This is a genomic window from Vibrio sp. V12_P9A6T4, from assembly GCF_963874835.1.
Classification (GTDB): Bacteria; Pseudomonadota; Gammaproteobacteria; order Enterobacterales; family Vibrionaceae; genus Vibrio; species Vibrio anguillarum.
On the sequence record NZ_CAWNJO010000060.1, the window covers coordinates 115,344 to 161,670 of the forward strand.

General features: G+C 46.0%; 35 protein-coding genes (1 of these 35 running past the window's edge). 17 read left to right on the forward strand and 18 right to left on the reverse strand.

Features of this window, described 5'->3' with window-relative positions; translation table 11 throughout:
* The 4 genes from AACQ42_RS10270 to AACQ42_RS10285 form a co-directional block, all read right to left on the reverse strand.
* A protein-coding gene (locus AACQ42_RS10270) for a glycoside hydrolase family 9 protein (RefSeq protein ID WP_094165727.1) crosses the window boundary here: on the reverse strand, positions 1 to 473 show its 5' portion. The gene continues 1,813 nt to the left of window position 1, outside the view; the window shows 473 of its 2,286 coding nt (coding positions 1-473); its start codon is at positions 471 to 473; the stop codon falls past the left edge of the window.
* Positions 474 to 860: 387 nt separating this feature from the next.
* Positions 861 to 1,403 carry a GNAT family N-acetyltransferase gene (locus AACQ42_RS10275; protein WP_094165728.1) on the reverse strand — a complete coding sequence of 181 codons (543 nt, stop codon included), beginning with the start codon at positions 1,401 to 1,403 and terminating at the stop codon, positions 861 to 863.
* Positions 1,393 to 4,494 carry an efflux RND transporter permease subunit gene (locus tag AACQ42_RS10280; RefSeq protein WP_094165729.1) on the reverse strand — a complete coding sequence of 1,034 codons (3,102 nt, stop codon included), beginning with the start codon at positions 4,492 to 4,494 and terminating at the stop codon, positions 1,393 to 1,395. The genes AACQ42_RS10275 and AACQ42_RS10280 overlap by 11 nt, the downstream gene beginning before the upstream one ends.
* A gap of 21 nt (positions 4,495 to 4,515) precedes the next feature.
* Positions 4,516 to 5,694 (reverse strand): efflux RND transporter periplasmic adaptor subunit, encoded by a 1,179-nt coding sequence (locus AACQ42_RS10285; protein ID WP_234828680.1) that lies wholly within the window; start codon positions 5,692 to 5,694, stop codon positions 4,516 to 4,518.
* A 102-nt stretch (positions 5,695 to 5,796) separates the two neighbouring features.
* On the opposite strand from AACQ42_RS10285, the gene AACQ42_RS10290 reads away from it, so the two are divergent.
* The 3 genes from AACQ42_RS10290 to AACQ42_RS10300 all read left to right on the forward strand — a co-directional run bounded on the left by AACQ42_RS10290 (position 5,797) and on the right by AACQ42_RS10300 (position 8,943).
* Entirely contained in the window at positions 5,797 to 6,573 is a 777-nt protein-coding gene (locus tag AACQ42_RS10290; protein WP_017045624.1) for a response regulator, read from the forward strand.
* Complete coding sequence (locus tag AACQ42_RS10295) at positions 6,570 to 7,619, forward strand: ATP-binding protein (protein ID WP_094165730.1); 1,050 nt, start codon at positions 6,570 to 6,572, stop codon at positions 7,617 to 7,619. Before AACQ42_RS10290 ends, AACQ42_RS10295 begins: the two co-directional genes overlap by 4 nt.
* A gap of 247 nt (positions 7,620 to 7,866) precedes the next feature.
* Positions 7,867 to 8,943: a 3-deoxy-7-phosphoheptulonate synthase gene (locus tag AACQ42_RS10300; protein WP_094165731.1), complete on the forward strand. Its 1,077-nt coding sequence runs from the start codon at positions 7,867 to 7,869 to the stop codon at positions 8,941 to 8,943.
* A 59-nt stretch (positions 8,944 to 9,002) separates the two neighbouring features.
* On the opposite strand, the gene AACQ42_RS10305 is transcribed toward AACQ42_RS10300, so the two are convergent.
* Positions 9,003 to 9,779, reverse strand: a complete 777-nt coding sequence (locus AACQ42_RS10305) for a 2,3-dihydro-2,3-dihydroxybenzoate dehydrogenase (protein ID WP_017044378.1) — start codon at positions 9,777 to 9,779, stop codon at positions 9,003 to 9,005.
* Between the two features lie 176 nt (positions 9,780 to 9,955).
* Between AACQ42_RS10305 and AACQ42_RS10310 the strand changes: the two genes are divergently transcribed.
* Complete coding sequence (locus AACQ42_RS10310) at positions 9,956 to 11,143, forward strand: isochorismate synthase (protein ID WP_094124595.1); 1,188 nt, start codon at positions 9,956 to 9,958, stop codon at positions 11,141 to 11,143.
* A 3-nt stretch (positions 11,144 to 11,146) separates the two neighbouring features.
* Positions 11,147 to 12,778 (forward strand): 2,3-dihydroxybenzoate-AMP ligase VabE, encoded by a 1,632-nt coding sequence (vabE, locus tag AACQ42_RS10315; RefSeq protein WP_094149148.1) that lies wholly within the window; start codon positions 11,147 to 11,149, stop codon positions 12,776 to 12,778.
* 111 nt (positions 12,779 to 12,889) lie between these two features.
* On the opposite strand, the gene AACQ42_RS10320 is transcribed toward vabE, so the two are convergent.
* The 5 genes from AACQ42_RS10320 to vabH form a co-directional block, all read right to left on the reverse strand.
* The gene (locus tag AACQ42_RS10320; RefSeq protein ID WP_176429042.1) at positions 12,890 to 13,813 is read right to left on the reverse strand and encodes an isochorismatase family protein; all 924 of its coding nucleotides are present in this window, start codon (positions 13,811 to 13,813) and stop codon (positions 12,890 to 12,892) included.
* A 247-nt stretch (positions 13,814 to 14,060) separates the two neighbouring features.
* Positions 14,061 to 15,374, reverse strand: a complete 1,314-nt coding sequence (gene vabS, locus AACQ42_RS10325; RefSeq protein ID WP_094165733.1) for a vanchrobactin export MFS transporter VabS — start codon at positions 15,372 to 15,374, stop codon at positions 14,061 to 14,063.
* A gap of 102 nt (positions 15,375 to 15,476) precedes the next feature.
* A complete protein-coding gene (gene vabF, locus AACQ42_RS10330) occupies positions 15,477 to 23,963 on the reverse strand; it encodes a vanchrobactin non-ribosomal peptide synthetase VabF (protein WP_094165734.1) in 8,487 nt (2,828 codons plus the stop codon).
* Positions 23,964 to 24,068: 105 nt separating this feature from the next.
* Positions 24,069 to 24,263 carry an MbtH family protein gene (locus AACQ42_RS10335; RefSeq protein ID WP_013857274.1) on the reverse strand — a complete coding sequence of 65 codons (195 nt, stop codon included), beginning with the start codon at positions 24,261 to 24,263 and terminating at the stop codon, positions 24,069 to 24,071.
* 21 nt (positions 24,264 to 24,284) lie between these two features.
* Positions 24,285 to 25,625 (reverse strand): vanchrobactin esterase VabH, encoded by a 1,341-nt coding sequence (gene vabH, locus AACQ42_RS10340; protein ID WP_094149153.1) that lies wholly within the window; start codon positions 25,623 to 25,625, stop codon positions 24,285 to 24,287.
* Positions 25,626 to 25,789: 164 nt separating this feature from the next.
* On the opposite strand from vabH, the gene fvtA reads away from it, so the two are divergent.
* From fvtA to gloA, 10 genes are all read left to right on the forward strand, one after another.
* Entirely contained in the window at positions 25,790 to 27,865 is a 2,076-nt protein-coding gene (gene fvtA / locus AACQ42_RS10345; RefSeq protein WP_094124255.1) for a TonB-dependent siderophore vanchrobactin receptor FvtA, read from the forward strand.
* 139 nt (positions 27,866 to 28,004) lie between these two features.
* Complete coding sequence (locus AACQ42_RS10350; protein WP_010318462.1) at positions 28,005 to 28,712, forward strand: 4'-phosphopantetheinyl transferase family protein; 708 nt, start codon at positions 28,005 to 28,007, stop codon at positions 28,710 to 28,712.
* Between the two features lie 157 nt (positions 28,713 to 28,869).
* A complete protein-coding gene (gene rsxA / locus AACQ42_RS10355; RefSeq protein WP_010318463.1) occupies positions 28,870 to 29,451 on the forward strand; it encodes an electron transport complex subunit RsxA in 582 nt (193 codons plus the stop codon).
* A gap of 1 nt (position 29,452) precedes the next feature.
* On the forward strand, positions 29,453 to 30,040 hold the full coding sequence (gene rsxB, locus AACQ42_RS10360) for an electron transport complex subunit RsxB (protein ID WP_094165735.1): 588 nt from the start codon (positions 29,453 to 29,455) through the stop codon (positions 30,038 to 30,040).
* An 8-nt stretch (positions 30,041 to 30,048) separates the two neighbouring features.
* Positions 30,049 to 32,259 carry an electron transport complex subunit RsxC gene (gene rsxC, locus AACQ42_RS10365; RefSeq protein WP_094165736.1) on the forward strand — a complete coding sequence of 737 codons (2,211 nt, stop codon included), beginning with the start codon at positions 30,049 to 30,051 and terminating at the stop codon, positions 32,257 to 32,259.
* Complete coding sequence (rsxD, locus tag AACQ42_RS10370) at positions 32,259 to 33,305, forward strand: electron transport complex subunit RsxD (RefSeq protein ID WP_013857282.1); 1,047 nt, start codon at positions 32,259 to 32,261, stop codon at positions 33,303 to 33,305. The genes rsxC and rsxD overlap by 1 nt, the downstream gene beginning before the upstream one ends.
* An 8-nt stretch (positions 33,306 to 33,313) precedes the next feature.
* Complete coding sequence (rsxG, locus tag AACQ42_RS10375) at positions 33,314 to 33,952, forward strand: electron transport complex subunit RsxG (protein ID WP_013857283.1); 639 nt, start codon at positions 33,314 to 33,316, stop codon at positions 33,950 to 33,952.
* The gene (locus tag AACQ42_RS10380) at positions 33,945 to 34,637 is read left to right on the forward strand and encodes an electron transport complex subunit E (protein ID WP_094165737.1); all 693 of its coding nucleotides are present in this window, start codon (positions 33,945 to 33,947) and stop codon (positions 34,635 to 34,637) included. Before rsxG ends, AACQ42_RS10380 begins: the two co-directional genes overlap by 8 nt.
* A gap of 27 nt (positions 34,638 to 34,664) precedes the next feature.
* Positions 34,665 to 35,300, forward strand: coding sequence for an endonuclease III (gene nth, locus AACQ42_RS10385; protein ID WP_010318469.1), 636 nt, complete (start codon positions 34,665 to 34,667; stop codon positions 35,298 to 35,300).
* Positions 35,301 to 35,469: 169 nt separating this feature from the next.
* Positions 35,470 to 35,886, forward strand: coding sequence for a lactoylglutathione lyase (gloA, locus tag AACQ42_RS10390; protein WP_013857285.1), 417 nt, complete (start codon positions 35,470 to 35,472; stop codon positions 35,884 to 35,886).
* 107 nt (positions 35,887 to 35,993) lie between these two features.
* Here the strand turns inward: gloA and motY are convergent, their stop codons facing one another.
* Positions 35,994 to 36,875, reverse strand: a complete 882-nt coding sequence (motY, locus tag AACQ42_RS10395; protein WP_013857286.1) for a flagellar protein MotY — start codon at positions 36,873 to 36,875, stop codon at positions 35,994 to 35,996.
* Between the two features lie 202 nt (positions 36,876 to 37,077).
* On the opposite strand from motY, the gene rnt reads away from it, so the two are divergent.
* Positions 37,078 to 37,737 carry a ribonuclease T gene (rnt, locus tag AACQ42_RS10400; RefSeq protein ID WP_010318472.1) on the forward strand — a complete coding sequence of 220 codons (660 nt, stop codon included), beginning with the start codon at positions 37,078 to 37,080 and terminating at the stop codon, positions 37,735 to 37,737.
* Positions 37,738 to 37,758: 21 nt separating this feature from the next.
* Positions 37,759 to 39,084 (forward strand): Na+/H+ antiporter family protein, encoded by a 1,326-nt coding sequence (locus tag AACQ42_RS10405; RefSeq protein WP_010318473.1) that lies wholly within the window; start codon positions 37,759 to 37,761, stop codon positions 39,082 to 39,084.
* Positions 39,085 to 39,166: 82 nt separating this feature from the next.
* Here AACQ42_RS10405 and purF read toward each other — a convergent pair whose 3' ends face one another.
* From purF to AACQ42_RS10440, 7 genes are all read right to left on the reverse strand, one after another.
* Entirely contained in the window at positions 39,167 to 40,681 is a 1,515-nt protein-coding gene (gene purF / locus AACQ42_RS10410; protein WP_013857289.1) for an amidophosphoribosyltransferase, read from the reverse strand.
* Positions 40,682 to 40,714: 33 nt separating this feature from the next.
* Positions 40,715 to 41,206 carry a CvpA family protein gene (locus tag AACQ42_RS10415; protein ID WP_013857290.1) on the reverse strand — a complete coding sequence of 164 codons (492 nt, stop codon included), beginning with the start codon at positions 41,204 to 41,206 and terminating at the stop codon, positions 40,715 to 40,717.
* A 61-nt stretch (positions 41,207 to 41,267) separates the two neighbouring features.
* Positions 41,268 to 41,813, reverse strand: coding sequence for an SPOR domain-containing protein (locus tag AACQ42_RS10420; protein WP_094165738.1), 546 nt, complete (start codon positions 41,811 to 41,813; stop codon positions 41,268 to 41,270).
* Positions 41,814 to 43,079, reverse strand: a complete 1,266-nt coding sequence (gene folC / locus AACQ42_RS10425; protein ID WP_094165739.1) for a bifunctional tetrahydrofolate synthase/dihydrofolate synthase — start codon at positions 43,077 to 43,079, stop codon at positions 41,814 to 41,816.
* A gap of 44 nt (positions 43,080 to 43,123) precedes the next feature.
* The gene (gene accD, locus AACQ42_RS10430) at positions 43,124 to 44,050 is read right to left on the reverse strand and encodes an acetyl-CoA carboxylase, carboxyltransferase subunit beta (RefSeq protein WP_013857293.1); all 927 of its coding nucleotides are present in this window, start codon (positions 44,048 to 44,050) and stop codon (positions 43,124 to 43,126) included.
* 175 nt (positions 44,051 to 44,225) lie between these two features.
* Entirely contained in the window at positions 44,226 to 45,020 is a 795-nt protein-coding gene (gene truA / locus AACQ42_RS10435) for a tRNA pseudouridine(38-40) synthase TruA (RefSeq protein ID WP_026027499.1), read from the reverse strand.
* 171 nt (positions 45,021 to 45,191) lie between these two features.
* Positions 45,192 to 46,327: FimV/HubP family polar landmark protein (locus AACQ42_RS10440; RefSeq protein ID WP_303396287.1), on the reverse strand; the 1,136-nt coding region annotated here is incomplete at its 5' end.

The window sequence follows — 46,327 nt, forward strand, 5'->3', positions numbered from 1 at the left end:
ACGACTGAAACATTGCTAACGCATACGGTTCCCTTTTTCTGGGCGCCCATTTGAAACTGGAACTCAGTTTTAGCATCGCTTTCAACATCATGGCTGAACTTAAACTTATAGCTCTTCTTCTTCAGTGAGACTTTTGTATCATCCACAAAATAGTTGGTATAAGGAGGACCTTCATGCTGAATAAGCGTTCTCATTTGAGTATCAACGGTTGCATAAGCATCAAATGAAACTTCATAATCTGCTTTGTTTGCCAACCCAATCCCGCCCTGTCCTAAAATCACATTCCAAGGGTTCTCTCCTGGACTTCTAATCTCAAGACATGCTTCGCCATTTTTGATTTTTACATCTGCACCAGCATTCCACCAACCATCCATGTTCCCGTTAAATTTACCGTTCTTAATTTGCTCATTTGCATAAGCAGAACACGATGAAAGAATGAGTATTGTTGCCAATGATAGTTTGAACTTATGCATATTTACTCCTAGACATATAAATTACAACACCATTGAAATTAAGCGATTTTCATGGCTAATAAGTAGATGTCTGAGCACAAAAGAACCGTTCTAAAAACGCCTATTTCTCTCTTCGTGATACTGCTAGCACTTACCTCTAGGTTAATGAATCTGTTTCAAGGAAATCTCATCGATAAATTGACTTGTTTTCTAGCGAATAATTATATCAATCGGAGGTAAACTAACTTTATAGCCTTTACAACATGCTCTTGAGCCCGGCTAACTATCTAGACCTTTGATGTGAACAATATTAGTATGACCGAGTTGTAAGAAAATATAACCACCAAGAACGTTACCAACGTTATATAAGAGGCTATTTTCTCCTTCCGAGATATAAGTTGTCCGGTTTTAACGAAGGTTCATGATTTTTTCAAATTTGAAAAAATCATCTTCATTTGAATCTATCCCATCCTCTATACCATTAACTTCATAATTTTTTTCCGGATGAAATTTATTATAAAACTCAACGATATGAAAACCACACTTATTGATATAGAAGTTGATGTTCCTTTTTTCAAAATAAGGCGTAACGGTTGTCCAAACCTTAGTTTCTGGATACGCCACTTCAATGGCTCTCCATGATTTCTGCCCTAAACCTTTATTATGACTTTCGGGATAAATAAAAAACAGGTCGAGACTGTTATATTGGGTATCCGTATTAATATTCAGCACCACACCACCCACTCTTTCCTCGCCGAGTACGATATGATTTATTACGGCACCCTTGGCGTTAAAAGAACCAAATATATCTTCATCGGAAGGTATCGGCTCACTGTAAGATGGGCCAAACTGTTCGATTAACGCATTGGTAAAAGTCTGCTGTAACTTAGTTTTAAATTCGGGCAGCTCGTCACTTTTCACCTTAGTGAGTTTTATAATTTCATTTTTCATTTTTAAAATAACGCTCTTGAATACTCATCACGAACACGAAGAAAGCTGGAACAAAGTAAATGGCAAGTAATGTAGCGCTGACCATTCCACCGAACACACCGGTTCCGATAGCTCGTTGAGTTTCGGCACTAGCACCTGAGGCTAGCATCAGTGGTACAACACCAAGACCAAATGCCAGAGAGGTCATCAAGATAGGTCTTAATCTCAACTTCGCCGCTTGAACGGCTGACTGTACCAACCCGTTGCCTTGCTCTCTCAACTGTTTGGCAAACTCAACAATTAGAATCGCGTTTTTCGCCGAAAGACCAATTACGGTGATCATCCCGACTTTGAAGAAAACGTCGTTTGGCATGTCACGAGCCACAATAGCGAGTACCGCACCTAACAATCCCAAGGGCACGACCAACATCACCGATAAAGGAATAGCCCAACTCTCATAAAGTGCCGCAAGCACTAAGAAAACGACTAGCATCGATAGCGCCATTAGCATCGGTGCTTGTTTTGCTGAGTGAAGCTCTTGTAATGCCTGTCCTGTCCATGCAATGGTAAAGCCTGACGGAAGTTGCTTCGCCATTTGTTCTATTTCAGCCATCACATCTCCGCTGGCAACGCCCGCAGCTGCACTACCAGAAATTCGAACCGCAGGATAACCTTGGAAGCGAATAAACTGCGGAGCTGACTCAGACCAAATAGGCGTCACAATTTCTGATAGCGGAACCATTCCACCATTAATGTTTCGTACATGGAGCTTGAGCACATCCTCAATCTGCATCCTTGATGAAGCATCTGCTTGCATAATGACTTGCTGCATTCTGCCTTCATTAGGAAAGTCGTTGATGTATAGCGATCCAATCGCCGTTGATAGCGTCTCACTAATACTCGTGAATGAAACACCTAACACCTCAGCTTTCTGGCGATCAATATCTAAATGAATACTTGTACCCGCAGGAAGCCCATCAGAATAGACATCGCTAAGTGATTTGCTATTTTTCGCCAACTCTAACATCTTCGTCTCAACGGCTTTTAATGCCTCGTATCCCTGATTTCCGCGATCTTGCAAGAAAAACGTAATATCAGAGCTCGTACCTAGCTCTTCAATAGAAGGAGGCAGCATGTGCATAACCGTGCCTTCTTTAACGTCCGCCATCGCCTCCTCAGCAAGTTTTAACTCGTCCAGTGTTGAGGTGTCGTTGCGTGATTCCCAATCTTTCAACGTGGTAAAACTCTGCGCTGTATTAGTACCTGAACCGGAAAATCCAAAACCAATCACTGTCATTGTTGACTCAATTGCTGGACGGCTTAACGCATGCTGTTCAAATTTTTTCACAACATCCAACGTACGCACTGTGGTTGCGTCTGCTGGAAGCTGAATATTGGTAATAAAATATCCTTGGTCTTCTTCTGGCAAAAACGATGACGGCAGCTGCCTATACACTAGAACCAAAATCGCGCACAGAAACACAAAGCCAAGCATCATTCGTCCTTTGCGATTTACTAACACGTTGACCTGAGATTCATACCGATTGTTCATTCGGTTAAAGCCACGATTAAACCATTTCGCGAATCTTGTTTGCTCATAGTGATTAGAATTCACTGGTTTTAGCAACGTGGCACAAAGCGCCGGCGTTAGTGTTAGAGCCAAAAATGCTGAGAACAGAATTGATACTGCCATCGATAAGGTAAACTGCTTATAAATGGCGCCAACCGAATCACTGGCAAATGCCATCGGGATGAAAACTGCCGTTAACACAAGTGTGATGCCTATAATGGCGCCAGTAATCTCTTTCATCGCCTTAGATGTCGCTTCTTTCGGAGATAAGCCTTTTTCCGACATCAATCGTTCCACGTTTTCGACAACGACAATCGCATCATCGACGATAATACCGATCGCCAGAACCATACCAAACATCGTTAACACGTTGATTGAAAAGCCAGTTAACAACATGACGGTGAACGTCCCCAACAAGGCTATCGGTGCAACAATAGCGGGGATCAAGGTGTAACGAATATTCTGTAAAAACAGAAACATAACAAAAAACACCAGCACCATAGCTTCAACTAAGGTATGAATAACCTTATTGATCGAAACTTTAACGAAAGGTGCTGTATTAAATGGAATTGAATAGGTCATCCCAGAAGGTAGACTTTGACTCAACTCCGCCAAACGCTTTTGTACCGCATCTGCAGTTTTAACGGCATTCGCTCCCGGAGTAAGCTGAATAGCCGCAGCCGTCGCTGTTTTACCATTTTCACGATTCAAATAACCATAGGATTGAGAACCGATTTCAACACGCGCAACGTCACTTAGGACGACTTTCGAGCCATTGTTGTTTGCACGAAGAATGATATTAGAGAATTCTTCAACGCTGGTTAACTGGCCTTGAACGGTTAATGGAACCGTTACTCGTTGCCCTAAAACCGTCGGTGCAGCACCGATACTTCCGGGTGCGATTTGTGTATTTTGCGAAGTGATAGCCTGACTAACATCATTCATTGTTAAACCCAATGAATTGAGCTTACTCGGATCAACCCAGATTCTCATTGCCTTCTCAGCACCAAATGACTGAACACGCCCTACACCTTCAATACGGCGCAATTCATCTACGATGTTGCGAGCCAAATAGTCGTTCAATGCGATTTCATCAAAGCGGTTATCATCAGATTTCAACCCGACAATCATCAAAAAGTTGGATGTAGCAGATTCTACGGACAAGCCGCTTTGACGCACCACCTGCGGTAAACGAGATTCAACCGCTTTCAGTTGGTTTTGAACGTCAACTTGCGCCATATCAGAGTCTGTTCCCGGCTTAAATGTAACCGTAATAGACGCAGAACCGGAGTTGTCAGCAGACGACTCGAAATACATTAAGTTCTTAACGTTCGACAGCTCACCCTCAATAAGACTAAGCACACCATCATTCATTTCCTTCGGACTGGCTCCCGGATACGTCGCCATAATACTGACCGTTGGAGGCGCCACAGACGGGTAACGAGAAATAGGTAACTTCGGAATAGAAATACATCCAAACAAAATAATGAAAAGAGCAATAACCCAAGCAAATACGGGGCGATGAATAAAAAACTGAGACATAAAAAGCCACTCTAACCTTAATCAGTTTGTCGCAGATGTTAAAAGAACCTCAGGTTCTTCCCATTTGCGTTGGTCTACGAGAACGCCGCTCTCAAGCCTTTCCTTGCCCTCGACTACGATATTTTCTCCTTCATGAACGCCCGATTTCACGCGGTACTGACCATCAATCAATTCTCCGAGCTTTACAGGTTTTAAATGTGCATATCCTTCCTGATCAATACTCCAAAGATGAGGAGCACCTGCAAGATGCATAACCGCCTGTTGCGGAACCATTAACGCGTGGTTATAACTCGAATGAAGTACTTTGGTTTTTACGAACATCCCCGGTAATAAACAGCGTTGAGAGTTATCTACGAGCACGCGCAGCAAAACATCGCCAGTGCTTACGTCAATATTGATACCAGAAAACAGGATTTGGCCTTTGACTGGATAAGGGGTGCCGTTACTGCGTAAAATTTTAATTTTTGTTCCATCAACACCAGGTTCACCATCTGCATTTGCTGCTAAATCTTCACGAATAGCTTCTAATGAAGACGCAGGTCGACGAATATCAACAAAGACTTGATCGACCTGTTGGATACGCGCCATCGGTACTGCATCCGTACTGCTGACTAATGCACCCTCGGTCACCAAGGTTTGCTCTATCAGTCCAGATATCGGTGCGGTCACATTTGCAAACTTCAGATCAAGCATACGACGAGTGAGAGTCGCTTTAGCGACCGCAACATCAGCAACAGCTTGATCTCGGAGCAAAACCACATCGTCATAGTCTTGACGACTGATAGAATCTTTTTTTACCAAAGGTTTTAATCGTAACTCTTTTTCCAGAGCACGTTGATAAGTCACCTGCGCTCTCTGTAAGTTTGCTTTGGCAGTATCAACTTCCGCTTCAAATGGCGCAGGATCAATCTGGAATAACGACTGGCCAGCTTTCACTTCAGCACCTTGTTTGAACAAGCGATGTTGTACTATCCCAACCACTTGTGGGCGAATCTCTGCAACGCGCACGGCCAACACTCTTCCGGGAAGCTCTTCATAAACATCTAAATGTTGTGGTTGTATTGTTATCGTTGAAACTAAAGGCAAAGACTCTTTTAGTCCGACTTCACTTTCATCTTTATTGGATTGATTACAGCCAACTAAAAAGAAAAGTACCAATATATGTAAGCTACTAGATACACATATATTTATCTTTTTCACTGAGGTATCCTCTGAACAAATCAAAGCGGACTATCCGCTGTCGATAGTTGTTGAGTCTAATACCTGTGTGTGGAGGTCCCGCTGAGTGAATGTGGAGATTTGATGGAGATGAACAATTTGTACGTTGAGGGGCAGAAATTTGCTGCAGATTCAGGCCCAGATTCAGGAACCGGGTCTTATCGTCAGGCGTTAATTCTGATCGCTGAGGATGAATTTGAAATTGTCGATATACTCTCCGCTTATCTAACGCGCAGCAATATGCGTACGATTCACGCTGCAGATGGTCAAAGAACACTAGAACTTCATTCATCCATGAAGCCAGATCTTATACTGCTTGATATCCAGATGCCTAAAATGGATGGATGGAAAGTGTTGTCGGAACTTCGTCAGAAAAGTAACACCCCTGTCATCATGCTTACCGCAATGGACCAAGATTTAGATAAATTGATGGCACTCAGAATCGGAGCTGATGATTACGTCGTTAAGCCGTTTAATCCGGCAGAAGTCGTCGCGAGAGTCCAAGCCGTTCTAAGACGCACCTTAGAAGTTAATCAACCTCACAACAAAAATATACTGCGAGCCGAACCGTTTGAAGTCGATTTAGAGAGTCACGAAATCGCTGTTCATGTGGATGGAGAACGTCATACTCTACTGCTAACCTTAACTGAGTTTAAATTGTTGACTCACTTCATTCGTTCACCCAAGCGAGTGTTTAGCCGAACAGAACTATTAAGTACGTGCCTACCTGAGGGTGACACGCTGGAACGAACGATCGACAGCCACATCAGCAAAATCCGCAAAAAACTTGAAGCCTACGGTATTCAAGGCGTTCCGGCTGGTGTTCGTGGTGTCGGTTACCGTTTTAAGGGCGACCAATGAAATTAAGTGGTTTGAGCCGTCAGATTGCATTCTCAATGATAAAAATCGCAATCGGTTCAGCATTACTTGCCACAATGGGCTCGTTTATTTTTTACTATCTTTGGGATAAATATTGGCCCAATTATATACCGAGTGAAGATGCTCTCACTCCTTCTTGGCCAGAATGGGTTTGGCTCGCACTAACCTGCGTTATTGTCATTCTGCTAGCCGTCAAACTTGCTACTAAGTTATCCCAACGCATTTTGGAACCGCTAAGTGCTGTTGCGCAAGGAATGCGAAAAATCGCTGAAGGCGACTTACATTTCCGCGCTAACGTTGGAGACCGTTCATTAGGTGAAGCCGCTTTATTAGTAGACGATTTCAACCTCTTAGCGGATAAACTTCAACGAATGACAGAAGAGCACGCCTTTTGGAATGCAGCGATCGCCCATGAACTCAGAACCCCGGTGACAATTTTACGGGGCCGATTACAAGGGTTAGCAGAAGGTGTCTTTACTCCAGATAAAAACCAGTTCACTAAACTATTAGTACAAATTGAAGGGTTATCTCGATTAATAGAAGATCTGCGTGTTATTAGCTTAATGAATAGTGATGAATTAAGAATAAATAGAAAAGAAACCAACTTAGCGACAGAAATAAAATTACTTACTGATTTGTCGGTAAATATGCTGAATGAAGCAAATCAACATGTAGAACTTAATGTAACCACACAATCTGTCTTTTGTGACCCAACCAGAATAAGACAAGCTTTGTTGGCTATACTGGAAAATGCGAGTAAATATGCTCTTCCGGGTGCAATAACTATCTCTACTCAGCTTAAAGATGGCTTTTGCCATTTAAGTGTGGAAGATTCTGGCCCGGGAGTTTCACCTGATTTAATTCCGCATATTTTTACAGCATTTCGCAGCGCTAAGGACACCCCAAAAAGCGGCAGCGGATTAGGATTGGCCGTTGTTGCTGCTATTGCCACAGCACATGAAGGAAGCGTTAGTTGTCGTATAAACAATAAAGGCGGAACGATTATTGAACTCTGTTGGCCAACTTAATCAAAATCACGAGAACGATTAAATCCACCATAAGCCTAAGTATTCATTAATTTTTCACATCAACGCGATTCAATAACAAAATGGAGAGACCGGTTCGCCACACATGGATCAATAACGTCGAAAGCCTATATACAGGGTGATCAGAACCATATTTACATATTGACAATTGTACAAATATTTCACACTATCGAAAATAATTAATGATAATAATTATCATTACGTCATAATGTTTATGCGGATAGTGCCCATGAAATCTCTACATAATGTGATGAACGTTTCATCAATCACACCTTTACCCAATCTCTACCTTCTAGACCAATCATCAGAAACCGATAATCAACGATCAATGGCCGTTCACCAACACCGCCAAGACATTCAAAATATCTTGGCGGGTCGTGACTCAAGGATGTTGGTGATTATTGGGCCATGTTCAATCCACGACCCTGAGGCTGCAATTGACTATGCACACAGACTCGCAAAGGCACAAAAACAGTTCAGCAGCACTCTTAAATTGGTGATGCGAACCTATTTTGAAAAACCGAGAACGCGGACTGGCTGGAAAGGATACATGGTTGACCCTGATCTCAACGGTCAATTTAACTTACTCAAAGGGCTCAGCTCTAGCCGTGAATTACTCAAGTCAGTCTTAGCGCTAGGTGTACCAACAGCGACTGAGTTTTTAGATACGCATATCGCTCCGTATATCGCGGACCTTATTTGTTGGGGTGCGGTTGGCGCAAGAACCACAGAATCACAACCGCATCGCCAACTCGCGTCGGCATTGCACTGCCCTATTGGTTTTAAAAATGGTACTGACGGCAATACGACCATTGCAATCGATGCGATTCATGCCGCTAACGATTCACATCTGTTGATTATGGCGGGTGAGAATGGGCAACCGGTTGCGGTGCAAACTCAAGGTAATCCATATTGCCATATCATTTTACGTGGTGGTGTCACGCCAAACTATGCAAGTCACAGTGTTAAAAGTGCGGCTTATCAATTACACCATAGCCAGCTCAGCAGTAGGCTAGTGGTTGACTGCAGCCACGGCAATAGCGGAAAAATCGCTAAGAATCAATTGGATGTAATAAACAACATAGCCCAGCAACTGCTGTCTGGAGAGCGCCACATTGCGGGGGTAATGTGCGAAAGCTTTTTGCAAGGCGGTAGCCAAGCTTTGGATAAAGGCCCGCTCTGCTACGGCCAATCCATCACTGATGAGTGCTTAAGTTGGGAGGATACAATGTGCTTTTTAAATACGCTCGATGATGCGGTCGCAACACTTCAACAGCAGCAATATTGTCAGCCCGCTCCAGTGTAAACGACCACTAAGGTGAAGCTCCTACTTGCTTCACCTTGCCTACCGTCAGCGGCCTTCACCTAATTATCGAGCGTAGCGCCGCCATCCACTCTCAAATCATGCATGGTGATTTGACTTGCTGCATTGGACATCAAAAACATAACAACCCCAGCAATGTCTTCGGGCTCCGCCATTTTGCCAAGGGGTATCCCCAAACGGTACTGTTCAAGATTACCTTTTATCACTTCTCTTTCACCATATTCGCTGTTCCATAACTGCGTTTGCATTTCGGTGCGTGTTGAGCCCGGGCTAACGATATTGCATCGAATTCCATCGTTTGCAAGCTCAAGAGCTGCGCACTTGACCAACATATGCAAAGCCGATTTAGATGCCGCATATGCTCCAATATTAAGCCGAGGCGTATTCGCTGAATTAGAGCCAATCACAATAACATTGCCACGCTGGCGCACTTTCATTCCTATCGCTACACCTTGCAAAGCGGCTAAGGTGCCAAACGTATTGACATCAAACATCGCTTTGATCTCTGACATCGATAATTCGGTTATTGAACCAAGGTGCAATGTGCCCGCGCAGCTGATGAAATGAGCAAACTGATAGCGCTCATTCAGTTCTTGTACCCTTTTTTTTACGTCGTCATGATGCTGTAAATCAAGCTCATAGCAATGAAGCTGCTCGGTATAGCGCGCGTTCAAACTCGCTAATTGCTGAGTTAATTGGTGGTGATTTCTATCCGTCGCTACAACTCGATAACCGCTCGCCAGTAAAGATTCCAATACGGCATAACCAATCCCCTGCCCGGCTCCAGTCAATAAAACCGTTTCGTCTAATTTCATCATTTTCCTAACTTTACTCCGTTAAATCCACACTAAACCATAGCCATAACTGAATCTCATCCTTAGTTAATAACATTAATTATCATTTGTTATTGATAATTATTATCATATATAATCTGCGTACTTTAGTGGTTTGTAAAATAATAAGCAATTAGGCGTAACACGTTATTAATGGAGTTTTGGTGATGAAACGTGAAGTTATTGGGTTTTCAAAAATGGCTAATCAGCTATTGGATGAGCACTTAAAAGAATCTCCCTTCTTTTTTGCTTCGCCTCACAACACCATGCTTGGCGTGGGAATTGCTCATCAGTTCAATCAGGCGATCCCATTCTGTGAGCTGGCGGATCAAGCAACCAAGATGCTAGAAGCAGCAAAAACAGATGAGTACGATAATCCTATTTTATTTGCGACGATTCCTTTTAATGAAGAGACGGCGACGCGTTTCTTTATTCCAGAAAAGCTCTATGTTTCTGGTAGCCCGCGGGCCAGTGAAAAAGAGGAGCAGCAGAGCCACAAAGCGACCATTGTTTCACCGCCAACAGGCAACGACTACAGACAAGGAGTCACAACCTTACTTGAGCTGTTTAATACCACCGAACTATCAAAAGTGGTGCTATCACGTTTAGTGAAACTCTCGACTCCGCAACACATCGATCAAACTCGTTTATTGCGTAATCTGTTGTCTATCAATCGCAATGGCTACACTTTTTCTACTGAAATTGGCCCTAACGCCAAGTTAATGGGAGCCAGTCCCGAGTTGTTGTTGGCGAAGAAAGGTGGGTTTATCGTTTCTAACCCCCTAGCGGGCTCGCGGCCTAAATCAAACAACGCGGTGCAAAACCAACAGCGCTCCGCTTCATTACTTGATACGCAAAAAGATCTGAATGAACATGCCTTCGTCGTCGAGGAAGTCGAGAAAGTACTCAGCCGCTACTGCCATAACTTATTTACCCCTATGGTCCCATCAGTGATTGAAACCGAAACGATGCTGCATTTATCAACAGTGCTTGAAGGACAAGCCGATGATCCGATGATTAACTCGCTACGCATTGCAGCAGAGTTACACCCAACACCCGCAGTGTGTGGTTATCCAAGATTATCGGCTTACCAAGCGATTAAGCAGATCGAAACTTTCGACCGCGGCTACTTCACTGGCATGATCGGTTGGTGCGACGCTCGGGGAAATGGCGAGTGGGTTGTCACGATACGCTGCGCTGAAGTGAGCCAAAACGAGATGAGCGTGTTCGCTGGAGCTGGCATAGTGAATGAATCCTCACCGCAGAGTGAACTCGATGAAACAGGGGCAAAAATGAGCACCATTTTGAAAGCCGCTGGTATTGAAATTGATGAATTACTTACCGCCTAAGGAGTGGTCATGAATAATCTTAACCCGACCGATTTTACCCCTTGGCCTGAGCAATTCAGCCAGCGCTATCGTGAGCAAGGCTACTGGCAACAAAGAACCTTATTTGATTACTTCAGTGATTCCGTAAAAAAAAGCCCTGACGCCATCGCACTGATTGATGATTTCGGCCAGTACAGCTATCAAAATTTATATCAGAAAATGATAAGCCTTGCGGCTGGCTTGAGCTCCCTAGGTTTGCAGCGGGGTGATAATGTCGTACTACAAATGGCCAATCGTGCTGAATTCTATCTCTGCTTTTTTGCCTTGACCATGCGGGGCATTAAACCGGTTCTAGCTCTGCCAGCGCACCGCTATCTAGAGCTGAGCTATTTTTGCCAACATACTCACGCCAAAGCCTATATTTTTTCAGACGATATCGTGGGCTTTGACGCGCAGCAAACCGCGCAGAAACTACGAAGTAGTTGCCCTTCTCTCTTGCATACCATTGTTTGCGGTCAATCCTCACACGAGCAAATTCAGGAATTAGATACGCTTTACCACTGCGTGGAAGAAGATCCTGTTACTGATTCGGTCTTTGCTGATCAAGTGGCTTTTTTCCAGCTTTCCGGCGGAACAACTGGCACTCCCAAATTGATCCCTCGTACGCACAATGACTACGCTTATAGCGTACTTGGTAGCATTCAAATTTGTCAGTTTGGTCCACAAACGAGGTATTTGTGTGTTCTTCCCGTTGCGCATAACTTTCCACTCAGCTCGCCCGGCGCATTGGGCGTCTTTTACGCTGGCGGTTGTGTCGTGCTCGCTTCCGATACCACACCGCACACCGCTTTCCGTTTAATTGAGAAGCACCACATTACTGTTGCAGCACTAGTGCCGCCGTTAGCGCTACTGTGGATGAAATACGCCGAGTCCGCTACAGAAAACATCGCGAGCCTCACTCTGGTACAAGTCGGCGGAGCGAAGTTTAGTGAGGCCGCAGCAATGCGCTTACCGACGACTCTTCACTGTCAATTACAGCAAGTGTTTGGAATGGCTGAAGGGTTGGTTAATTACACACGACTTGATGACCCACTCAGCGTGATTGTTACTACTCAAGGACGCCCAATTTCAACTGATGATGAAGTGATGATAATCAACGATGAGGGTGAGCCCGCTGCGGTGGGTGAGGAAGGCTTGCTCATGACCAGAGGCCCTTATACGATTCGAGGTTATTACCAAGCTCCAGAACATAACCAACGCTCATTCACCGACCAAGGCTTCTATATCACAGGTGACAGAGTGCGTAGGACGGCTGAGGGCAATATTATCGTCACGGGACGAGAGAAAGATCAGATCAATCGTGGTGGTGAAAAAATCGCAGCCGAAGAGGTTGAAAACCTGCTACTTCAACATCAGGATGTTCATGATGTGGCTTTGGTTGCTATTGCTGATGAGTTTCTTGGTGAACGCAGTTGCGCCATTGTCGTTCCAGATAACGGTAAAACGCTCAAACCCATTACTCTCAAACGATTTTTACACGCTCAAGGATTAGCAGAATTTAAGATCCCTGATCACATCCATTTCGTCGATGAATTACCGAAAACCCCCGTGGGCAAAGTCAACAAAAAATGGTTAAGAACGCAATACTCTCACTAATCATGGCAATACAGGCGCTCAAATAACTTAAAGATGAAAAAGCCGATATCGTCGATATCGGCTTTTACTAGGCGATGCGTTCTCTTTCCCTATTCTAGTGGTCCAGTATACTCAAACTGGTTGCTCTTCAGTGGAACGCGTGTCCGTGACTTGATGTGACGACTGAGCAACAACACTAGGCTCCATCACATGCCACCACTCTCTTAAGGTTGAATATTTAATCATCTCTGAAAAGGCGCACTCTATGCCCATCTTGCGCCATGATTCAAATAAGGTAACCGCGCGGATAGAATCTAAGCCAAGAAAAGTGAGCTTCTCATCTACATCCACTTCATCTAAATCGAGATCCAATAGCTCAGCCACTTGCTGACGCATCTGTTCAAGGCTCAATAAACCGGTTTCTTGACTGTGGATCATTTGTGGTTTTAATGCCTCAAGCGAAGTCACGCAGCCAACACGCTCCGTGATGTATTTCAGCGTATGATGATGATCTTCCAAAGAGAAATCAGCCACAGCGTCACCGACCACAAAAGGCTGTATATCCAACATAAAAGCATCTAACGCCGTTGATAAGATACCTATATGTGCATAGACACCCACAATGATCAACTGGTCACGCTGTGTCTCTTTCATCCACTCCAGCAGCGGCGTTTTCTTAAACGCGCTATAACGCCATTTGGTGTATTGGATATCCCCGTCTTCAGGTGAAAGCTCAGACACAATCTCAGTATCTTTTGTCAGCCCTGTTCCCCAAAAATCAGTCAGCAGCGCTCTCTCTACTGGGTCTTGGTTAGGAGGTTGTGCTGTGTACACCACGGGGATATTTGCCTGACGAGCCAGTGATTTCAGCTCTGAAATATTCGCTAATAACTCAGGAACGGGTGCCTGAGAATGATCAAAAAAGTTGATAAAGTACTTTTGCATATCGTGAATGAGCAGTACCGCTCTATCCGCTTGGACATGCCAATGAACTTTGTTTTTCGGAAATGTTTCAGCCAACGGAATGGAGTAGCTGGCTATTTTGGGAATCGCCATAAATGTAATCCTTGTTAAAAGAGGCTTTTCTCGTTCGTGATGCCTTAAAGCCAATAACGACTTCAGAAATAAGAGGCTCGTATTCGTCGACAACCGCCACATAAATGGTAACGATTATCATTTCATTAATACTAAAGCAGTCTACGCATAAAAATCAATTGTTAATGAGATTAATTCTCAATTATGTGCGTAACATGTCGCTCTCGACTCACGGCAACGCAACAAGAGCCCACCGCAAAACGAATAGCTAATTCATCGTTTGCGCCGCAGGTTGGGAAGTGACCTCATCTGAGGAGACGTTAGGTTCTGAGCTTGTGTTAACGATAAGCGCTGGATCAAACAGAGTCGCTTGGCGTAATGAGCGAAATGCTATCACCATCAACGCACCAATTCCCGTTGCACCTAAACCAAAAGTGAGGATCGACATCGTTGGTGCTAGCACTTTACCCAACGCCCCTAAACCGAGTGCTCCAATCGAGTCTCCCGACACATCTTGCGCCGTCCATAGGCTACTTACGCGGCCTAGCAGGTGATCTGGAGTGTGTCCTTGTACGATCGAATATTGAATCAGAGAAGCGACCGAACCCAAATAACCATAGCCAACTAAGATGAGAGCAAACCACCAAAAATTATTCACAAGCCCCATAGCCACAATCGCTAAAAATGAACCTAACGTCGCGTAGATTAAGACCATTCCTGGCTTTTGCGACTGTTTCACCCAACCTGAAGTCAGTGCGCCACACATTGCCCCCAACGGAATGGCCGAATACATCACACCTGCGTTAGCGGCGGTACCCTGAAATGAGACTAAAGCTAACGCAGGGAACATCACTCTAATCGCGGTTGCTAATGTTTCGAGTGTGCCAAACAGCACCACACAGCCAACCACTTTGTTTGAAAATAGAAATTGAACACCTTCATACAGTGATTGAAATGGATTCTCCGGCGTATGATGTTGCGGCTTCATCGAAGGTAATCTAAACAGTGGGATCAGCGTACAGAGCGTTCCAACAGAAGCCGCAATATAGTTCCAACTGACATCACCGACAGTGATCAGTAAGCCGCCAATCGCTGGCGAAAGAACCATACCCAATCGAACCGTTAGCATGCTCAATGCGGCAGCTTCAGGTAATTTTTGTCGGCCAACGATGGTCGGTAAAGCAGCCATCAAGGCCGTCATACCCATAGCGCCAAAAAAACCATCCCACACAGAGAGTATATAGAGAGCCGCTAAGGAGGATTGCACGACTATACTATTGAATGCTAATGCCGCAAACCCAATGCCACAGGTCGCGCGCGCAAACAAAATCAATCGACGGCGATCGTACTTATCGGCCAGTACGCCTCCAAGCAACAGGCCAACAAACATCCCGATACCATCCAATGCCATGATAAGACCTACCTGCAAGGTCGAACCGGTCATTTGATGTATCTGAATCGGCACCGCGACCGTCATCATGCCAAGAGCAAGCACTGACATCATGCGGGCCATAAAGACCATTCGGAAATGTGGGTTGTCTTTTAGTAGGCTAAAATCTAAAAATATATTCTTTATATTCATACTATTATCTATTCAAACCAGAATGTAATGCTTTTAAAACATCGCGAAGATTAAGACGAAACTAGCCTTGATACGCACTGGTTTCGTCGATGGTGGTTTTTGTTATTTTTTCAGTGCAGCCTTCGACTCCAGCAGCGTATTTAAACATTCGCCAATCTGGCGTACATTTTCTGGGGCCAAGATATCTTCATGTGAACAATCAAACTGATGTTTAATCAACTGGCCGACAAAAGATTGCCAATGAGCATCAATATCATAACCATCTGGCACCGTGCGCTGCGCCACGAAAAGGTGGGCCGGACCTTGATAATCAGACGTTTGTGCCTGTGCAAGTAGACGTACCGCATCTTCATAGTTAGCGGTAATCTCATTGAACATCGCCAAACGTTGCTCATCTAATTCAATGTCGGTTAGCTCATTGATGGCCAGAAACTGCTCTTTTTCACGCTCAATTTCGTACTGCTCTTCTTCATCCATCGGGCCATCCCAGTTCTGACCTTCCGGTGGATAGGTATCCAGTAACCCTAAAAAGTGCACCTCTTCACCTTGTTGTTGAAGTTTCGCGGCCAATTTTTGTGCCACAATCCCGCCAAATGAATAGCCTAATAGATGATAAGGTCCAAATGGCTGTATCTCTCTTAAGACGGGTAATAAACGATCACACACTTCTTCCATCGTTTCACTGGTCGCCATCGCTCCGCCGGGCCGAGGTGATTGCAAACCATAAATGGGATAATGTCCTGTCAGATATTTAGGTAGCCCTGTGTATTGCCAAGCAAAGCCAGAAGCAGAGTTGACGCAAAAAAGTGCTGGGCCACTTCCGGCACGGATAGGTAGTACTTCGCCAAAACCAGCTAAGGTTGGGTCGTTAAAAGCATCGTCATCCAGTAACAAACTCGCCAGTTTCTCCACCGTAGGATTGACCATGATTTGACCCACTGTGACAGGTAGGTTTAGCGCTCTTCGAATATCTGCCGCTAGTTTCATCGCCAGCAGTGAATGCCCGCCGAACGTAAAGAAATCATCATCAGCAAACAATGTTTCGACAGCCAATACTTGAGCAAATAAGCTCACCAATTGTGTTTCAAGGCCCGGATGAGCCTTGCGCCCTACTCGTGCCGCGAGGTCATTTGGCCGCGGTAATGCTTTTTTATCTAGCTTGCCGTTGGCGCTAAGCGGATAGTGATCCAGTAACACGATAGCCGCCGGAACCATATGGGCTGGTAAATGTTCGGAAAGTTCAGCGCGTAGCTTCTCGCCATTCGTTACGCTCATATCATGCGCGATGACGTAACCGATAATTTGCCGTTCATCAGCGCCCAACATACCTGAATGAGTAGAGAGCGTCTGAGCACAGACCACCGCTTGTTTTACCGCAGGAAGTGCCTGTAATGCGCTTTCAATTTCACCCAGTTCCACACGCTGCCCGCGAATTTTTATCTGATCATCACTGCGTCCTAAATACTCAATCGAGCCACACGCTAACCAACGTACGACATCACCAGTGCGGTACATTCGCTCGCCACAAGTAAACGGATTGGCGATAAACCGATCCGCCGTTAATGCACTGCGATTAAAGTAACCGATGGCTAATTGCTCGCCAGCAAGATAGAGCTCGCCCGGCACACCGATTGGTACAGCTCTTAAAAAGCTATCGAGCACATAAACTTGGGTGTTCCATACCGGTAAACCAATCGGTGCACTACGGCCAACGCTTGCGTTTAATGCCTCGCCGTAAGCTGGATAATAAGTCACGTCAACCGCCGCTTCCGTCGGGCCGTACAAGTTATGCAACGGTGCATTAATTCTACGTGCGTACTGATGGCAGAGCTCTTTCGCAAGCGCTTCACCTGAGCAAAATACTTGCTTGAGGCTTGGTGCTACAGTGAAACCCATTAGGTGAGTTGCTTCAATTGAGGCCATGAAAGCTGCCAGCATTGAAGGTACAAAGTGCATCGTGGTCACATGATAATCGTCAATTATTTGCAATAACCATTCAGGGTCTTTATGCGCTTCAGCCGGAGCCATCACTAAGCTCGCCCCTTCCAGTAAGGGCCAGAAAAACTCCCACACGGAGACATCAAAACTGCAAGGCGTTTTTTGCAATACCACATCCTCAGAGCTCAAGGGATATTGGTGCTGCATCCACTTCAATCGGTTGACAATCGCTTGATGAGAAACCAACACCCCTTTGGGGTTACCCGTTGAACCTGAAGTGTAAAGCAAGTAAGCCGCATTTGAGGGGGTAAGCCCATCTGCGCGATTCTGCCGCTCTGCGCGCACGGGGGCTGGTAACTTATCCAACAACAATAGCGCCGCTAAACCTTCAAAACGTGAGGTGAATGAAGAGCAAGTGATGATCAGTGCAGGCTTAGCATCATTGATCATGTAGGCCAAGCGCTCATCTGGATAACCAACATCCAACGGTAAATAAGCCGCACCACATTCAATAATACTGTAGATCGCCAAGCTCAAGGTTGCGCTGCGTGGCAAGGCAACGGCAACAATATCCCCGGCCTTAACACCTTGCTGAAGCAGCAAATCGGCAATAGCGGCCACCTGCTCAGCCAGTGCTTGATAGGTAAAACGGTGCTCACTATCAATTAAAGCCAACTGATGTGGAGAACGTTGTTGCTGCGTGATCATCAAATCACGCAGTGTCGTGCGTTCAACGGCGGTTTTGGTCTGGTTGACGCGTTGCTGCAATTCAATTTCGCCACTTAACCGCAGATCCCATTCAGCGAAAGGCTTATCACTCGATACCATAAACTCATCCAGCATTTGCTCAAATCGTTGTACGATCTGTTTTGCTACGCCGACTCGGTCTCGATATTCAAACAGGATATGCAGTTGCTCTCCCGGTAAGACGAGAATGGTTAATGGATAATGGGTATAGCCACGGTTGTGGATAGCCATTAATTTCGCGCCACTAAAATCTTGCTGGTACCAACGGCTATGATCTGGATAGTTTTCGACCACCAGCAAGGTATCAAAGAGTGTTTTTCCACCCACCAGTTGCTGGATCTCACCCAAGCCAAGTTCATCGTGCTCCAGTAATTGGATTTGGATCGCTTGGTGCGCTTTTAATTGCTCACTCAAACTAAGGTGAGGTTGCAGTGTCACACGGACAGGCACCGTATTACTGAATAACCCTATCTGTTCATCAATACCGGCAATACGACTGAACCGACCAGAGATTGGCGTACCAAAAACCACCTCTTCGCGGCCCGTCATGCTGGCGAGAATACTCGCCCAAAGGCCTTGCATTAAGGTGCTCATGGTTAAGCCATGATGTCGTAAACACTGATTTAACTGATCCGTTTTATGCTTTGATAGCCATAACTGATGCTCGTTAACTTCCTCGCTAAGTGGAATATCATCAAAAGCCATACACGGCTGAACATCAGCTAATACTTTGCCCCAAAGCTCGGTCGCAACAGTTTTATCGCGCTGCGTTAGCTGGCTCACAACGTGAGCATAACCGACGGTTACCGGAGGTAAGTTCGAGACCCCTTGGGCGTATGCACTAAGAAAATCATTCAATAAAATCGGCGTTGACCAGCCATCGACCACCAGATGATGTGCTGAAAGGAGCAGTGTGCTTTGCTGATCACCATGAAAAATCAACTGGGCCTGCAATAAGCTGTGGGTAGGATCGTTAAGGTCAAACTGGCGGCTTAGCTCTTGCTTCTCTAGCTGATCAATCAACGCGCTTTGCTCATCACCACTCATATTTGTTATGTCATAACGTGTCAGTGGCCAGCTTGGGTTAACCTGCGTCATCACCTGTACGATGCGCCCCAATATCGAACTATCAAATCGAGCGAGCAACTGCGGATGACGCCTAATCACCGCATTAAGCGCTTCGCTCACGCGATGTTCAGACAGTTGACCTTGGAAAGTAAGACGCGTGGTGGAGTTATAACTGCTATTTTTATCCCCTAATTGAGATTGGAACAGTAATCCTTCTTGTAAAGGCAATGCTGGCAGTACATCCGCTAACTTGCCATAGTGGTGTTGCAATAGGCTCGCTTGTCGCAGTGTGATTCCCGGCTCGGTATAGTCGGCAGGTACAGAGAGGTCCAACTCAGCACTATCGCCAACTTGTAGCGCTTGCTGTATTTTGAGCAGCTCACTTTCAATCTGTTGGCTCAACGACACCATTTCCTGTTGGCTGAACAGATGAGCATTCCAAGACCAGTTGAGCACCAATCGCGGCGTTACCGATTCTTCGACGAAAATATTTAGCTCTAAGGGATGCTGCAATGCCCGTTCACTGTTTAAGGTGACAGCAAATGTATCGGCAAACTGCCCACTATATTGCTGTGGTGACCACTGACCATCGCTGCTTTGGAAACGACCAAGGTAATTAAACAGCAGTGACGGTTGGCGTGTATTCGCCAGCGTGCGTAACTCGTCTCGATACGGATTATCAAGATAGCGCAGCACCATATAACCTAGCCCTTTATCTTTCACACTGCGCTTACTTTGCTTCACTTCACGTAACCGTTCGCGGTAATCACCCTGCTTTGGCACGTTAATGATCAACGGATATTCGGTGGTAAACCACCCTAGAGTTTGGTTGAGATCGATCTCCTCTTTACACTCTTCACGGCCATGAGATTCGACGTTCACTTTAATCTCTTCACACCCATAAAGTCTTGCGATCGCCCCCGTGACCGCGGCTAATAGCATCTCTTCAATATCGAGATTCGTCTGGTGTGTGGGTAATTCCAATAACGGCTGCGTAACGGCATGAGAGAGTGGCGTACGCCAATGCGTCATGCGTATTTTATCGACAGTATCCTTGATGGGAGCAACAGCACGCTGTGCCTGCGCTCGCCAAAATGGCATTTGCGCAGCAGCGACCGCTAAATGTTGATACAGCGCTTTTGACCAACAATGGATACCGGTAACCTCCTCAGAAATCACCGCTACTTCACCTGTGACTTGTGCTTGAGTTAATGCCTGCAACTGCGGAAGCAATATTCGCCAAGAGACACCATCGATAAGGAAATGGTGAGCAAGGATCATGAGACTTTTACGCCCACTGCGCTCCGTTATCATCATCAAGCGTAATAGCTGACCCGATGATATTGACATCGACTGACTGCGCTGGCTAAACAGACTGTCCAACACGGGGCCATCTAGCCTCTCAACCGAAACCGATTCAACCCAGTTTTTTACATCAAGATTTTGCAGCGCCTCAATATGGTATTGCTGCTCTTTTTGGACCAAGCGACACACGGAATGGTTGGCGACCAGTTGCACTAAACTGGCTTGCAAGTGCGCTAATTGGGTTTCGCTTTCCACCTCAACAAGCACACTTTGCACATAACTGGTTGTATTAGAAAATGTCTCCTCAAACCATTGCCACATAGGCAGAGGCCGAATAATGCCTTCTTGTTTCTCGCGCTGTTGTTGCTGTAGTGGCACCATTTGGCCCGCCATCATACCCAGTTGACGGGCTGCAAAAATAGCTTTGGGTCGTAGATCATAGCCCGCCGTTCGCAATCGCGTCCCAAGGCTCATTGCCGAAATACTGTCCCCGCCTAGGTTAAAGAAGTCATCTGACATTCCTACGTCACTGACACCGAGTAGCTCGGTGATCGCATCACATAACAGCTGCTCTGGTTGGGTTATTGGGGCCACGCGTTCGCTACGCGTGCCTGCCGAGTACTTAGGGAGCGCTTTTCTATCGATTTTCCCATTCACATTCAAAGAGAAAGCATCCAAGATCATCACATTGGTTGGCTGCATATAGTCAGGCAGCGCCTGTGCGATAAGACTTTGCAGTCTTTGCTCTGTGAACGCGGGTTGAACTGACTCACCCTGAGTCCCTTTCTCTAAAGTACAGTAAGCCAATAAACGATGAGTATCGCCAACAGGCTCTGCTACGACTACCGTCGTATTAACACCATCAATCGCATTAATAGCACTTTCTACATCGCCCAATTCAATACGAAAACCGCGAATTTTGATTTGGTGATCACACCGGCCAACAAAATCCAGTAACCCATTGTCTCGCCACTTCACCAAATCACCAGTGCGGTACATTATCTTGCCATACGCAAAGGGGTTCGCCACAAAACGTTCTGCTGTCATACTTGGCTGGTTGAGGTAGCCCTTTGCTAACCCCGCACCCGATAAATAAAGCTCACCCACCTCACCAATAGCGACAGGCTCTAAATTTTCATCAAGCACGTAAACACAAGCACCGGCAATCGGTCGACCAATGACAGGCGATGCATCTGCATCAAGCGAAGCGCTGATCGCATCAACCGTAAATTCTGTTGGTCCATAAAAGTTTTCCACCAGCAGTTCGGGAAACTCACTCACACGGAACCAAAGCTTTTGTGGTATGGCTTCACTACCAATCAAAACTAACGTCGGCACGTGATCGCTCGTCATTAATCCACTATCGAGCATTTGATCAAACAGTAAAGGTGGTAAATCAAGAGCATCGATATTATCTTCAGCAACACACTGAACCAGTTCGTAGGCGTCTTTCCGTTGTTCATCGTCATACAAATACATAGTATGCCCAGACAACATCCAGAGTACTTGCTCCCAAGAAGCATCGAAGGAGAATGACGTCGTATGCGCTGCACGAACAGTAATAGCTTGTTCTGGTAACTGACGACGTGTCACCAGTTTTCTGATAGCCGCAGAAAAAATCGAACCTTGATGAGAGCGCAGTAAATTCAACAGCGCTCCATGTGTGTTCATGACCCCTTTCGGGTGACCAGTCGAACCTGAAGTAAAGATGATATAAGCCACGTCGCTGTGACTGATCGTCGGTTTGGGTTGTGGCGCTGTGTGAATGCGAGCCAATTCAGGAAGAGCAATAAACCTAGGGACGTAGCTTATCGATGAATAAGCCATGTTTTGCTCATCCTCCTCCACAACTAAGCACCAAGGACGTGCTTGTTCAACAATCGATTCAATACGTTCTATGGGATAATCAAGATCGATAGGCAGGTAAATCGCACCCGCTCGCAAAATCGCTAGCATAGTCACGACGCTTTCAGGCCCACGTCGTAACGCGACACCGGCAATATCGCCTTGGCGCAAGCCTGCGGTAATCAGTTGATCCGCTCGAGTTTCAATAAGGTGATTGAAGGCATCAAATGTCCAACGCTGCTGTTTAAACACCAAGGCATCTTCGTTTGGCTTGCTCTCAACAGTCTGCTGCCATACATCCAGCACAGTTTGCTCTGTTTCATGTTCATGTTGTGGCCCCACCGACCACAAAGCAATCTGCTGCTTCTCGCTCGGCGGGATTAACTCTACCAAATCAAGTGGCTGTGTTGGATGGTTGGCAATCTGCTCTACCATCGCAACGAAACGAGCGGCATGAAGTTCTAATGACTCTTGGCTATATTTGGTGCTGTTGGCCGTGATATTAATACTCAGTGTCTGACCATCGAGCACTGGCGAAAATTCAATCTCATCAATCGGACCTGCCGAGAGGATATGTGTCTCAGTATCTACGCCAGATAAACTCAGTGCAGCTTCAAAGGGTTTAAAGTTGAGTATAGGGCCATAGAGCGGCTGGCCTACTAATCCCAAATCACGTTGGATCTGCTCAGCGTCATACATCTGGTGGCGACGAACTTGGCGGATGGTTTTATTCATCTCTCGCGCCACATCAATAATGCTCATTTGTGGATGAAGTGACAGCGCCACCGGCAGTACATTCACTACCGCACCAGCGGCACAAGTGGCGGCATTGCCCATTCGGCGCATAAAGGGGACACCGACACACACTTGCTCTTGCCCAGAATGTAAATGGAGATAAGCAAATACCATCGCCATCGCAAGCTCGGCGGGTAACAACTGTGGACTATAGCGAGTTAACCACTCTCCACCGATTAATGGCACGGTGTGAGTGATGGTGCTCGATGATGTATTGGCTGCGCTACCTGTGGTGAGCGAAATAACATTGGGTAAATGAGCCGCTTGCGTTTGCCAAAAGTCGTACGCCTTCTGGCGCGCTGCTGAGTCTAAAAATTGCTGATATTCCTGAATTACATTACTAAAAGCGCTGAACTCTTGAGGTTTCGCAGCGCCAATCCGCCAATGGTTATAAAGTTGGCAGATGTATTGACTGATGGCATTCACACTGAACCCATCCACATCAATATGATGGTAACGTTGATACCAAAACCATTGCGGTGCATTGCTTGAACCAACATCAATTAAACAGTGTCGGAAACGTCTCTTTCTTGATGAAATGTCCAACCGCTGCGCAAGATCGTGCTTCATCCACTCCCGAGCCGACTCTTCTGGCAAGGCGGCTTGTGAAAAGTCGAGGATTTCAAGCCACTGCCCTTCTTCATCCGCTGGATAAAACTGCTGCCTCACGCTGCCATCGCTCTCTAAATAATGGCAGTGAAGGGAATCAACGCCTTGCAAGCCGATGGCTACCGCGTTTGAAAATAACTCAATATCGATTTGACCTTGAATCACCACGTAGTGGGCAACATTAAATTGCTCTGGATTGGGCATCATCTGCTCGGCAAACCAAATACCTTGCTGTGTACCGATAAGAGGCCACTGATCCTCTTGCACTGATGAGTTGTACATCTCTTTATTCCTAACAAAAGTCATTGCCTATGTCCCTTTTTGTTACCCCGCTTAACAAGCATGAATGAACAGCGCCGCTATTGCAGGAGTCAAAACTCGTTTGGTTTAAGCTCGAATATCTAACCACTGAGCTTCGATGTAGTTGCAACACTCTTGTTTTGACCTCGGTCCAAGGATGGCTTGCCAACCAGCGGGAATGGCTTTGAATTCTGGCCATAAACTGTATTGATTATGCGAATTGATCAGCACTAAAAATTGATGCTTAGATTCATCAAAAGGGTTGGTGTATTTTTCTGACATATTTCTCTCTACCGCTGAAAGTTAAAGATAAGGTTCTAAAACATATGACAAGCCATCGATGATCCCGCCGCGCCAACAGAGTCGGTCATGACCGCCGTCAAACAGACGAAATTGAATCCGATGCTGTTGTGAAGCCAACTGTTGGTATAGATCTCGACTTAAATCGATCATGATGTCTTCACCGCTACCCACTTCGAGGAAAAGCGCAAGACGTGAATTGGCACCTAAACCTTGATGTACCTCTTGGCTCATTTTGCTTAATCGCGAGTCGCTTTTCGGTGGACAATATTCACTGGGGGGTTTAACGATCGAGAAATCGGGCCACCAAAATGAACCCGATTGACAAACCACAGAACCGAATCGCTGCGGCCAGTGTAATGCTGCGTACATTGCCGCTAAGCCTCCTAAACTCTGGCCTACGATCACCGTTTGGTCTGCATCGCGGGTTACTCTGACGCGCTCGTTAATCGAGGGGAGTAACTCCTCCATCACGGCTTGCCAAAACAGCGGATTACAGCTGAGATCATCACTGCGTTGTTGAGCGCTAATTTCATCAATCAACACATAGAGCGCCGCTGGAAGCTTTCCACTGTGGGTCGCCTGTGAAAGAGCCTCATAAACCGGCATCGATTGAGACCAAAAACGGCCATCCAGCATCAACACCAAAGGTAACGGCTCAGTGGTGGGTCTTTGCGCGGTCGAATAAAGCCAAATCTCACGCGATGTACCGAGCAAAGTGCTGCTCCAAGTAAAGGTCGAATCAGCACTTTTGAAGCACTGACCTTGCGCTGAATCGAAACCGAGCCACTCTGTTTGCGTAAGCGCTTTAGGCATATGACAAGGTGTTTTCGCGCGCCCCCACTCGCATTTTGACAAATCATTTTGAGCCAGTGGATCAGCGCAACTCAGTGGAAAAATGGAGCGTAGCCATTGCCGATGTTGGTGGCGCATTGCATCGTATGAACCTTGGTAACTCGGCTGCACTAACGCTTCTGGGACAGGAATAAAAGAATACCCTCCTCGCCAACTCAGTTTGACGCTATCGATATAAAACCACACATCGGTATTATCGATATGAGTAAACTTCGCCATCGAAAAACTGTGATGATCGGTGACACCATTAATATCAACGTAGATCGCTTGATTTGCGGCCACACTCGGCTTCGGCTCACGCCATAAAAAAAGAACCTTTGCATATTCGCCATTTATTTCAATCACATAAGGCATGCCGATCGATTGCACATGTGCCCACCAAGGCTCGTCACCAATAGAGCCGCCCTCTTGAATAAAACGGGCCAACACCCCATTGAGCTCAGCCCTCTCTTGTGAGCTCTCCTGATTAACAACCATTACTAAAACCACCCCATATCAAGCCTAGTATTTTTGAAACATAGAAACTAAGTAGCATAAAACCGCATTGATGATATTGCAAATAATAACAATTATCATTAACATTACAACTAGCAACAGTTGATTCAATAATGGTTGCAGCAACATCATTTTTTCTATTAAGGAACTTTTAGGTCATGAAGCCCATGGATATGAATAACGGTAAGGCAGTCAGAAATATCAATAAGACTCAACTCGCCACACTGATTGGCATCCTCTGCGTGAGTACTAGCGCAAATGTTGTCGCGGAACAGCTCGAAAAAAAAGAGCCACAGAAAAAGCAAGATACTGTGGTTGTGGTAGGTGAGAAATTGGGAGGAACACTGGCCGAAAATACCAGTTCGCTCACCCTATTCACCGATGAAGTGGATGATGGTGAAAGCCGAGATTACTACGATCTGCTCGACCGCGTACCAAACGTACTCAATGCACCTTCGGGCATTCCACACATTCGTGGGGTCGATGGACGTGGCCCTGGCGAAGGTTTTCTAACCTTCATGACAGGCGCAACACCTCGCGTCAATACCACGGTAGACGGCGTGTCTGAATCTTGGTCTGGAGAAGCGTTTGGTAAAGCTGGACTGTGGGATACAGAACAAGTGGAAGTCTATAAAGGGCCGCAATCCACCAACCAAGGCCGAAATAGTATTGCCGGTGCGGTTGTGATCAAAACTAAGGATCCAACGTTCCACCGTGAGGGTAAAGTTCGCGCTGGTTATGAAAATGAAGACAGTAAATATCATCTCGCAGGGGTCGTGTCGGCACCTCTGGTTGAAGATACTTTAGCGTTTCGTCTTGCCGCCGAAGGTACCAAAGGCAATACCCCTATCGATTACTCTCTGCCTAACGGCGATCAGTACCCTTGGGATCCTTCCGAGCTCGAATCCTATAATGTCCGTGGTAAATTATTGTGGAAACCCCAAGGAAATGACAAGCTAACAGCCAAGCTAACGGTTGGTAGCCGTAATGAAGAGGGGCAATATACCAACTTCGTTACCAAGCCGGGCACACTTGAACTGCATAGCAAAAGTGGCACGCGTCGCCAAGAAACCAAAAGCTGGAATATCAACCTAGACGTCAATTATGTGATTAATGATGAACTGACAACGGATATTTTAGTCGCCCATCGTAACTACACCACCAAGTTCAAAGCTTATCCTGATACTAATTGGTATGGTGATGTGGATGAAGATAACTACACCGCAGAAGCAAAGCTTACATATCAATCACTTGATGAAAAGTACAATGCGATTCTAGGCCTAGCCAGCTTCTTCAAAGATCAATACACCGAAACAGATTCATTAAAACGTAAAGATGAAGTTTTAACCAACTCAATCTACTTTGACTCAAGAATTCGTTTGGATAATCGCTGGCAGCTATTATTAGGTGCACGTTATGAAAGAGATGAACTGAAGCGAGATTTCGATCACGCTACCCTACCACTCGATTTTAAAGCCGATGAAGATGACGGCATCCTATTGCCTAAAATTGGTCTATTACTTGATGTCTCAGATCACTCCACCCTCGGTCTTACGGCCCGTAAAGGCTACAATGCCGGTGGATTAGGCTATAACGAGTACAAAGAAGAAGTTTTTGTTTTTGAACAAGAAAAAGTCTGGAGCTACGAGCTAAGTTCTCGTTCAAGCTTCCTGGATGACAAGCTGGATCTTACTGCTAACCTGTTCTACAACGACTACAAAAATTATCAAACTTCGGTCTCTGGTGACAGCGGAAAACGCTTCGATACCTATATCACCAATATACCGAAAGGGAAAACTTACGGTACGGAAGTTGAAGCCTCTTACTGGTTTGATTCTGGGCTCGACCTGTTTGCGTTTGTCGGTCTTCTTAAAACGGACATCAGCGAAGGACCAACCGGTACCTCTACCAATCTCTCAGGCAATGAGTTCAGTTACGCTCCTAAACTGTCTGCAGGTGCGGGCTTTACGCAACACTTAGATTCTGGTCTATTTTTTGGTGCTCGTGTTAACCACGTTTCTGATTACTATACCGATTTAGCCAACACAGAGAGTAAAACGGCTGGCGATTACACTGTGTTGAATCTGAATGCAGGTTATACTCTCAACGATTTGACTATTCGCGCTTACGTGAAAAACGTCACTGATGAAGAGTACGTGATTCGCCAGAAAAGTGATCTCTACGAAGTCGGCGGTCCACGCACCTTTGGCATAGTCGCTGATTACCAGTTCTAGTTAGTCACTCTGACTCACTCTCCTAGACATCAACACTTTGTTTTTGACTGGGGGAGTGATTTTTCACTCAATCTGAGATAAACGTCACCACGCAGGCGACGCATCGAACAAGTTCACTCACTCGATAGGTAACATAGGCATGCTCATCATTCCAAACTGGCCATCTTTCATCCAATACCACCAGCTTGAAGTGAAGTATCTGCCTGAATACAAAAATAAACTTGAAGAGCAAGGGATCTCCCTGCCCTCTTCTTTAAACCAAGCCGTGCTAAAACGCCATTGTGAATTTTTAGCTGGCAGGATGTGTGCAAAACACTGCCTAACCAAACTGGATCAATCACAGTCGCTAACGTTAGAGATTGGCAAGGGGAACCAAGCGGTTTGGCCGCAAAATATCGTAGGCTCAATATCCCATTGCCATGGCTACGCTATCGCAGCCGCCACTCACCAGACTCAAGCGTGTGCCGCTCTTGGTATTGATATTGAACAACTCATACGAGATGAATGGCTCAGTGATATTCGCCAGCAAGTAATGACACCCGCAGAGCACATTTTTGCTCATCACTTTGCCCAATTAGCGAGCTTTATTACGCTGATTTTTTCCGCGAAAGAATCGATTTATAAAGCCATTTATCCATGGGTTGAACAGGTTCTTGATTTTCACGTGGTAGAACTGATCCATGTTGACAAACACGCCAAACGACTCATTTTTCAGATTCACACTGATCTTCATCCTTTTTTAAATCCATCATACACAATCAGCGTTGGTTACCACTGGCCTGACAGTGAGTATGTACTGACTTGGTGTTATTTAAGTCAAGCCCATTTTTCGACACATAAAAAATAGCCGGCTGACACTGCTTTATAACGCCCCATATCAACCTAATACTGGCGTAGCAGCGTATAAAATTCCGTCAAAGGTATAAAACCTTATCTTTCCTTGGTTGTTATTCGCTTGGCAAAGCACGATAATCACCAGATCGGAACTTAAGACTTATATAACTATGACCGAATATTTTTTGTTATTAATCGGCACTGTACTGGTCAATAACTTTGTACTGGTAAAGTTTCTAGGGCTATGTCCTTTCATGGGCGTATCAAAAAAACTAGAAACCGCAATAGGGATGGGGTTAGCGACGACTTTCGTGCTAACTCTAGCGTCAGTGTGTGCGTATTTAGTAGAAAGCTATGTTCTTAAACCATTAGGTATTGAGTACTTACGCACCATGAGCTTTATTTTAGTGATCGCCGTGGTGGTGCAGTTCACCGAAATGGTGGTACACAAAACCAGCCCAACGTTATATCGCCTGCTCGGGATTTTCCTTCCTCTTATCACCACCAACTGTGCGGTACTTGGGGTTGCGCTTCTCAACATCAACGAAAATCATAACTTCATTCAATCCATTATTTATGGTTTTGGTGCCGCGGTTGGATTCTCATTGGTATTGATTCTGTTTGCTTCCATGCGCGAACGCATCGGCGTAGCCGACGTACCAACGCCCTTCAAAGGCGCATCAATTGCTATGATAACCGCAGGTCTTATGTCACTCGCCTTCATGGGTTTTACAGGATTGGTGAAGTTGTAATATGAGCACAATACTCATCGCTATTCTTGCACTTGTCGCATTGGCCGCTGTGTTTGGCGCTATCTTAGGTTTTGCCTCTATCCGCTTTAAAGTAGAAGCCGATCCTATCGTCGATCAGATTGATGCGATTTTACCGCAGACACAATGCGGTCAATGTGGCTATCCGGGCTGTCGCCCTTATGCACAAGCCATTGCCAATGGCGATAAAATCAATAAATGCCCGCCCGGCGGCCAAGCAACCATTGAAAAATTGGCTGACTTAATGGGCGTTGAAGCCGAAGAGTCTGCACATGATCTTGATAATAAGGTCAAAACCGTTGCCTTCATTCATGAAGATATGTGCATCGGTTGTACAAAATGCATTCAAGCTTGTCCCGTAGATGCCATTGTTGGTGGAACTAAGGCTCTGCATACCGTGATCAAGTCAGAATGTACTGGCTGTGATCTGTGTGTTGCTCCCTGCCCAACGGACTGTATTGAAATGATCCCGGTAGAAACTACGACCGATACTTGGAAGTGGCAAATGAACGCGATTCCTGTTGTTGATGTTACCGACTCTGCCCCACGTGCGCAGAAAAGCGTGAATTAAGGATTGGCATGTTGTCATTAATAGAACAAATCAAAGTTGGCACTCTCTGGAACTTCCCAGGAGGCATTCACCCGCCAGAAAATAAACAGCAATCAAATCAAACGGCACTGACTCATGCCGGTATACCGCAAGAAATTGTCTTGCCACTCAAACAGCATATTGGCCGAGCCGGTGATTTACTGGTCAGCGTTGGCGATAAAGTACTCAAAGGCCAACCACTGACACAATACACCTCAACCTTCATGTTGCCTGTACACGCTTCAACCTCTGGCATCATTACCGCCATTGAACCGCGCACCACGGCGCACCCTTCTGGGTTAAGTGAAATGTGTATTGTCATCACGCCTGATCAACAAGATGAGTGGGCAGTGCGCGCACCACTGGCTGATTATCGACAACACTCCCCAGAGCAATTGATTGAAATCATTCGTCAAGCTGGCATCTCTGGGTTGGGCGGCGCCGGTTTTCCTACTGCAAAAAAAATGCAATCAGGCCTCGCTCGCACTGATATTTTGATCATCAATGCCGCCGAATGTGAACCTTACATCACGGCCGATGATGTACTCATGCAGCACCATGCCGCAGAGATCATCGATGGGATCAGTATTGTAGAGCACATTCTTAGGCCCAAATTAACCATCATCGGTATTGAAGATAACAAACCAGAAGCAATTCAAGCGTTAGAAGCCGCCGCAATACATAAAGACATCGTGATCCGCGTGATCCCAACCAAATACCCTTCAGGTGGTGAAAAGCAGTTAATTAAATTGCTGACCAACCAAGAAGTGCCTGCGGGTAAAATTCCAGCCGATATTGGCTTGATGGTACAAAATGTTGGCTCTATCTACGCGATTAAACGCGCCGTCATGGATGGCGAACCCCTGATTAACCGCGTAGTCACCTTAACGGGCAATACGTTTAAACAGCCCCGGAATGTCTGGGTTTTATTAGGCACACCCGTACAATATTTACTCGAACAATTTGGCTATAAGGCAGATAAAAAATTACCGCGTCTTATCATGGGCGGCCCGATGATGGGGTTCACCCTGCCTCATTCACAAGTTCCGATCACCAAAACCACCAACTGCATTCTGGCACCCACTCGTAAAGAGATTGCCTCTTCACAAAATGAAATGGCCTGCATTCGCTGTGGTCAGTGCGCGGAAGCCTGCCCGGCCTCCTTATTACCTCAGCAACTGTTCTGGCACGCGAAAGCGGAAGAATATGATAAGTGTGAAGAACTGAACCTCAAAGATTGCATTGAGTGCGGGGCTTGTGCTTATGTTTGCCCCAGTGAAATTCCATTGGTGCAATACTATCGTCAAGCCAAGGCCGAGATAAAAACTCGCCAACAAGAATCAGAAGCCGCTGAACGCGCCAGAGTGCGTTTCGAAGAGAAAAAAGCACGTTTAGAACGCGATAAAGCCGATCGCGAGAATCGTTTCAAAAAAGCAGCCGATGAACGTCGTCAAGAGATGACACAAACAGGCGGCGACGATGCGATTGCGGCGGCCATTGCTCGCGTTCAAGCGCAAAAAGCACAAACAGAAAACAACCCAAGCACCGTAAAACCCGCCGTTGCTGCGGCTATTGCTCGCGCTAAAGCCAAGCAAGCCGAAGCACTGCAAGCAGGTCAAGTCGAGCCAGATAACGCTGAAATGGTTAAATTGCGCGAAGAGCGCAAACGTCAAGCTCGCGAGAAAAAAGCGCAGCAAACCAGTGCTGATGCACCACCAGCAGAAACTGGTGATAATAAAAAAGCAGCAGTCGCTGCTGCCATTGCTCGCGCAAAAGCACGCAAAGCCGAGCAGCAAACGGCGCCGAGTGAACCTCAGCCAACGCTTGAACCTGTACCTGCTCAACCTGAGGATGCAAAAAAAGCGGCAGTCGCTGCCGCCATTGCTCGCGCCAAAGCACGCAAGGCAGAGCAGCAAACGGCGCCGAGTGATCCCCAACCAACGCTTGAAGCTGCACCAACTCAACCTGAGGATGCCAAAAAAGCGGCAGTCGCTGCCGCCATTGCTCGCGCCAAAGCACGCAAGGCAGAGCAGCAAACGGCGCCGAGTGAACCTCAGCCAACGCTTGAACCTGTACCTGCTCAACCTGAGGATGCAAAAAAAGCGGCAGTCGCTGCCGCCATTGCTCGCGCCAAAGCACGCAAGGCCGAGCAGCAAACGGCACAAGCGAAAAACAATCATAATTCTGAGGAGAATAATTAGTGGCCTTTTTTATTGCCAGCTCCCCCCATGCACACAGCAAACGCAGCACATCAGAACTGATGAAGTGGGTCGCCTTGTGCGCCTTACCGGGGCTTATCGCGCAAAGCTACTTCTTTGGTTGGGGTACTCTCATTCAACTGATGCTCGCTATCATCATCGCTTTAGCTTTTGAATCTGCCGTTATGCTACTGCGTAAGCGCTCACCACTGTTGGCAATCAAAGATTACAGCGCCGTGGTCACCGCTTGGCTTCTGGCCATTGCCATTCCTCCGATGTCCCCTTGGTGGGTTATCTTTATTGGCCTTATTTTTGCCATCATTATTGCAAAACACTTATACGGCGGACTAGGACAAAACCCATTCAACCCCGCCATGATTGCTTATGTGGTTTTGCTTATCTCTTTCCCTGTGCAGATGACCAGTTGGATTGCTCCAACGGAATTAGCCCCTGATCCAATCTCGTTTAGTGATGCATTTTCACTTATTTTCAGTGGCTTCAACGTAGAAGGTTTATCACTACAACAAATCCGAACGGGTATCGATGGTGTCACTATGGCCACCCCGCTGGACGCCGTAAAAACCGGATTACATAACGGTGAGACTCTGCATGAAGCGATGAGCCAGCCTCAATTTAGTGGGTTAGCTGGGCTTGGCTGGGAATGGGTTAACCTTGCCTATTTAGCTGGCGGCTTATTATTGATCAAACTACGTGTGATCAACTGGCATATCCCGATTGCGGTGCTGTGTGGTTTAGTAATGGCAAGTGCTTTCACTGCGCTTATTGAACCGGGAGCAACCGCCTCACCCTTGTTTCATTTGCTCTCGGGCGCGACTATGCTCGGCGCTTTTTTCATCGCAACCGATCCAGTCACCGCTTCCACAACCGTCAAAGGTCGCTTAATTTACGGCGCATTTATTGGCATGATGATTTTCATTATCCGCAGCTGGGGAGGCTTCCCTGACGGGGTAGCCTTCGCTGTATTACTTGCCAACATGTGTGTCCCACTGATTGATTACTACACTAAACCTCGAACCTACGGGCATTAAGGAGCGCTATGTTAACCGCCATTCGCAATAACGGTTTGATTCTCGCTATCTTTGCCTGTGCTTCAACAGGTGTGGTAGCGTTAACCCAATACCTAACAAAAGATCAAATAACCAAGCAAGAGCAGATTCAACTGCAATCGATTTTAAACCAAGTGATCCCACACAGTTTGCACGACAACGAACTGTACAAATCCTGTACACTGGTGACTGATCCTGCACTTGGTACAGACCAACCTATGCACGCTTATATTGCCACACAAAACGGTGAACCGAGTGGACTGGCTATTGAAGCCATCGCACCTGATGGCTATAACGGCGCGATCAAGGTAATTATTGGCATCAAGCACGATGGTACCATCACAGGGACTCGCGTTCTGTCTCATCAAGAAACACCGGGGTTAGGTGACAAAATAGATTTACGCGTCACTGATTGGATATTGAGCTTTACTGGCAAGCAAGTCACTGAGCAAAATATCGAGACTTGGAAAGTGCGCAAAGATGGGGGACAATTTGATCAGTTTACTGGAGCGACGATTACGCCGCGAGCCGTCGTCAAAGCGGTGAAAAATACCGCTCAGTTTGTGAATCAACATCGAGAAGCACTATTAGCACAACCTTTTGACTGTAAAGGAGCCAGCAATGAGTGATCATAAGACACTGATTAAAAACGGGATGTGGAGCAACAACCCTGCGCTCGTTCAACAACTTGGACTGTGCCCTTTACTAGCGGTTTCTTCCACTGTCACGAATGCGCTAGGTTTAGGCGTTGCGACATTGCTGGTTCTCGTCTGTTCAAATGTCACCATCTCATTAGTACGAGATTATGTCCCCAAAGAAGTTCGTATTCCTGTGTTTGTGATGATCATCGCCGCACTAGTAACTTGCGTACAACTGTTAATGAATGCCTACGCTTACGGCCTGTACCTATCGCTAGGGATCTTCATTCCTCTGATTGTGACCAACTGTATCATCATCGGTCGCGCCGAAGCATTTGCCTCAAAAAATGCAGTGTTGCCTTCAGCACAAGATGGATTTTGGATGGGCATCGGAATGACCACTATTCTGGTCATTTTGGGCGCACTGCGTGAAGTAATTGGCAATGGCACACTGTTTGATGGTGCTGATTTATTACTGGGTCATTGGGCAACCATTTTACGCATTGAGGTCTTCCATTTTGACAACAGCTTCTTGCTTGCGCTCTTGCCGCCTGGAGCGTTTATTGGTGTTGGCTTTTTGATTGCAGCTAAAAATATCATCGATAAAAATCTGGCTGCTCGCCAACCTAAAGAACAAAAGCCCGTAATAGAACGAGCACGCGTCACTAACGCTTAGCGAAATCATAAGGAAGTTTTCCAAACGATGAATAATGTCAAACGAGTCGAGATCCTCGAACGTTTACGGGCCAATAACCCGAAGCCAGAAACCGAGCTTAAATGGAGCACACCGTTTGAGTTACTGATCTCAGTACTGCTTTCCGCTCAAGCGACTGACGTCAGCGTTAATAAGGCCACTGACAAACTTTACCCTATTGCTAATACGCCACAAGCCATCTTTGAGCTTGGCGTTGATGGGTTAAAGCAATACATCAAAACCATTGGTTTATTCAATTCCAAAGCAGAAAACGTTATCAAAACTTGCCGTATCTTATTGGATCAATACGCAGGAGAAGTGCCAGAGAGCCGTGAAGCATTAGAATCGCTGCCCGGCGTTGGTAGAAAAACAGCCAATGTGGTATTGAACACCGCTTTCGGGTGGCCAACCATCGCCGTTGACACGCATATTTTCCGTGTTTCAAATAGAACCAAGTTTGCGGTGGGTAAAAACGTTGATGAAGTGGAACAAAAACTACTCAAAGTCGTCCCTAAAGAATTCAAAGTTGATGTTCATCACTGGTTAATCTTACATGGTCGCTACACCTGTGTCGCAAGAAAGCCGCGTTGTGGCAGTTGTATCATTGAAGATCTTTGCGAATTCTCTGATAAAACTGACCTATAAAATTTAACCAGATCCCCAAAAGACTCAACTCTGCAAGTAGGCAGTTAAGTAAACAAATTCCTTTGAACATAGATAAACTCTGTGATTGGAGTGGGTGAACGTAAGCCAACATCATCGCCACAGTGGTCGGGTGGAGATAGATATTTCATCAGAAAGTTAGGAGCTCAACATGTCAAATAGTCGTATTTTGCACACCATGCTACGCGTAGGCGATTTAGAAAAATCGATCGCGTTTTACACCAAGGTCATGGGTATGCAACTGCTTCGTACTAATGAAAATACAGAATACAAATACACATTGGCATTTCTGGGTTATGGCGATGAATCTCAGGGGGCGGTGATCGAACTGACCTATAACTGGGGCACCACAAGCTATGACCTAGGTAATGCTTTTGGCCACATCGCCATTGGTGTTGAAGATGTGTATACCACCTGTGACGCGATTAAAGCGGCTGGAGGTAATGTGACCCGTGAAGCTGGCCCAGTAAAAGGTGGCACCACGCATATCGCTTTTGTGAAAGATCCTGATGGTTACATGATTGAACTTATCCAAAACAAACAAGCATCAGCAGGTTTAGAAGGATAAGCCTCTTTGCAGCATCAGCTAGTTATATAAACTAGATGCGTAAGGTTTCCCGGATAACATCACAAAAAGCAGCCTTTGAAATGGGCTGCTTTTTTACTCTAACGTTATTAGATAATTGTTCGACCCAGTGAAATAACCACGCGACGGTTTTTATCTTTGCCAATGGGTGATGCGTTGTCGGCAATCGGCCTACGTTTACCATAGCCTTGCACTTGAATGCGATCCTCAGGTAACCCCAGTGATTTAAAGTAGTCTCTTAATACCTCAGCCCTACGCTCAGAAAGATCCTGACTCACTCCTCGACTATCAACAGAGTCGGTATAGGTAGAAACCAACACCAAATCAATATCTTGGTTATAGCGAATATAGTCAGCAATTTGCGCAAGCCGTTTTTGCGAAGCTTTATTGAGTTGCACATTATCGCGGTCGTAATGCAGAATCGTAAATGAGATATCTTCAAAACTGTACGTCAGCAAATTGCTCACACAATCGCTAAACACGTTGTACTTCTCTTGAAAAAGAACCGACGAGAGAGCGACTTCAATGCGCTGATCTCGGCTTTGCCAATCTTGGTAGCTAAAGGTTGGATAGCGTCCTTTTTCCAATTCACTGAGTAGGCTCCAAGCGGTTTGACCACCGATGTAACCATCGAACTGTTTGAAGAATTGCAAATTGGTAATACGGTCTGCACTCTCACCCGGACGCCAACTCGGTGGTAATGACACTAAACTTACATTGCGAGTTTCGCCCATTGGACGACGCATTTTGAGTTCGAAATCGAGGTTAATCTTCTTATTCGCACGTGAAGAGAATTCAGCGTCACCGTAATTGGGGATCGGATGGACCAAACGACACTCTAAAGGGGTATTCGTCACCATCTGCCACGTAGACTGCTGTGGTGTTGCCACATAACGCTTATCCATCGCCATAGGGGCAAAGGATGTCAGTATGCTTGTCATCACAATAGTGGCAGTAACCCATTTATTCATAACGATTTTATTCTCCGAGCGATACTACAACGATGGCGGAAAATTGCCGCTTCGCTTTCTATTGACTAAGTTAATGCAAAAATCTAGCCACATCACCGCACTATCCAACGCATAGTGAAACCTGCATTTATTAACGGGTTTGGTTTTTATCGTAGAAAGAATCTGTAATAATGCCAGCCCTGTCACACAACCAAGAGCTAGCATGACTGAAGTAAATGAAGCATTGACACTGAAAAAGCGTTTCCGCGGTTATTTTCCCGTCGTCATCGACGTCGAAACAGCCGGTTTCAATGCAAAGACCGATGCACTATTAGAAATCTGCGCGATTACGTTGCGTATGGATGAACAAGGTGATCTGCACCCAGCATCGACGATTCACTTTCATGTTGAGCCTTTTGAAGGTGCCAACCTTGAAAAAGAGGCGCTTGAGTTTAATGGCATTCGTGACCCATTTAGCCCATTACGCGGTGCTGTCAGCGAAGCCGAAGCACTCAGAGAAATTTATAAGCTAGTCCGAAAAGAGCAACGCGACAATGACTGTAGCCGCGCGATCATGGTGGCGCACAATGCTACCTTTGACTTGAATTTCGTGATGGCAGCCAGTGAACGCTGCAAGCTAAAACGAGTCCCTTTCCACCCTTTTGCGACTTTTGATACCGCTGCGCTAAGTGGTTTAGCCTATGGGCAAACCGTTTTGGCCAAAGCGTGCAAATCCGCTGGGATGGAATTTGATAATAGAGAAGCGCATTCAGCGCTATACGATACGCAAAAAACAGCCGAACTTTTTTGCGGTATCGTCAACAAATGGAAGGCCCTTGGCGGATGGCCACTTGTTGAACCTTCAGAAAACAATAACAAGTAAACACAACTAACCGAGAAATATATGAATCCTGTAGTAATTTCTGTATGCATCATGCTGCTTCTTGCGCTGATGCGGGTCAATGTCGTCGTCGCACTGACATTTAGTGCGATCGTCGGTGGTTTAGTTGCAGGGATGAGTTTAAATGACGCTGTTTCTGCATTTGAAAGTGGCTTAGGTGGTGGTGCAACCATCGCACTAAGTTATGCGATGCTAGGCACCTTTGCCGTCGCGATTTCTAAATCTGGTATTACTGACTTACTGGCGCAAAACGTGATTAAGCGTATCCATGGCAAAGAGCATGGCGCGGCCACCACAGGTTTGAAGTATGCGGTTCTGGTCGCGCTGGTTCTAGTTACCATGTCATCGCAAAATATCATTCCTGTCCATATCGCCTTTATTCCGATTTTAATTCCACCGCTATTGGGCGTCTTTGCCAAGCTGAAGCTTGACCGCAGGCTGATTGCTTGCGTGCTCACTTTTGGCCTTATCACGCCCTATATGGTCTTGCCTGTCGGCTTTGGTGGGATTTTCCTCAATAACATCTTACTCAAGAATTTACGCGATAATGGCCTTGAAAACGTGACGGCAAGCCAAGTGCCGATAGCTATGCTGCTACCCGCCGCTGGGATGATTTTTGGCTTACTGGTCGCCATTTTCTTTACCTATCGTAAACCTCGCCAGTATCAAGAGACGGAACATACTGTCATTAATACCGAACCAAAAGCGATCAACAAAAAGCATATTTTGATTGCCGCGCTCGGTATTATCACGGCACTTGCCGTGCAACTGTCCACAGGTTCGATGATCATCGGCGCACTGGCTGGTTTTATGGTCTTCACTTTTGGTGGTGTGATTGCATGGAAAGAGACGCACGATGTATTCACCAAAGGTGTACATATGATGGCAATGATTGGCTTTATTATGATTTCAGCGGCCGGATTTGCCGCCGTGATGAAAGCCACCGGTGGAGTTGAGTCGCTCGTCGAAGCCTTATCAGTAAGCATTGGCGACAACAAAGCGTTATCTGCTTTATTAATGCTGATCGTCGGTTTGTTGGTCACTATGGGCATTGGTTCATCCTTCTCAACGATTCCAATCATCGCAACCATTTACGTGCCCCTTGCCCTCGCCTTTGGCTTTTCGCCTATGGCGACCATTGCGCTAGTGGGTACCGCTGCTGCGTTAGGCGATGCTGGCTCTCCAGCGTCAGATTCCACCTTGGGACCAACGTCAGGCCTAAATGCGGATGGCCAACACGAACATATTTGGGAAACGGTGGTCCCAACCTTCATCCATTATAATATTCCACTGATTGTGTTTGGCTGGATTGCGGCAATGATCCTTTAGTCAAACCCTGTTAACGAGCACAAAAAAGGCTTCCTCGATGGAAGCCTTTTTCTTTGCAGCCTATTTGGGGAGATGCGCTCGATTACGCGCCTTCGTTATGAATCTCTAGGTTGGCGAGATCTTGCTGGATTTCTCGAACCGTTTTTGCATCGTCGCTGCGCATCGATTCAAGAAAATCAAGATACTGCTGATCAATATCGCCCGTGACGTATTCTCCGTTAAATACCGACGCTTCAAATTTTGCAATATCGCGGTTACCCATGCCGACGGCATCCACTAAATCTTCCAGATTTTGGAAAATCAGAGCATCGGCACCAATTCGCTGCGCAATTTCATCGGCATCTCGACCATGAGCAATCAACTCGTTAGCACTTGGCATATCAATGCCATAGACGTTAGGGAAACGGATCTCAGGCGCGGCTGACACCATGTACACCTTGTTTGCACCAGAATCACGAGCCATCTCAATAATTTGCTCTGACGTGGTTCCACGCACTATCGAGTCATCCACTAGCAACACGTTTTTGCCCTTAAATTCAGAACGAATCGCATTGAGTTTACGTCGCACTGACTTTTTACGCTGTTGCTGGCCCGGCATAATAAATGTGCGGCCAACGTAGCGGTTTTTAACAAAACCTTGGCGATATGGAATATCAATCGCTTGTGCAATTTGCAATGCGATATCGCACGAAGTCTCAGGAATGGGGATCACGACATCAATATCTAAGTCAGCAAATTCGTTCTTGATGCGCTCACCCAACTTTTTACCCATTTCTACGCGCGCGCTGTAAACCGAAATTTTGTCGATAAACGAATCTGGGCGGGCGAAGTAGACAAATTCAAAAATGCATGGGTTAAGTGTTGGATTATCGGCACATTGTTTAGTAAATAGCTGGCCATCAAAGGTCGCATACACCGCTTCTCCGGGGGCAAGGTCACGCACAAAATCAAAGCCGACAGCATCTAGCGCCACAGACTCCGAAGCGGCCATGTATTCGGTACGGCCATCGACTTCACGTTTACCTAAGCAGATAGGACGAATACCATGCGGGTCACGAAACGCGATCATCCCATGCCCAATGATCATCGCGACAACAGCATAAGCACCGCGAATGGTGCGATGTACATTGGCGACAGCACGAAACACATCTTCTGCGGTTACATTGCCTCTGACTGTATCAATTTCATGCGCCAAGACGTTAAGCAGCACTTCGGAATCTGAAGTGGTATTGATATGGCGACGATCTTTTTCAAACAACTTCTGGCGTACTTCGTTGGCATTGGTGAGGTTGCCGTTATGAGCAAGCGTGATACCGAACGGGGAGTTAACGTAGAAAGGTTGAGCTTCTGAGGCACTCGAACTACCCGCAGTAGGATAACGCACATGCCCAATACCCACCGTTCCTTGAAGACGCTGCATGTGTTTTGCTTCAAAGACATCTTTCACTAAACCGTTCGCCTTACGCAGACGGAAACGATTGCTTTCTATGGTACAAATACCAGCGGCATCTTGGCCACGATGCTGCAATACCGTTAACGCGTCATAAATTGACTGGTTTACCAGCGTTGTACCCACGATTCCAACAATACCACACATGTCCTGATCCTCGATTTGCGACAGTAACTGGCGCTAAATCGCGCCAGAGAGAAAACTTGATGTTGCTTGTAAGTGCTCAAAGAACGGCGCAATGATACGGCTAAATTCCGGTACCAATTGCGAGCTCTTCCACCACTCTGAATTTGGAAATGCGGTAAACGCATCCATAAAAAACAAGGCAGCTGAAACAATCAACACACCACGCAATGCTCCAAAAACAATGCCCAGTACCCGATCAGTTCCAGATAGGCCCGTTTTTTGTACCAATTGAGCAATCACATAGTTAATGATCGCTCCGACAATGAGTGTTGCAACAAACAGTGCTGCGATGGCCGCGCCATTACGAAACATGTCATCTTTGATATTTGAAAAATACACCGCAAGTTTTGCGTAGTATTGGCTGGCAATAAAAAATGCACCGAACCATATCACTAATGACAACGCTTCTTTAGCAAAGCCACGGACTAAACTGATCAATGCCGATAGGCCGATCACACTTAAAATGACAATATCTAACCAATTCATGAGTTCTACATCTTAAGTTGGCGCGCATTTTAACAGAAAAAAACGCGACGCAAACGTTTTCTTATGGGTTTAGTGGTTTAAATTTGAGCAATTGACCTTTTGCACCGGTAATTTTTTCCAGTTCTAAGAGTTGACGCTCAAGCTTAGTTTTGGAAACATCTGGGCCAATAATGATCCGAGTGAAGCCATTTTCTTGCTTAGTATGAGCTTGATAACCCCGTTTTTGCAGATCTTTAACCACGGTTTTTGCGTTTTCGGCATTCTTTAATGCCATCAACTGAATGAGCCAAGCACTATCTTGGTAATCATTTCTTTCCGCCGTTTCTTTCACTTTCACAGCGAGTGGCTTGCTCTGCGTTGCTGCGTCGCTCTGGTTAGTTTGTGCGATCACTTCAACAGGCGAATCGGGCAACGCGACTTGATCTTCAACGGGGTCGAGAATTTCAAACTTCTCTACGTCGCTGTCTAATTCGGGCTTAATTGGGATGCTGGCGATATCTTCTTTATAGTGGGTCTTTTTGCCATCCAATACATCAGGTAACACTATCACCCCTATCGCCACCAATATAATTGTTCCTACCAAGCGGCTCTGAAACTTACTTGCCATTTATACTCCTTTGTTCTGCCAGTGCTCTAATACTTCACCCACAGTATGAAACGACCCAACCACGATAATGACATCATTGCTATCGGCTTGTGTCATCGCGGCTTCAAAAGCGCTGACTGGGTTAGCAAACGGTTTAACGCCTGGCTCAAGGTACTGACACAGTTCATTCGCTTGCGCGGCTCTAGGGCCACTTAATGAAGCAGGATACCAAACGTTAGCGATTGATTTCAGTTGATGAAGCGTGGCCTTCACATCTTTATCATGCAGCATGCCAATCACTACATGGACCTTTTTGTGTGCGTAACGCTGTTTGAACTGCGCCACCAAATATTCGGCCGAATGGGGATTATGTGCAACATCAAGAATGATTTCTGGGCTATCACTGATTTTTTGCATCCGCCCAGCAAGTGTTGCGTTGCTAAGCCCATTGACGATATTGACATCACTCACAGCTAAACCGGAGCAGCCAAGTGCCATTAATGCCGTAGCCGCATTAGGCAAGGGCAAGCGAGGGAGCGGTAAATCAGATAACTCAAATGGACCACTTCGCCAATTCCACGTTGTTTCAGAGGCAAGTTCATAGGAAAACTGAATACCGACTTGGTACATCTCCGCACCAATATCATCGGCATGCGCTGCAACCGTTGGTGGTGGCTTAGGCTGGCCGCAAATAGCGGGTTTACCTGCGCGATAAATCCCCGCTTTCTCATAGCCAATAACATTGATGTCATCGCCGAGCCAATCCACGTGATCAATCGCCAAGCTGGTGATCACAGAAACATCGTGATCCACGATATTGGTCGCATCAAGTCGGCCACCTAGCCCAACTTCCAATAAAATGACATCCACCGCTTGCGTTTGAAATAAACGCAGCGCCGCCAATGTACCGAACTCAAATAGGCTTAAACTGATGTCACCCCGTTGCGCTTCAACAAAAGCGAAGGCTTGCGTATGCTGTTCATCGCTGAGCTCAAGCGCATTAATACGCACGCGTTCGTTATAACGGATAAGATGAGGTGAGCTATAAACGCCCACGCAATAACCTGCATCCAATAAAATGGCTTCCATTAATGCACAGGTCGAGCCTTTGCCATTCGTTCCAGCCACGGTGATTACGGTAGGTGCAGGTTTAATAAGATTCGCTTTTTGAGCCACAGCTTGAACACGATCCAAGCCAAGGTCGATAGCGGAGGTATGAATATTCGCTAAATAATCAAGCCACATCGCAAGAGAGGATGTGGCTTGTGGGATAAGGTTTTGAGTCATCTAACGTTTATAACCATTAAGCAGTTAGTGTGTTAGTGCCTACTTTACCCTTTTTCGTGCGCTTCTGGTACAGCGTAATCAGGTTCAATCGGTGAATCGTCAACAGAAACGACCAACGGTGAGCTGTGATTGGTCAATTTAGCGATCAATCCCCCCACGCGTTGACGCATTTCACGGCGATCGACAATCATATCAATCGCACCATGCTCAATTAGGAATTCGCTACGTTGGAAACCTTCAGGTAGATCTTCACGTACCGTTTGTTCGATAACTCGACGACCTGCAAAACCAATCAGTGCTTTAGGTTCACCAATATTGATGTCACCAAGCATCGCTAAACTTGCCGATACGCCACCCATGGTAGGGTCCGTCATCACTGAGATATAAGGTAAGCCTTTGCTTGATAAACGTTCAAGCGCCGCACTGGTTTTTGCCATCTGCATCAATGACATTAACGCTTCTTGCATACGCGCGCCGCCACTGGCAGAAAAGCAAACCAAACCACAGTTGTTTTCTATAGCGGCATCAACAGCTCGTACGAAACGCGCACCAACTACAGACCCCATTGAACCACCCATGAAAGAAAACTCAAAAGCACAAGCAACCAAAGGCATACCCAATAGTTCGCCTTGCATCACCACAAGAGCGTCTTTCTCACCACTGCTTTTTTGAGCGGCTGAAAGGCGTTCTTTATAACGTTTTGAGTCTTTAAACTTGAGTTTATCCTGCGGCTCTAACTCGTCACCAATCTCGACACGATTCTGTTCATCAAGAAAAGTCTCTAAGCGGCGACGTGCTTTCATGCGCATGTGATGATCACATTTAGGGCACACTTCCAAGTTACGCTCAAGCTCAGCGTGATATAACACTTGCTCACAAGAAGTACATTTAGTCCAAACCCCTTCAGGGATGGATGCTTTACGCGAAGTTACGATATTGCTTTTTTCTAAAATCTTTTCAAGCCAACTCATGGAAGACCTTTACTCTTAACTCTCTCGCGTGATTGCGAAAGATACAAATTTGGGATTTATGCGTGAGGATTAAAACATATAAAATGCTTAGTGTAGACAAAAAACTGGTTGTACCTATTTTCTGGCTGTCATTTCCACACACGTCACGACTCTGTTTTGGACACTTTACGCGTTATTAGTTCAAATTATCAGCTAAAAATAGCGGCCCAAGCGACTCTTTTGGTAAAGAAAATTCTTCTGGATAATCAACAGCAACCAAATATAATCCTTCCGCTTTGGCTGTTGCACCTGCCAGTTTTCTATCTTTGGCTTCAAGCAGCCATTTTATCCATTCGGGAGGCTGCTCACCCCGGCCGACAACGATGAGGCTACCGGTAATATTTCGCACCATATGATGGACAAAAGCATTTGCTTTAATGTCGATGACGACATAGTTGCCATGCCGAGTCACATTCAAATGCATGACGTTTCGCCAAGGACTATTCGATTGACAATGCACAGCGCGAAAAGAGGTGAAATCATTTTCGCCCAATAAAAGCTGCCCTGCTTGCTGCATTTTCTCAACGTCTAAATCGCCATGATAATGACTGACACCTGAAGATAATATGCCAGGGCGATAAGCATGATTATAAATGATGTAGCGATAACGGCGTGCTGTAGCCGAAAAGCGAGCGTGAAAATCGCTTGAAACCTCAGTTGCCCAACGAACAGCGATATCTTTTGGTAAATGAGCATTGACACCCATTGTCCAAGCGACCATTTTTCGGCAAGCCGTAGTATCAAAATGTATCACCTGTCCTGTGCCGTGAACCCCTGCATCGGTGCGCCCCGCACACAATACTTCAACCGGATGGTTCGCCACAACTGTGAGTGCTTTTTCTAATTCTTCTTGGACACTTTTAACGTCACGTTGTCGCTGCCAACCATAGTATTGAGAACCATTGTACTCAATACCTAAAGCGATTCTCATCATCTGATTCTCTTTGAAAATGGGTCGGGCAGTATAATCGCAATCAAAAAAAAATTCTAATCGACAAGTCATCTACCCCCAACAACTTTCAATGTGAAGTTCAGGTCATCTGCAAGTCAGAAAAGGCTATTCAATAACAACGAGGCCGTATATTCACGGCCTCGTTTGTTTTTAAGCTCGGCGATTAACGCTGTCAATCAAGGATTTCGCTTCTCGTCGAATATCATCACTACCATCAACAATGGCTTCCTCTAACAGTTTTATCGCCCCTTTATCATCGTTCATCTCGATGTAAATTTTGGCGAGGTCAAGCTTACCCGCCGCCTCAGAGTTATTGTCTACATCGATATCACCAATGTCACCAATCACATCCGGAAATTCACTTAAACCAACATCTAACTTGAGTTCTTCATCTTCAGGGCTAATCCCCTCTTCACCCTCAACTTGAGCCATTAGCTCATCGATGGTCATGTACTGGCTCTTTTGGGCTTCAAAATCATCGAGTTCATCTTGAATTCCCCAGTTTTCATCAAGAATTTGAGGCTCGTCGGTTTGAATCTCATCATTCCAAACGGCAAGCTCTTCTTCAGGCACGTCATCTGGGATGGAAGCTTGTTGATCTGGCGTTAAATTAAAACCGTTCCAATCTTCACCGCCCACCTCTAACATTGCATCAATATTCATACCAGCACTATCAATGGTACGAGCATCTAATGGTCGATCAAAAGAGAATGGCGCAGAAGATACGCTTTCCTCATCTAGCCAATCTTTTAAGGCTTTCTCATCGAACTCCTGTTTTGAAACACTCTGCAATTGGTCTGCGTCATCATCTTCTAAAAGCGGCTGTTGATCTGTTTCTAGTGCTGGTTCGTTAATTGAAGCAAGTGCATCTTCTTCACCGAATTCAGGTAAGGATTGCTCGTCAATCGCTTCAAAATTTTCTTGAGCAACAGGCTCTGACGCCGCTTCTTGAGGCTCGGCTATCGCATCCGCTAGCGCGTCTTCTTCTGTGTACTCTGGCAGCTCAAGATCCGTAAGGTCGCTCTCGTCTTCCTTTTCTTCTAGAGAAGGCTCACTAATTGAAGCAAGTGCATCTTCTTCACCGAATTCAGGTAAGGATTGCTCGTCAATCGCTTCAAAACTTTCTTGAGCAACAGGCTCTGACGCCGCTTCTTGAGGCTCGGCTATCGCATCCGCTAGCGCGTCTTCTTCTGTGTACTCTGGCAGCTCAAGATCCGTAAGGTCGCTCTCGTCTTCCTTTTCTTCTAGAGAAGGCTCACTAATTGAAGCAAGTGCATCTTCTTCAC

Coding starts and splice junctions, on each gene's coding strand:
- AACQ42_RS10295 (WP_094165730.1), top strand. CDS start 6,570: ATGAAATTAAGTGGTTTGAGCCGTCAGATTGCATTCTCAATGATAAAA.
- accD (WP_013857293.1), bottom strand. CDS start 44,050: ATGAGTTGGCTTGAAAAGATTTTAGAAAAAAGCAATATCGTAACTTCG.
- AACQ42_RS10300 (WP_094165731.1), top strand. CDS start 7,867: ATGAAATCTCTACATAATGTGATGAACGTTTCATCAATCACACCTTTA.
- AACQ42_RS10420 (WP_094165738.1), bottom strand. CDS start 41,813: ATGGCAAGTAAGTTTCAGAGCCGCTTGGTAGGAACAATTATATTGGTG.
- vabS (WP_094165733.1), bottom strand. CDS start 15,374: ATGAATATAAAGAATATATTTTTAGATTTTAGCCTACTAAAAGACAAC.
- truA (WP_026027499.1), bottom strand. CDS start 45,020: ATGAGAATCGCTTTAGGTATTGAGTACAATGGTTCTCAATACTATGGT.
- nth (WP_010318469.1), top strand. CDS start 34,665: ATGAATAATGTCAAACGAGTCGAGATCCTCGAACGTTTACGGGCCAAT.
- fvtA (WP_094124255.1), top strand. CDS start 25,790: ATGAAGCCCATGGATATGAATAACGGTAAGGCAGTCAGAAATATCAAT.
- AACQ42_RS10280 (WP_094165729.1), bottom strand. CDS start 4,494: ATGTCTCAGTTTTTTATTCATCGCCCCGTATTTGCTTGGGTTATTGCT.
- AACQ42_RS10415 (WP_013857290.1), bottom strand. CDS start 41,206: ATGAATTGGTTAGATATTGTCATTTTAAGTGTGATCGGCCTATCGGCA.
- AACQ42_RS10350 (WP_010318462.1), top strand. CDS start 28,005: ATGCTCATCATTCCAAACTGGCCATCTTTCATCCAATACCACCAGCTT.
- AACQ42_RS10275 (WP_094165728.1), bottom strand. CDS start 1,403: ATGAAAAATGAAATTATAAAACTCACTAAGGTGAAAAGTGACGAGCTG.
- rnt (WP_010318472.1), top strand. CDS start 37,078: ATGACTGAAGTAAATGAAGCATTGACACTGAAAAAGCGTTTCCGCGGT.
- AACQ42_RS10290 (WP_017045624.1), top strand. CDS start 5,797: ATGGAGATGAACAATTTGTACGTTGAGGGGCAGAAATTTGCTGCAGAT.
- AACQ42_RS10405 (WP_010318473.1), top strand. CDS start 37,759: ATGAATCCTGTAGTAATTTCTGTATGCATCATGCTGCTTCTTGCGCTG.
- AACQ42_RS10320 (WP_176429042.1), bottom strand. CDS start 13,813: ATGGCGATTCCCAAAATAGCCAGCTACTCCATTCCGTTGGCTGAAACA.
- rsxG (WP_013857283.1), top strand. CDS start 33,314: ATGTTAACCGCCATTCGCAATAACGGTTTGATTCTCGCTATCTTTGCC.
- folC (WP_094165739.1), bottom strand. CDS start 43,079: ATGACTCAAAACCTTATCCCACAAGCCACATCCTCTCTTGCGATGTGG.
- AACQ42_RS10305 (WP_017044378.1), bottom strand. CDS start 9,779: ATGATGAAATTAGACGAAACGGTTTTATTGACTGGAGCCGGGCAGGGG.
- vabF (WP_094165734.1), bottom strand. CDS start 23,963: ATGTACAACTCATCAGTGCAAGAGGATCAGTGGCCTCTTATCGGTACA.
- gloA (WP_013857285.1), top strand. CDS start 35,470: ATGTCAAATAGTCGTATTTTGCACACCATGCTACGCGTAGGCGATTTA.
- rsxB (WP_094165735.1), top strand. CDS start 29,453: ATGAGCACAATACTCATCGCTATTCTTGCACTTGTCGCATTGGCCGCT.
- AACQ42_RS10380 (WP_094165737.1), top strand. CDS start 33,945: ATGAGTGATCATAAGACACTGATTAAAAACGGGATGTGGAGCAACAAC.
- rsxC (WP_094165736.1), top strand. CDS start 30,049: ATGTTGTCATTAATAGAACAAATCAAAGTTGGCACTCTCTGGAACTTC.
- purF (WP_013857289.1), bottom strand. CDS start 40,681: ATGTGTGGTATTGTTGGAATCGTGGGTACAACGCTGGTAAACCAGTCA.
- rsxA (WP_010318463.1), top strand. CDS start 28,870: ATGACCGAATATTTTTTGTTATTAATCGGCACTGTACTGGTCAATAAC.
- AACQ42_RS10335 (WP_013857274.1), bottom strand. CDS start 24,263: ATGTCAGAAAAATACACCAACCCTTTTGATGAATCTAAGCATCAATTT.
- motY (WP_013857286.1), bottom strand. CDS start 36,875: ATGAATAAATGGGTTACTGCCACTATTGTGATGACAAGCATACTGACA.